Source organism: Kitasatospora sp. NBC_01246, assembly GCF_036226505.1.
In the GTDB taxonomy this organism is placed as follows: Bacteria; Actinomycetota; Actinomycetes; order Streptomycetales; family Streptomycetaceae; genus Kitasatospora.
Genome location: NZ_CP108484.1, coordinates 2,799,194 through 2,855,235 on the forward strand (window position 1 = coordinate 2,799,194; position 56,042 = coordinate 2,855,235).

Here is a 56,042-nt window from a genome sequence, read left to right on the forward strand (position 1 = left end):
CCCTCCTCCGGCACCAGCGCGTACGCGCCCTGCTTGTCGAAGCCGAGCGGGTTGACGCAGTCCACCACGATCTTCCCGGCCAGCTCCTCGCGGAGGGCGGTGAGGGTGGCGGCGTGCCCGTCCCAGGGCACCGCGACGATCACGATGTCGCTCTCGCGCGCGGTGGTCGCGTTGTCGGCGCCGCGCACGCCGAGGCCGAGTTCGGCCGCCGAGGCCTCGGCGCGGGCCGCGTCACGGGAGCCGATGATCACCTGCTGGCCGGCCTTGGCGAGCCGGTGGGCGAGCCCCCGCCCCTGGTCGCCGGTGCCACCGAGGACACCGACCACCAGCTGCGAGACGTCCGGCAGCTCGTGGGCCGGGTTTGTCGCTGAATCGAGGGAAGTCATGGGCCGATCCTGCCAAACGCCCGGCCCGCCGCGACATTCTGTGGCCCATGGACGAGGTGAGAGTTTCGGCACTCCGCGAGCGGCTGACCGGCACGGGCTGGCTGGAGGCGGTCGGCGGCTTCGCCGGCTCGCTGCGCCACGCCGTCTCCCGGCGCGGGGCGGGCGCGCTGCTGCTGGTCGGCACCGAGGAGTACGAGCCCTGGCACCTGGCCGCCCATCTGGACGACGAGGCGGCCTGGTCCGACGTCCCCCGGCTGGCGCCGACCCTGCTGCGGCACCGGGTGCCCGCTCGGGCGCCGGCCCATCTGGCGCACGGCCTGCGGCGGCTGACCGAGGCCGGGCGCGGGGCGACGGTGCTGGTGGTGGCGCCCACGGCGGCCGGGGCGCCACTGCTCGAACGGGTCCACGACGCGCGACGGGGCGGGGCGACCGTGCTCGCCCTGGACGGCCCCGCCGAGCGGGGCGAGCTGGCGGGGCTGGCGCACGAGCGGCTGGCGGTCGGCACCGGCGAGGAGGAGCCGTTCGACCTCGCGCAGCACCTGGTCAGCGCCGCCGCAGGGCAGGCGCCGGCCCGGCGCGGCGCGCTCGGCCGGCTGGCGGCGCTGGCCGGGCGGCTCGGCTCGGGGCCGGGGCTCAGCCGCTGGTAGCGGCGGGCGGGGAAGACGGCACCCGAGGCGGTGGGACGGGCGAAAATCCGTTGCGGCCCCGAGGGGGCGGCGCCGAGGATGGTCGTTCGTGAACGACGCCGAACCACCTCCGTCCGGGCGAGTCCGGACACTGCTGACCTCCCTGCGCCCCGACCTGGCACCCTGGCACTCCTCCCGGGACTTCCGGCTGCTCTGGCTCTCGGGCTGCATCACCAGCCTCGGCAGCTTCCTCACCTACGTCGCCGTGCCGATGCAGATCAAGGACCTCACCGGCTCCTCCTTCGCGGTCGGCCTGGTCGGCGCCTTCGAGCTGGTGCCGCTGATCGTCTTCGGCCTCTGGGGCGGCGCCCTGGCCGACGCGCTGGACCGGCGCAAGCTGGTGCTGTTCTCGGAGGCCGGGCTCGGCCTGCTCACCGGTCTGCTGCTGATCAACGCGCTGCTGCCGACACCGGTGCTCTGGCCGGTCTACCTGGTGGCCGCCCTGGTCGCCGCGACCGACGGCCTGCAGCGCCCGGCCCTGGACTCGCTGACCCCGCGGATCGTCCCGCACGACCAGCTGACCGCCGCTTTCGCGCTCAACTCGCTCTACCGCAACGCCGGTTCGGTGGCCGGCCCGGCGCTGGCCGGGATCATCGTGGCCTTCGCCGGGGTCCAGACCGCCTACGCGCTGGACGTGCTCACCTTCGGCGCCTCGCTGCTGCTGCTCGCCCGGATCCGCGCGGTGCCGCCGCCCACCGGCGCCGAGAAGCCGTCCGTGCGGGCCGTCCTGACCGGGGTCCGCTACGCCTGGAGCCGCAAGGACCTGCTGGGCACCTACGCGATCGACGTCTGCGCGATGCTGTTCGCCTTCCCGGTGGCGATCTTCCCCTTCCTGGCCTCGGAGCTGGGCGCCGACTGGGCGCTCGGCCCGATGTACGCGGCCTCGGCGGTGGGCGCGCTGGCGGTCTCGGCGACCAGCGGCTGGACGTCCCGGGTCCACCGGCACGGCCGGCTGCTGGTGGTGGCCGCGCTCGGCTGGGGCGCGGCGATGGCCCTGGCCGGTCTCTGCGGCGCCGTCTGGCCGGTGCTGCTCTGCCTCGCCCTGGCCGGCGGGGCCGACCAGATCAGCGGGATCGCCCGCTCGACCATGTGGAACCAGTCCATCCCCGACGAGGTGCGCGGCCGGATGGCCGGTGTCGAGCTGCTCAGCTACTCGGTCGGCCCGCAGCTCGGCCAGGTCCGGGCGGGCGGGATGGCCGGTCTGGTCGGCGTCCGGGCCTCGGTCTGGGCCGGCGGTGTGGCCTGCGTGGTCGGCGTGCTGGCGCTCGCCGCCGCGCTGCCCCGGCTGCTCTCGTACGACGACCGCACCGACCCGCACGCGGCGGCGGTGCGCGCCGAGCACGCGAAGGCCGAGGAGGCACGGGCCCGGGCGGCGGTCTGACCGGCCCGGTCCGGTGCCACGCCCCGAGAAAGTAAGTGACATAGATGGCTTGAGACTATTACCCTGGACTCCGTTGACGTCCGGCGAGCGGAGGGTGGCCATGCTGGAGATCACGGCGGAGAACGTCGTACGGAGCTGGGTGGACGGCTGGGTCGTGTCGCGGTCGGCCGCGCCGCCGATCGTGGAGCCCTGGGGCTACACCGTCGACGTCGGCCTCACCGACCACGTGACCCGGCACGTCCTGGACGCCACCGGGGACGCCGTACGGGAGGCCGACGTCCGCAAGGTCGCCGGCGCGGTGCGCGCCCGGGGGACGTGGCTCAAGGTCTTCGCGGATCCCGCCGTCATCGCCCCCTGGCTCGGACCCGACTGGTGGGTCGACGACGAGCCGGCCTTCCTGATGACCGTCCGGCTGACCCCCGCCCCCGGGCTCACCGCCCCCGCGGGCTACCGCCTGCGCACCTGGGCCCGCGGCGAGGTCGTCCGCGCCCTGGTCACCGCCGAGGACGGCGCACTGGCGGCCCGCGGCCAGATCGGCGTCTGCGGCGCGACCGCCGTCGCGGACCAGATCGAGACCTCCGCCGAGCACCGCCGCAAGGGCCTCGGCTCACTGGTCATGCGGGCGCTGGCGGGCGCGGCGCACGACCGGGGCGCCCAGACCGGGGTGCTGGCCGGGACGCCGGACGGGCGCGCGCTGTACAGCACGCTGGGCTGGCGGGTGCTCGCCCCGCTGACCAGCGCCAAGTACGTCGGCCCGCAGGGCGCCTGACACGGCGCCGCCCCTGCCCCGCCGCGGTGGCGGGCCAGGGGCGGGGCAGCGCCGGTCGCGGGGTCAGCCCTCGGTCGGCCGTCCGTCGAAGCGCTCGTCGTCGTTCTTCCACTCCCGGTTGCGCTCCTCGGCGGTCTCCAGCGCGTGGGCCGCCTCCTCACGGCTGGCGTACGGGCCGAGACGGTCCTTGGCGGGGCACTCCGGCCCCTCCTCCACCTTGGCGTGCTTGATGCAGTAGAACCACTCGCCCGGCAGTCCGGTCGGCTTGCGGTGGAATCCCAGGGGCATGGCGGTCACTCCCGTTCGATGGGCCTGTCGTCACTGATCATCGCGCGCGGCCGCCCGTCCCGCACACCCCCGGAGGGCCGGGGACCGGCGGATAGACTCGCGACCATGGCTCTCGTACCCGGCATCCAGTCCCCCACCCGCAAGGTCCCGGCGCACATCGCTCGCCCCGAGTACGTCGGACGGCCCGCGCCGGCGCCGTACACCGGGCCCGAGGTGCAGACCGCCGAGACCATCGAGAAGATGCGGATCGCGAGCCGGATCGCCGCCCGGGCGATGGCGGAGGCCGCCAAGCTGATCGCGCCGGGCGTCACCACCGACGCGCTGGACGCCGTCGCCCACACCTACATGTGCGACCACGGGGCCTACCCGTCCGACCTCGGCTACCGGGGCTTCCCCAAGTCGATCTGCACCTCGATCAACGAGGTGATCTGCCACGGCATCCCCGACTCGACCGTGCTGCAGGACGGGGACATCGTCAACATCGACGCCACCGCGTACATCCACGGGGTGCACGGCGACCTCAACGCCACCTACCTCTGCGGCGACGTGGACGAGGAGTCCCGGCTGCTGGTGGAGCGCACCCGGGAGTCGCTCGCCCGGGCGATCAAGGCGGTCAAGCCCGGCCGGCAGATCAACGTGATCGGCCGGGTCATCGAGTCCTACGCGAAGCGCTTCGACTACGGCGTGGTGCGGGACTTCACCGGGCACGGCATCAACACGTCGTTCCACTCCGGCCTGATCGTCCCGCACTACGACAGCGAGCGGGCCACCGAGGTGATCAAGCCGGGGATGACCTTCACCATCGAGCCGATGCTGACCCTGGGCACCTACGACTACGAGATCTGGGCCGACGGCTGGACGGTCGTCACCAAGGACCGCAAGCGGACCGCCCAGTTCGAGCACACGCTGGTCGTCACCGCCGACGGCGCCGAGGTCCTCACCCTGCCGTAGCCCGCTCCCCCGGGTGGGCGCGCTAGCCGATCAGCCACTGCTCCTCGGCGACCGCGCCCACCTCGGTGCAGGCGTCGGTGAGCACGTCCAGGACGCGCAGCGGATCCGGCAGCGGCTGCTCGGGCCCGCGGAGCCAGCGCACCTGCGAGCCGTCCGGCAGCGCGGCCGGCGGCAGCAGGGTGTACGAGCCGCGGCAGTGCCAGCGCAGACCGGGGTGCTCGGACATGGTGTCCGGCGTGGAGTCCAGCGCGCTCGGCCACCACTCGTCCTCGTCCACCGGGGTGCCCCTGGTGGACGTGAAGAAGAGGTAGCGGTCCTCGCCGACGGCGGCCACCGGACCCTCGACGCCCAGCGCCGCGAGCCGCTCCAGCGCCAGCCGGCCGGCCTCGGCCGGGACGTCCAGGACGTCGTGGGCACGGCCGGTGGCGGTGATGAAGTTGGCCAGTGGGTCCCGCGAGAGCCAGCGGGCGACCTGCTCCGGCTCGGTGGTCGCCTGGCTCTGCCAGGCGAAGGAGACCGGGTGCTGCGCGGGGGCCGGACAGGCCACCCGGTCGCAGGAACAGCGGTAGCCGGCCGGATGGGCGGCGGGTGCGAGCGGGAAGCCGGCGCGCACGGCGCCCAGCAGCTGATCCAGTCTGGCGGCGGGGCTGTCCGCGTCGGCCGACCGGGCCCGCTGACGTTCACGCTTCTGCCACCAGGTCGTCCACCTGCTGCCGGCTTCCATCGGGCCCCTTCCGCGCATTGCCGTGCCTGGTGTGACACAGCATTCGACGTACCACTCCGACGCAACGCACAGCGCCCCCCGCTGCTTCCCGGGACGGTGCTCGGCCCTGCTGTCCGCGCCCCGTCGGCCGGAGCCGGGGTTGCCGGACGGCCGACGCCCGGGTCACGGCACGGAGTCGCGGCAGTACAGAGACTGCGGCTCGGCGGCCCGGCGGGCACACCGCTGTGCGCCTCACCCGGCCCGTACGGGGCCCGCTGACCCGGGTGAACCCCGAGGGCGTAACAGGAAGGATAAGGGTGCGCGGGCCCTTCGGATGACCGGGGGCGGTGCCTCTCCGGTCACACTCCCGGCACCCGGCCCTCACAGTGCCTCCCCGCGCCGCCGTACCGCCCCGCCCGCGGTCGGCCACCGGTCGCCCGCCGGTCCGCCGCGGCGGGGTGAGACCCTGGTGGGGTGAAGAGCGCGGACACCGAATTCGTCGGCGGCCCCCTGGACGGCCGGATCCTCCCGATCCCGTTGGGGCCGATGTACGGCGTGCCCAAGACCTACAAGGTGCCGGTCCCCGCGCACGGGGAGACTCCCGCGCGCACACTGGTGTACGTCCGGGTCAAGGAGCAGCGGGGCCTCCGCTGGTTCTGGCGCTACGAGTACGACGAGACGGCCACCGCCCGCACCTCCGGGTGACGGCCGCTCCCCCCGGGAGGACGGCGATGGCGAAGACCGTACGGACCCGCACCCGGCGCCGGCCGCAGGCCGTGACGCAGCACAACCGGCAGGTCGCGGTGGTCACCGCCGCCCTGCTGGTGGTGGTCAGCCTCTACAGCGCGGCGCTCGGGCCGAACGCCTGGCTCTGGTTCGGCTGGACGGTGCTGCTGCTCGCCTGCGTGGCACTGTTCGCCGTCCGCGGCTGAGCGGCGGCACCGTCCGCCGTTCCCGCCCCCCTCGGGCCGTCAGGCATCCTCGGCGAGGATCAGGTAGAGCTTCTTGCGGGCCTCGTTGAGCACCGCGAGGCCCTTGGCGCGCTGCGCCTCCGTCCCCGTCGCCACCACCTGCCGGATCGCCTGGTCGACCGCACCGAGCGCCTGGCCCACCTCGTGGACGGCCTCCCAGTCGACCTCCCGGCCGGCCTCCGCCCACGGCTCGGCGGGCCCGGCCTCGGCCTCGGCCCGGCCGGACTCGGTCAGCGAGACCAGTCGCTTGCCGCCCACCTCCTCGGCGGTGATCAGGCCCTCCTCCTCCAGCAGTTGGAGGTTGGGGTAGATCGAGCCCGGGCTCGGCCGCCAGGCCCCGCCCGTCCGCTCGGCGATCTCCGCGATCATCTCGTAGCCGTGCATCGGCCGTTCCTTGAGCAGCGCGAGCAGCGAGGCCCGCACGTCCCCGCGCCGGGCCCGCCCGCCGCGCCGGCCGCGCGGACCGTGCCCGCGCCCGCCGTGCCCGCCGAAGCCGTGGCCGAACGGCCCGCCCGGCGGCCGCCCGGGACCGCCGCCGAACGGCGGCCCGAACGCGCCGAACGCCCCACGGCCCTCTCCGCCCTCACCGGGGAACTCCCCGAACTCCGGGCCCCGCCCGCGGCGCCGACCGCCGCGCGGACCCTCTTTCCCGAATCGCGTTCCAGAGCGCATCGCGCTCACCTCCTGTGGATCGGACAGCATTCACGTCACTGTCTCAATAGCTCGACGATATATCGCTGACTATCGCTCGTCAATCGTTGCCGAGTGGGTCGCGCGTGTTTGCGGCCGGCCGGGACGGGCCACCGCCGCCGGGACGTCTCCCGGCGCGCTGCCGACCGGTCGCCGTGGGGCCGGGCCGGACCGGGCCGGTGAACGGACGGCACTGTCACGGGAGTCGGGGCGGCCGGTACCGGTCGCGGGCGGCCCGCCGGTGGTGAACCCGGGCCGGTGCGGGGGCCGTCAACCGTGGTGTCGGCCCTCCGGGCCGGCCGGTTCGGCCCCGCTCGCCGTGGGCGCGCGGGGCCGAACGACGGCTCACCCCGGTCAGACGGCTGACCGATGCCCAGGAGGTCCGCGCATGGCACCGAAGAAACCCGTGAAGGTCCTGCTCGGAAGCACGACGCTGGCCTGTCTCAGCGCCGGCGTGATCGCGGTCGCCGGCGTGGCGTCCGGGACGGAGGGGACGGGGGCGACCGCCTCCGTCGCGGCGGTCGGCAAGGCCCGCCCGGCCCTGACGTTCAGCAGCCTGGACGGCCCCGTCACCCCGGAGGAGATCAAGTCCTTCACCGCGTACATCAAGACGCTCACGCCGGCCGCCGACAACATCGGCAACCAGTGGGCCCAGGGCCACAGCGGCGAGGACACCAAGGCGATGGGCCTGGTGTACGAGGTCTCCGCCGACCGCGCGATCCTCGACCGGATGATCGTCTTCTGCGACGCCGTCCTCTCCGAGCGCAACGACCTGGCCAAGCGCCCGGTCGGGCAGCACGTGCTCTGGACCGGCAAGGTCGACCCCGCCTGGCCCAACGACGTCACCACCAAGCCCGTCGGCACCGGCGGCGAGCAGGGCGACCCGGTGGGCCACCTCGCCAACTGCGCCCGGCTGATCCTGCGGACGCCGGCGCTCTGGCAGACGCCGGTGACCACCGGCGACCCGCACGGGTACGGCGCCACCTACCTCGACCGGGCCAAGCGGTTCGTCGCCGAGGCGGACACCGCCGTCGACCGGCACATCCTCGCCCGGCTGCTGGACGTCTCCAAGGGCAACCGCCAGTACTTCGCCGCGGACTCGCCCTACAAGGGCGGCCAGCCGGTGCCGTGGAACCAGCAGATGATGTTCGACTACGCCTTCCAGAACCTGGCGATCGCCCACCAGCTCCTCGGCGACGACCCGAAGCGGGTCAAGCGGTACGACGCCCTGGTGCAGAGCAGCGTCGACTGGTTCTTCTCCTCGGTGCGCACCTACACCGACCACGCCGGCAGGCCCGCCTACGACTGGGGGTACGCCCCGGCGACCAACGGCAAGGAGGACAACAACCACGGCAGCCTGGACTGCGCGGGCCTGTACCGGGCCTACCTGTCCGGCCGCTACAAGATCACCCCGGCCATGCTGGCCCCGCTCGCGAACACCTTCGTGGACGTGATGAGCAAGCCGCCGCACCACTACGCGGGCAAGATCGACGGCACCGACGGCGCCGGGAACAGCGCGCCCACCGACTACGTCCGCAGCGGCTGGCTGCTGATGGCCGAGTTCCGGCCCGACGCCTACCAGAAGCTGATGAACGCCAACTTCCCCAAGCGGACCACCACGGCGGACGACCAGTTCTCGCGCGCCCTGATGCTCAAGAGCCGGCGCCACAAGACGCAGGGCTGACCGGGGGCCGGGCCCGGGCACCGACACGCCGCGACGGCGGGCCGGTGCCCGCCCCCCAGCCGTTACGGTGGCGGGCATGGCCGGAGAACGAGATCTTGCGACCCTGCTGCGCGGCATGCGCCCGCGGCTCAACCCGGGGCGCTACGTGTACTGCACGCTGCCCGCGAAGGTGCCCGCCGGGATGCGGCCGGTGGTGACGGTCGCCGAACCCGAGGGGGTGACGGTGGTGGTCGCGCAGGAGGAGGCCGACGCGCTCGGCCTGCGTTACGAGTACGTGGCGGCCTGGATCACCCTGCACATCCACTCGGCGCTGGAGGCCGTCGGCCTGACCGCCGCCGTGGCGGTGCGGCTCGCCGAGGAGGGGATCAGCTGCAACGTGGTGGCCGGCTTCCACCACGACCACCTGTTCGTCGGCGCCGACGACGCCGACCGCGCGGTGCGCGCCCTGGAGGAGCTGTCCGCCCGGTCCGCCTGACCGGGTGCGCCGAGTGGCCGCTCCCCCCGGGGGCTCCGAGACTGGGAGGGCTGAGCGCCCGCCAGGTCGGTCAGCCCCCCGACAGGAAGGGAGACGGCCCCATGGCGGTCTGCGACGTCTGCTCCAACGACTACTGGCTGTCCTTCGAGATAAAGACGATCACCGGCGACGTGTACACCTTCGACAGCTTCGAGTGCGCGATGGAGAAGCTCGCCCCGCGCTGTGAGCACTGCCAGGTCCGGATCGTCGGCCACGGCGTCGAGGTCGCCGGCCGGTTCTTCTGCTGCGCGCACTGCGCCCGGGTCAACGGCGGCCTGGGCGAACAGATCCGCGACGCGGTCGGGGCCCACCCGGCCTGAGCGGCGCACGGACCGGTCGCTCCCGGCACGGGCGGGCGCTGCCCGCGCCCGTGCCGGGGCGGGCGGGAGCGGAGAGGGGCGGAAGAGTCGGCCTGTACGCCGGGTTCTGTCTCCTGGGCTGCTCGCGCGGCCCGGGGAGGCGGTCATCCATCTAGGACTGCCGTTGCCGACAGCCTCGTGCGGTCTACCCGCGGACTCGGGCGAGCAGCCCTCGAACATCCGCGCACGGTGCCCGGGGGCACCGATCTTGACCTTGCTCCAGGTGGGGTTTACCGAGCCGGCCGAGTCACCCCGGTCGCTGGTGGTCTCTTACACCACCGTTTCACCCTTACCCGCCGCCGAAGCGGTGGGCGGTCTGTTTTCTGTGGCACTGTCCCGCGGGTCACCCCGGGTGGGCGTTACCCACCACCCTGCTCTGTGGAGCCCGGACGTTCCTCGGCGGGCCCTGAGGACCCGTCGCGACCGCCCGGCCGGCTCTTCCGCCGTAGTGGTCATCGTAACCGCTCGGGCGGGGCGTCCCGTACCCCGGCCCGGACGAGGGGCGGGTCGCCGCCGAGGCGGGCGGCCACCCGGGTGGCGGTGCCGGTGGCCCAGGCCGTGGTGGTGACCAGCCCGAGGAGGAGGATCGCGAGGCCCAGCCCGGTCACGATCCACCAGCCGGCGTGGCTGGCCGGGGCGAAGCCGGTGGCGACCGGGCCCACGACGGCCGAGGTGACCACCGTGCCGATCACCGCGACGCCGAGCGACTGGCCGACCTGGCGGCTGGTCGAGGCGACCGCCGCCGCCACCCCCGCCTGGGCGCGCGGCATCCCGGAGACGGCGGCATTGGTGATCGGCGCGTTGACCATGCCGAAGCCGAAGCCGAACAGCGCGTAGGCGGCCAGCAGCAGGCCCGGCGGGGAGTCGGCGGTGAGCCGGGTGAGCAGCAGCCCGCTGGCGGCGAGGCCGAGACCCGCCGCGACCAGCGGGCCGCGCGGCCCCCGGCCGCCGACGATCCGGCCCGAGAGCGGCGCGCAGACCAGCATCATCCCGGCCATCGGCAGCGTCCACAGGCCCGCCTCGACCGGGCTGTAGTGCCGGACGTTCTGCAGGTACAGGGTATTGAGGAAGAGGAAGCCGCCGAGCGCGGCGAAGGCGCAGACGGCGGTGACGGTGGCTCCGGTGAACGGCGCGCTGCGGAAGAACCGCGGGTCGACCAGCGGCTCGGTCACCCGCAGCTCCCAGAACGGGAAGGCCACCAGCGCGGCCAGCGCGGCCGCGCCGAGCCCGAGGATCAGCGGGGACGTCCAGCCGTGCTCGGGGCCCTCGATGATCGCGGCGGTGCCGCAGCCGAGCAGCACCACCATCAGCACCTGGCCGACCGGGTCCAGCCGGCGGGGCCGGGGCGAGCGCGACTCGGGGACGTAACGGGCGGTCAGCAGGCAGGCGACCAGCCCGACCGGGACGTTGATCAGGAAGATCGCCGGCCAGCCGGCGATGTCCACCAGGAACCCGCCGAGCAGCGGGCCGAGCGCCATCGAGATGCCGACCACCCCGCCCCAGACGCCGATCGCCCGGGCCCGCTCGCGCGGTTCGGTGAAGGTGTTGGTGATGATCGACATCGCCACCGGGTTCAGCATCGAACCGCCGACGGCCTGCACCGCCCGGAACACCACCAGCCACTCCAGGCTGGGGGCCAGGCTGCAGAGCAGCGAGCCGAGCACGAAGAGCAGCAGACCGGTCTGGAACACCCGGCGGCGGCCGAAGCGGTCGGCCACCGAGCCGAACAGCATCAGCAGCGAGGCCAGCACCAGGGTGTAGGCATCGATGATCCACTGCAGGCCGGAGGCCGGGGCGTCGAAGTCCTGCTGGATCGCCGGGAGGGCGATGTTCACCACGGTGTTGTCGAGCCCGACGATGAACAGGCTCAGGCAGCAGATCCCGAGGATCAGCAGCCTGCGGCGCCGGCCCGGGTCGGCGGACGGCGCGGGGAGGGAGGTCGGTTCGGCCACGGGTCGATCCTCCCACCCGGGCGCCCCGGAGCGGCGGTGGATCGGCCCGTCCGGGTGGCGCGGCCCCGGACGGTCCGGACGGGTCCGGGCGGTCCGGGCGGAGGCCCGGGCGCGGGGGTCCGGCGCGGGGGGCCGGCGCGGGGGGCGTCGGAACGCGCGTCAGAACGCCTCAGAGCGCGGCGAAGCGGACGGTGCGGGTGGCCGGGTCGGCCTGCGTCAGGCGGGCGACGATCCGGCCGCCGAGCGGGAGCACCGCCCCGCCCGCCGCCTCGCAGCGCGCCCGGACGGCGGGTTCGCGCAGCTGTACGGTGCCGCGCGCGGGCCGCTGCTCGTCCACGTCGATGACCACCGCGGGGAAGTCCTCGCCCTCCCGGCCGGACAGCAGCTCCGCCTCGACCAGGTCCACGCAGGCCCGTTCGACCTCGGCCGAGCGGCGGTCCCCGGCCGCCATCAGGGCGGGGACGCCGGGCAGTGCCTCCCGGACCCAGTCCGGCACCTCCTCGCCGGCGGCCACGGCCGCGCAGACCTCCTGGGCGAAGCGGTCGCCGAGCCGGCGCAGCGGCGCGGTGCAGTGCGCGTACGGGGCGGCCAGCGCGGCGTGCACCGGGTCGGCCGGGGCGGGCAGGCCCCGGGCTTCGTCGAAGGCCCGGTAGCCGGCCCCTCGCAGCAGTCCGGTGCACTCGTTGAGGAAGGCCGCGTGCAGCGGGGCCCCGGGGTCGAGCGAGCGGACGAGGTCCGGGTAGGAAAGGTCGTCCGGCCAGGTGATGTCGAGCGCGCGGGCGGTGCGGCGCAGCCGCTCGTACGCGGCGGCGGGCGCGGCGGGCAGGGTGCGCAGCAGGCCGACGCCGGCGTCCAGCATCAGGTCCGCCGCAGCGGTCCCGGTGAGCAGGGAGATCTGGGCGTTCCAGCCGTCGGCGGGACCGAGCGCGCGGTAGCCGAGGACGTACCCGTGCAGGGTGTCCTCGATCTCCTGCTCGGGGACGGGCAGGCTGATCCCGCCGCGGGCCCGCTCCTGCTCCTCCCGGAGCCGGCCGACGGCGGCGAGCAGGGCGAGCTGCTCGTCGGCGCCGCCGGCGTCCACAGCCCGCTGGACGTCGTCGTAGTCGAGCCGGCGGTGCGAGCGGACCAGCGCGCGGCGCAGGTCGGCGAGGACGACGGCGCCGTCGGTGTCCAGGTCGAGCTGCCAGAGCAGGGCCGGGCGGGTCTCGCCGGGCAGCAGGCTGGCGGCGTCCTCGCTGAGCCGGGCCGGGTGCAGCGGGACGCGGTGGTCGGGGAAGTAGAGGGTCTGGACGCGGCGGCGGGCCTCGGCGTCGATCGCGCCGCCGGGGCGGACGAAGGCGGCGACGTCGGCGATCGCGTAGTGCACCCGGTAGCCGCCGCCGGGCCGGCGGGCCAGGTGCATGGCCTGGTCGAGGTCGCGGGAGCCGGGCGGGTCGACGGTGAAGAGCGGGAGGTCGGTCGCGTCGTACTCCGGCAGCCGCGGCGACTCGGCGGCCCGCTCGGCCTCCGCGAGCACGGCCTCCGGCCACTCGGTACGGATCTCCAGGCGGGCGCGCAGCTCGGCCAGTTCGGCGTTGATCCGGGCCGAGTCGGCGGCTTTGACGCGCAGTTTTCGGCGTGGCATGCAGGCAGCGTAGGGCGAATCGGGTGATTCCGGGCGGACGTCGGCGGCAGGGCGCGCCGACGTCCGCCCGGGCCGCCGCGCCGGCCGGGCCCGCCCCCGCTCAGCGGCCGAGCAGGGCCCTGAGGTCCATGGCGGCGAGGGCCACCGCGTCGTCGTCGCCGGGCACCAGGTCCAGGGGGCGCATGGTCATCTCGTCACTCTCCTTCGGTGCCACCGTATGCCGCGGCCGGGCGGCGGCCCAACGGGTTCTCCGTAAGCGCTCGTAGGGTGGCCTCATCGATCGGACGCGGGAGGGGGCTCGGCGGATGGACGCGGTACGGGTGACGGGGGCGGCGGTGGCCGGGGGGCTGGCGGTGACGGGGGCGCTGCACGCGCTCTGGACGGTGACGCCGTGGCCGGCGCGGTCGCCGCAGGAGTTCGCGGACACCGTGATCGGCACCGGCGGGGGCGTGCCGCCGGCGGCGGCCTGCCTGGCGGTGGCGGGGCTGCTGGGCACGGCGGCCTACCTGGTCGGCGCGGAGGCCGGGGCGCTGCCGGCGGTCGGGCCGCGCGGGGTGCGCCGGGCCGGCGTCCGGACGGTCGCGGGGGTCCTGCTGGCGCGCGGGGCGGCCGGGCCGCTGGTCTTCGGCGTGCTGAACGAACGGACGGAGCGCTTCAGGCGGCTGAACACGCGCTACTACTCACCGCTCTGCCTGGCGCTCGGCGCCGGGGCGGCGCTGGTCGCGGCGGCGGCCCCGCGGCCCGGGCGGTAGCGGGGTTACCCGCGGCCGGGCCGGCTTGCGTAGGGTGGCGGGGTTCGCCCGCCACAAAATGTTGAGGAGTCCGCTGTGCTGGTGCTGTTGCCGCCCTCGGAGGGCAAGGCCGCGTCCGGGGACGGCGTTCCGGTGGCGCTCGACGCGCTGTCGCTGCCCGGGCTGACGGCGGCGCGGGCGCGGGTGCTGGAGGCCCTGGTCGGCCTCTGCCGGGGGGACGAGGAGGCCGCCGCCGGGGTGCTCGGCCTGAGCCCCGGGCTGCGCGGCGAGGTGGCCCGGAACGCGGGGCTGCCGACGGCCGGTGCGCGGCCCGCCGGCGAGGTGTACACCGGCGTGCTCTTCGACAACCTCGGTCTGGCCACCCTGGACGAGGCCGCGTACGACCGGGCCGCGCGCTCGCTGCTGGTCTTCTCCGGCCTCTGGGGCGCCGTCCGGATCGGGGACCGGATCCCGCCCTACCGCTGCTCGATGGGTGTGAAGCTGCCCGGCCCGGGTGCCCTCGGCCCGTACTGGCGCGCCGCGACGGCGTCCGTGCTGCCGGAGGTGGCCGACGGCCTGGTGCTGGACCTGCGCAGTTCCGCGTACGCGGCGGCGTGGAAGCCGGCCGGTGAGCTGGTGACCCGGACGGCCACCGTGCGGGTGCTCCAGGAGCGCGCCGGCAAGCGCTCGGTGGTGAGCCACTTCAACAAGGCCACCAAGGGCCGGCTGGTCCGTGACCTGCTGGTGGCGGGGGCCGAGCCGAAGACGCCCGGCGAACTGGTGGACGCGCTGCTCGGGCTGGGGCACCGGGTGGAGGTCGCGGCCGAGGGCACCGCCCGCAAGCCCTGGCAGCTGGACGTGGTGGTCACCGAGGTGCACTGAGCCGCGCCGAACGGCGCCGGCGGCGGGCCCCGGTGGGCCCGCCGCCGGGGCGTCAGCGCAGGTGCCCGGTGTCGTTGAGCAGCCGCACCGAGGCGTTGCCGTCCGCGTAGTACTGGACGGCGCAGAGCGAGGCGGCGGACAGCTCCATCCGGTAGAGCGAGTCCGGCGGGGCGCCGAGCGCCAGCCGCACCAGGGTCTTGATCGGGCTGACGTGCGACACCACCAGGACGGTCCGGCCGTGGTGGCGGGCCAGGATCTTGTCCCGGGCGACGCCGATCCGGTGGGTGAGCGCGGTGAAGCTCTCGCCGCCGCCGGTCGGCTTGGCCTTCGCCGAGCCGAGCCAGGCGTTGAGGTCCTCCGGGTGGCGCTCCTGCACCTCGGCGAAGGTCAGCCCCTCCCAGGCGCCGAAGTCCACCTCGCGCAGGCCGTCCTCGTAGCGGACCTCCAGGCCGAGGCGGGCGGCGACGGTCTCGGCGGTCTGCCGGGTACGGAGCATCGGCGAGCTGACCACGGCCTGGACCGAACCGCGGGAGGCCAGCGCCTCGGCCGCCCGCTCGGCCTGCCAGCGGCCCTTCTCGGAGAGCTCCGGATCGCTGCCGCCGCTGCCGGAGAAGCGCTTCTCCGGGGTGAGGTGGGTCTCGCCGTGGCGGAGCAGGACGAAGGTGGTCGGCGTGCCGAGGTCGGCGGCGGCCGCCCAGCCGGCCTTGGGCGCGGCGGTCTCCAGCGGGGGCTCGTCGGCGACGGCGGGCCGCTCGGCCCCGGCCGCCCTGGGCTCCCACTGCCGGCCGGCCTTGCCCGCGTCCATCGCCTCGTTGGCCAGCCGGTCGGCGTCCTTGTTCCGCTCGCGCGGGATCCAGGTGTACTTGACCTGGCCGCGCGGCAGCACCGCCCGGGCCTCGGCGGCGAGCGGCTGCATGTCGGGGTGCTTGATCTTCCAGCGCCCGGACATCTGCTCGACCACCAGCTTGGAGTCCATCCGGACGTCCACCGAGGCGTCCGGGTCCAGCTCCCGGGCCGCCTTCAGACCGGCGATCAGGCCCTTGTACTCGGCCACGTTGTTGGTCGCGTGGCCGATGAACTCGGCAGCCTCGGCGATGATCAGGCCGGTGTCGCCGTCCCGGACCACCGCGCCGTAGCCGGCCGGCCCCGGGTTGCCCCGGGAGCCTCCGTCGGCCTCGACGACGAACCTGCGCCCCGCCATCGGCTCAGATACCCGAATCGGCGGTGCGCACCAGGATGCGGCCGCAGTTGTCGCAGCGGACGACCGCGTCCTTGGGCTCGGCCTTGATGGCGTTCAGGTCGGAGACGGCGAACTCGACCCGGCAGCCCTCGCAGCGGCGCTGGTAGAGACGGGCCGCGCCGACGCCGCCCTGCTGCTCGCGCAGCCGGGTGTAGAGCTTCAGCAGGTCGGCCGGGACGACGGCGACGACGGCCTCGCGGTCGCGCTTGACCTTGTCGGCCTCGGCGTCGATCTCGGCGAAGGCGGCGTCCCGGCGGGCCTCGGCCTCGGTCAGCACGACGGTGGAGTGCTCCAGGCGCGCGGTCAGCTCGGTGACCCGGGTCTGGGCGGACTCCAGGCGCTCCATGATCTCCAGGACGACGTCCTCCAGGTCCCCCTGGCGCTTGGCGAGCGAGCCGATCTCGTGCTGGAGGTTCTCCAGGTCCTTCGGCGAGGTGATCGCGCCGGAGTCCAGGCGCTGCTGGTTGCGGGCGGAGCGGCTGCGGACCTGCTCGACGTCCTGCTCGGCCTTGGTCAGCTCGCGGGTGGTGTCGCCCTGCTGGGCCTGGGCGGCCACCACGAGGTCCTTGAGCGCGGTGTGGTCGGCGGTGGCCTTGTCGATCTCGGCGTGCTCGGGCAGGCTGCGACGCCGGTGGGCCAGCTGGTCGAGCTTCGAGTCGATGGCCTGGAGGTCGAGCAGGCGGATCTGGTCGGCGGGCGCGGCGTTCAAGCGGAGAGCTCCTGTGAATCGGGTCAGGCGGTGAAGGACATGGGGGCGTGCGCGGTCCACGGGTCGGTGACCCGGTGGGAGACCTTCGTCTCCACGGCCCAGCCCCGCTGCTCGGCGGCGCCGTGCAGCGCCCGCTCGGCCAGGGTGAGCCAGGGCCACTCGGTGGCCCAGTGCGCGGCGTCGACCAGTGCGACCGGCGCCGCCTCGGCGGCCTCGGACGCCGGGTGGTGGCGCAGGTCGGCGGTGACGTACGCGTCGACACCGGCCTCGCGCGCCTGCGCGAGGAAGCTGTCGCCGGCGCCGCCGCACACCGCGACCCGGCCGATCAGGCGGTCCGGGTCGCCGCAGACGCGGACGCCGGCGGCGGTGGCCGGCAGGCCCCCGGCGACCTTGGCGGCGAACGCGGCGAGGGTCAGCGGCGGCTCCAGCAGGCCGATCCGCCCGCTGCCGCGCCGGCCCAGCGGGTCCGTCGGGTCCGGCACCAGCGGGCCGGTGACGCGCAGGCCGACGGCCTCGGCCAGCGCGTCCGAGACGCCCGGGTCGGCGTGGTCGGCGTTGGTGTGCGCCACGTGCAGGGCGATGCCGGCGCGGATCAGCGTGTGCACCACCCGGCCCTTGGGCGTGGTGGCCGCGACGCCGGTGGTGCCGCGCAGGTAGAGGGGATGGTGCGTGACCACGAGGTCGGCGCCCCACTCGACGGCCTCGTCGACCACCGTCTGCACGGGGTCGACGGCGAAGAGCACGCGGCGGACCTCGGCCCGAGGGTCTCCGCAGACCAGGCCGACGGCGTCCCAGGACTCCGCCCACTGCGGCGGATAGATCTCTTCGAGCGCGGTGATGACGTCGGACAGTTTCGGCACCTGTCGAGACTACCGTGCGCGCGGGGGCGCCCGGGCCGCCCGGGGCCCGGCCCGGGGGTCCGCGGCCCGGCGTCAACCTGCGGTTCCGGGCGTTCGAGCGGCCGCCGGGGCGCCGTCGGGGGGCTCGTTCGGAGCGCTCGGGGCGCCCGCGGGCGCGGTCGCGGGCCGGGACACGGGCCGTGCGGGCGCCGTGGCCGCCCGGCCACGCGGGGGCACCGCACACATCGGCCGGCTCGCACATATTCGAAACCACGCCCAGATCACCCTTACGAGTGAAGTGACCCGCTACGCGTTGAGCCCGTCCGGAAACCGAAAGTAACTTCACTTCTGCGAACGGGAGTTGCCTCGGCCAGGGAGCCGGAAGGGCACCCGGCCGGGATGCGGGCCAGGTCGGACCGGCCCGCGCCGGACGCGGCAGGGCCGCGCTCCCGTACTTCCGAGAAACCGATCAGGCCGCCGGCGTGCGTCGAGCGGTGCCGGAGCAGTGGGCACCGGCGGGCGCCGGCCGAGACGAAGGGATGTGAATGCGGATGGGGGCGGGCACATCGCTGCGTACGGCCGGGGGGAACGGATCGGCGGGCCACCGGCCGGATGCGGCCGGCGGGTGGCCGGAGGTGGCGCGGGCGGCACTGGCCGGCGCCGGGGGCCGGGGAGGCGACGGGGACTGGGAGGTCACCGTCGAGGGCTTCTGGTGCACGGCCGGGCCGGCCGCGGCGGAACTGGCCGACGAGGGCTGGAAGATCCATGTCAGCGCGGCGTCGGCGGTCGGCCGCGCCGTCCTGACCGCCGTCACCGGGGTACTGGCCGGTGACCCGTGCACCTTCAAGTTCGCCGCCGGACCGGAGCAGTTGCACGAGATCAACTCGCGCAACAGCGACCGGGGTTCGGCGGGCAAGTTCATCACCGTCTATCCGGCGGACGCGGAGCAGTTCCGGCGGCTGGCCGCCGCGCTGCACCGGGCCACCGACGGCCTGCCCGGGCCGGTGGTGCTCTCCGACCGCCCCTACCGGCCGGGCAGCCGGGTGCACTACCGCTACGGCGCCTTCGCGGCCCGCGCCGAGCTGGGGAACGACGGCGGCTACCGGTCGATGCTGCGCGGGCCGGGCGGCGAGCGGGTCGAGGACGTGCGCGGAGCCTCGTACCGCTGCCCGCCGTGGGCGCGCGACCCGCTGGCCGAGGGGCCGGCGGCTCCCCCGCGGGACGGCACGGCGCCGGGGCGCGGACCCGGGGCGACCCGGCCGGCGGCACCCCGGCGCGGCACCGGCGGGGTGCTGCTGGCCGGGCGGTACGCCGTCACCGGGGCGATCCGGCACAGCGCCAAGGGCGGCGTCTTCCTGGGCCGGGACACCGACGGCGGCGCCGAGGTGGTGGTCAAGCAGGCCCGCGCGCACATCGAGGTGGACCGGGCCGGCACCGACGCCCGGGCGGCGCTGCGGCACGAGGCCGCGCTGCTGACGCGGCTGGAGGGGCAGGGCCTGGCGCCGCGACCGGTCGAGCTGATCGAGCAGGACGACTCGCTGTTCCTGGTGCAGGAACGCATCACCGGGCAGCCGCTCGGCAGCTGGGTGGCGGCCCGGCTGCGCCGGGACGGCAGCCCCGACGTGGACTGGGCCGAGGCCGGACCGCTGGCGCACGCCCTGCTCGACCTGGTCGAGCGGGTGCACGGGCTGGGGCTGGTCCTGCGCGACCTCTCCCCCGGCAACGTGCTGGTACGGCCGGACGGGTCGCTGCGGCTGGTCGACCTGGAGCTCGCCGCCGAGGCGGGCCGGGCGGCGGGCTCGGCCGGCACCCCCGGCTACCGGGCCCCCGAACAGGGGCCGGGGCGCCTCGCCCTGGTCCCGGGCTCCTTCGACCCGGCGGGCGCGGGCCGGTCGCGGCGGGACTCGCTCGGCGGGGACCCGCTCGGCAGGGACGCCCCGGGCGCCGGCCGCACCGTCCGGGAGGGCACCTGCGTGGCCGAGCCGGCGGTCGACCTGTACGCGCTCGGCGGGCTGTTCTTCCTGCTCGCCACCGGTCACGACCCGCTGCTGCCCGAGGACCTGCCGCGGGCCCGGCCGGTCGCCGACCGTCTCGGCCGCTGGCTGGCCCTCGCCGCCCGCTCGGGCGCCACCGCGCGGCGGCTCGCGCCGGTGGTGTTCGGGCTGCGGGCGCAGGAGCCGGAGCGGCGCTGGAGCCTCTCCCGGGTGCGGTACGCCCTGACGGGCGCCCCGGACGACCCGGGCGCGGGGAGCACGGCCGCTGCGGGACCGGCGGGCGCGGGCGACGTGACGGGCGAGGCCGACGCGCCGGCGGACCGGGGCGCCGCAGCCTCTGCGGACGACGCGGTGGACGGCCCGGCGGACGGCCCGGCGGACGGCCGCACCGGCCCCACCGCCCTGGTCGACCGGGTGCTGCACGACGGGCTGCGCCACCTCGCCCTCACCGCCACCCCGCTGCGGCGGGACCGGCTCTGGCCCGCCGTACCCGCCGGGCAGTGGTCCGACCCGTGCAACGTGCAGCACGGCGCCGCCGGCGTCCTCGCCCTGCTCGCCCGGGCCGCCGTGGCGGACGGCCTGCCCGCGCAGGTCCGCGAGGAGTCCCGCCGGACGGCGCGGACGGCCGTCGAGTGGATCGAGCGCCGGTGCGCCGCCGAGCCGGTCGTGCTGCCGGGTCTGCACTTCGGGCGCTCGGGCGCCGCCTGGGCCCTGCTGGACGCCGCCGAGGCACTGGCCGACGACGCCCTCGCCGGACGCGCCGCCGGGCTCGCCCGCCGGATAGCCGTCGAGTGGCCGAACCCGGACGTGTGCCACGGCGCGGCCGGCGCGGGCTTCCTCCAGCTGCGCTTCGCCGCCGACCCCCGGACGGCCGCACCCGAGGCGGCCGGGGAGTTCCTCGCCCGGGCCGCCCGCTGCGGGCACGGCCTGCTGGCCGCCGCCCGGCCCACGCCGGAGGGGGTGGTCTGGCCGGTGCCGAAGGAGTTCGACTCGGCGCTCGCCGGGATCACCCACCTCGGGTTCGCCCACGGGGTCGCGGGCGTCGGCGCCTTCCTGCTGGCCGCCGCCGGGGCCACCGGCGACCGGGCTCTGCTCGACGGCGCGGCCGAGGCCGGGCGCACGCTCGCCGCCACCGTCCGCGGGGAGCACGGCGGACGGTACGGCGGACAGCACCGCGGGCCGTTCGACGGACCGAACGACGGGTGGTACGGCGAGGCGGCGGCGGCCGGGAACGGTGACCGGGCCGACATCCGCCCGACGGCCTGGTGGCCACAGGGCGCGGGCGACCCGGAGCACGTCCGGCTGGCGCACTGGTGCAGCGGATCCTCCGGCGCGGGGACGTTCCTGCTCCGGCTCTGGCAGGCCACCGGTGACGAGACCGCGCACGAACTCGCGCTCGCCGCCGGCCGGGCCGTGCTGGCCGGGCGCTGGCACTGCGGCGTCAGCGCCTGCCACGGCCTGGCCGGCAACGGCGAGTACCTGCTGGACCTGGCCGCGGCCACCGGCGAGCCGGAATTCCGCTCAGGGGCCGAGGAGTTGGCCCAGCTGATCGCCGCCAGATCGGCGCTCCGCGACGGGCTGCTGGTGCTGCCCGACGAGACCGGCACCGGCTGCGCGGCCGCGTACGGCACCGGGACGGCGGGCGCGCTGGCCTTCCTGCTGCGCCTGCGGCACGGCGGCCCCCGGCTCTGGGTGGACCCGGTGCCGCCCACCCGGGCCGGCGGACCGCCCCCCGGATCCGACGGGGTGAGCACCTCGTGAACGTGGCCGTCCGCTCCGCGACGCAGGCCCTGCGCCGCCTCAGCTTCACCTTCGCCACCGATGGCAGCCACGCCGCCTGCCTGGCCTCCGCGGCCGACGGCGGCTGGTACGCCGAGAGCTGGTCCCTGCCGGCCTCCGGTCCGGCCGCACCGACCGCCCTGACCCTGCCCGGCAACCGCGCCGAGAGCCTGCGCTGCCAGCTGGTCGCCCTGCCGGACGGTTCGGTGCTGGTCTGCCGGCACGACGGCGAGCGGCACGACCTGGTGACGCTCTCCGCCGCCGCGCCGGGCAGCGAACCGGTCACCGTGGAACGGCCGTTGGCCACCCTCAGGCGGCCCGGGATGCGGCTGCTGCCGCTCCCCGCGGCGACACCGCCCGACGGCACCCGCACCCCGGTCGCGCTGGCGCTCGGCACCGACACCCGGCCCGGCACCACCGTCTGGCTGGTGTACGCCGACGGCGGCGAGCCCCGGCAGGTCGCCGAGATCCCCGGCCTGCACGGCGGCGGCGTCTGGCTGGACCGCACCGGAGCCCTGCTGGCGCTCGACCGGGTCGACGCGGGCGTCGTGCGCACCGTCGTCCTGGACCTGCGCACCGGCACGGTCACCCCGCTGCTGGAGATCGGCGAGCGCAGCAACGACCGGCTGGTCCTGTACGACCCGGAGACCCGCTTCGCGATGGTGCGCAGCGACGCCCCCGGCACCGACCGGCTGGGCTGGGGCCTGCTCGGCGGCGGCGAGCCGCTGCGGTTCCCCGAATGCCTGTACGTGGCGGGCATGTTCCTGCGGCCGGTGGCACTGCGCACCACCCCCGAAGGGGCCCGGGTGGTCGTCCAGATCGACCACGGCGCCGGCTCCGCGCTGGCCGTGTGGCGGCCCGCCGCCGGGCGGCTGGACCCGCTGCCGGTGCCGCCCGGGCGGCTCGGCGCGGTCGGGCACTGGTCGGACGCGGGGCTGCGCATGCCGTACTCCTCGCCCGAACACCCGGCCGCCCTGGCCACCCTGGACGTGGACACGCTGCTGGCGCACGGTCCGATCGCGGCGGCGCCCGGACCGGTGCCGCTGCCCCTGCAGTTGGCGCCACTCGGTTCCGGTCTGCCCGGCCCCTGGCGGGACGCCGCCCTGCCGTGGCAGCCCGGCGGATCGCGGGCCTCCCGCGGCTCACCCGCCGGCTGGCAGCTGGACGGCAGCACCCCGCCGGGCGACGGCGGGCGCTGGCACTCCGCGCAGAGCATCGAACTGGCCGGACCGGCCGGTCCGCTGGAGGCCGTGGTCTACGGCGGGGACGCCTGGCTGAGCAGCCCGCACCTGGTCCTCGCCCTGCACGGCGGCCCGGCCGACGCCTGGCGGCTGGAGTTCGACCCCGCCCTGCAGCGGATGGCGGCCGGCGGCCTGGCCGTGATCGCGCCGAACCAGCGCGGCTCCACCGGCTACGGGGTGGCGCACGCGCTGGCCATCCGCGGCGCCTGGGGCGGGCCGGACCTCGACGACGTCCTGTACCTGCTGGACGGCATCGCGGGCCAGCGCGCCGCCCTCGGCCTGGAGCCACCGGCCCTGTTCGGCGTCAGCTACGGCGCGTTCCTCGCCCTGCTGGCGGCCGCGCACGCGCCCGCCGAGCAGGTCGCGCGCTGCGCGGTGGTCGCACCGTTCCTGTCCGGCGCCCGACTGCTGGCCGAAGCGGCCACCCCGGTCAGGGCGTTGACCACCCGGCTGGGCGGCGGCGAGTCGATCGCCGACGCCCGCGGCCCGCGCGACGTCCTCCAGCTCGCGCACCGGCTCCGCGCACCCCTGCTGATGGTGCACGGCGACCGGGACGAGGTCGTCCCGGTGAGCCAGTCCCGCGCGCTGCGCCACGAGTTGCTGCGGATCGGACGTACCGAGGGCGCCGACTTCCGGTACGTCGAGGCGGCCGGGGCCGGACACGAGGTGCTGGCCGAGGAGGGCGCGGCCGTGCTGCACGAGCTGCTGGCCGGCTTCCTGCGCACCGGTCGGCCGGGCTAGCCGCCGGATCTCACAGACTCCCGGGCCGATGGCCCGGGGCGGTACCCGGGACGGCGGATGGAGGCCGTTCCGGGAACACACCGAGCGCCCGCGCCGCTCCCCGGGTGCCCCTCGTGATCTCGATAGGATCCCGCCCGTTCCGGCCGTTAGGGTGGCCGGGGCGCGGGCCGTGATCACCGGCCCTGGCGCGGTCCAGGCGCCCGGTCACGCGCCCGACCGCGTCCGCGGTGCCAGCCGGCGCCGAACCACCCGCCCCTCGCACGGAAGACGATTTTGATGTCCGACACCCTCACCGACACCACCGGACCCGCGATCACCGGGACCGACGCCGACGGGACCACGGCCGAGGACAGCGCGTCGCACGGTCGCCACCGGGGCCCCTCCGCCCCCGACGACAGGCCCGAGGCCGATCCGCACGGCCGGCACCGCCTCGGCCTGGGCGCCGCGCGGGGCTGACGCAGCCCCGCCGTCCTTCGTGACAGGGCCCGCCGCGTGCGCCGGCGGGCCCTGTCGCGTCACGGCGGCCTCCCGGGCGGCCCCGGCTCCACCGCCGACGCCCGCGCCGCTCAGTCCAGCGTGACGACCGTGCGCAGCGCCTCGCCGCCCCGCATCTGCGCGACGGCCTCGTTGACGTCCGCCAGCGGGACCCGGTGCGTGACCATGCCCGCGAGGTCGATCCGCCCGGCCCGCCACAGCTCCACCACCAGCGCCATGGTGCGCGGCACGGAGGCACCGCCGTACAGCGAGGGCAGCAGCCGCTTCTCGTTGAAGAAGAGCTCGCCCATGGTGAACTGCGCGCGGTCGTCCTGCGCGCCGGCGCCGATCACCACGACCGCGCCCCCGCGCCGCGCCGCGTCGTAACCGGCCCGGACGGTGGCCGAGCGGCCGACCGCCTCGAAGACGTAGTCGAACCCGCCGCCCGGCAGGGCCTTCGCGGCGGCCTTCAGCTCGTCGGGTGCCAGCGCCTCCGTGGCGCCGAAGGCCAGTGCCCGCTCCCGGCGCGAGGCGACCGGGTCCACCACGGCGATCCGGCCGGCGCCGCAGACCCGGGCGCCCTGCACGGTGGCGATCCCGACGCCGCCCGCGCCGATCACCGCGACGGAGGCCCCGGGCTCGACCCGGGCGGTGTGCACGGCGGCGCCGATGCCGGTGGTCACCCCGCAGCCGATCAGCGCGGCCAGCTCGTAGGGCAGGTCGGCGGGGACGGTGATGACGGCGTCGCGGTCGACCACCACCTCCTCGGCGAACGCGCCGGTGCCGTAGAAGCCGGAGGCCTCCACCGGCGCCCCCGAGACGCCGTCGCCGCCGAACCGGAAGCCCGGCGCGCCGAGCCGGCGCAGGCTCGCGACGCAGAGGTGGCCCCGCCCGCGCTCGCAGTGGGCGCAGCGGCCGCAGGGCGCCATCCAGCAGAGCACCACGCGGTCGCCGACCCGGACGTCGGCCACGCCCTCGCCGACCTCCACCACGTCGCCGGCGCCCTCGTGGCCGGGAACGAACGGCGCGGGCTGCGGCAGGACGCCGCTCATCGCCGACAGGTCCGAGTGGCAGAGGCTGGCGGCCCGCAGGCGGACCCTCACCTTGCCGGGGCCGAAGCCGGTCGCGACCACGTCGTCGCGGACGTCGAGCGTGTCCTGGCCGGTCTTGTGCAGGATGGCTGCGCGCATGGAGCTTGCTCCCGGTTCGCCTCGGTCGGTGGTCGGGGCCGATTCTGGCACGACGCGCCCGGGCGGAGTAGAACACGTTCCATTCGCCCCTGGACGACCGGCCCGTGACACGGTTGGCCTCCGGCGCCGCGCCCCTGGCATGATCACCCGCCGTGTCCACACCCGTCAGACCCACGCCCACCGGGGCCGCGCCCACCGCCACCGCCCCGGACGCGCCCGCCGCCACCGGCGCCGCACCGCAGGACTGCCCGCGCTGCGCCGCCCCCGTCGACGCCGACCCCCGGTTCGCCGTCTGGTGCCCGCAGTGCGAATGGAACCTGTCCCCCGAGCCGGCGGACGCGCCCGCCGCCACCCGCCGGGCCGTCGCGGCCGCCCGGCACGCGGCGGCCGCGACGGCCCGGACCGACCGGCTCTACGAGGACATCGCGGCCGGTCGGCCGGCCGCCGTCGGGCAGCGGGCCTGGCTGGCCGCCTCGGTCATCGCCGGCGTGGTCCACCTGACCACCGCGGCCCTGTGCGGCTGGGGCCTGTGGCTGCTCGTCACCGGCAACACCCCGCTCCGCTGTCTGGGCGCGGCAGTCCTCGCCGTGGCGGTCCTGCTCCGGCCCCGGCTCGGCCGGACCCCGCGCGGCGAAGGCGTGCTGGACCGTGCCGAGGCGCCCGCCCTCTACGGCCTGGCGGACCGCGTCGCCGCCGAGGTGGGCGCCGGGCCGGTCGGCGTGATCCGGGTCGACTGCGCGTTCAACGCGAGCATGGGGGCGGTCGGGCTGCGCCGACGGTCGGTGCTCACCCTGGGTCTGCCGCTCTGGGAGGTACTCGGCGAGCAGGAGCGGATCGCCCTGCTGGGGCACGAATTCGGCCACCGGGTCAACGGCGACCACCGGCAGGGCCTCTGGCTCGGTTCGGCGATCCACGCGCTCGCCCACTGGTACGACCTCACCCGTCCGCGCGGCCACTACCGGGACGCGGTGGGGCTGCAGTTGCTGTTCCAGCTCACCGACCTGCTCCTCGTCGTCCTGCTCGGCGGCGTCGCCCGGCTGCTGCTGGCGCTGCTCCGGCTGCTCGACCGGCTGACCTCGCGCGCCGGGCAGCAGGCCGAGTACCACGCGGACACGCTGGCCGCCCGCACCGCGTCCACCGGGGCGGCCCGGCGCCTGCTGCGGACCCTGCTGCTCGGCCAGGCGGTGGAGACGGCGGCGGCCCGGGCACGCGCGGAGCTGCAGAGCCGGCCCCGCGCGTCGCGCCGCGGTCCGCAGCACGCCCCGGCGGCGCCGTCCACGCGGACGGCGGCCACCCCCGAGGCGTTCTGGGAGCGGCTGCGCGACCAGGCCGCCGACGTCCCTGCGCTGGAGCACGAGCGCCTGCTGCGCCGCTCCGCCCTGGAGCGGGGCGCGGTGGACCCCACCCACCCGCCGACCCACCTGCGGCTCGCCCTCCTCGACCGGGGCCCCGAGCTGCCGGCCGCCGTCACGACGACGCCCGCCGAGACCGCCGCCATCGCCGCCGAACTGGCGCCGCACCGCGTCCGCATCGCGCGCACCCTGCTGGCCGGCTGAGGATCCGCCCGGGACGGGCGCCGCGGCCTACCGTCCAGTAGGGTCCGACGGCGAGCACGAGCACCGAATCACCCGGCAAGGGAGCTGCACCATGTCCGACCTCCTGGAGAACCCGCGCCCCGCACCCGAGGTGCTGGCGGCCTTCGAGGGCGCGACCGGGTTCATGCCGGTGGACGAGGGCCTCGCCCTGTACGCGGCGGCGCTGACGGCGGCCCGGCGGACCGGGCTGCCGGTGCTGGAGATCGGCACCTACTGCGGGCGGTCGGCGATCCTGCTGGCCGCCGCCGCCCGGGAGGCGGGCACGGTGGCGCTGACCGTCGACCACCACCGGGGCTCCGAGGAGCAGCAGCCGGGCTGGGAGTACCACGACCCGACGCTGGTGGACCAGGAGGTGGGCCGGATGGACACGCTCCCCCGGTTCCGCCGCACCCTGCACGCGGCCGGGCTGGAGGACCACGTGGTCGCCCTGGTCGGCCGGTCGCCGCAGATCGCGGCGCTCTGGGGCGGTCGGCTCGGCCTGGTCTTCATCGACGGCGGCCACACCGACGAGCACGCCACCGGCGACTACGAGGGCTGGGCCCGCCACCTGGCCCCCGAGGGCCTGCTGGTGGTGCACGACGTCTTCCCCGACCCGGCGGACGGCGGCCAGGCGCCGTACCGGGTCTACCTGCGGGCGCTCGCCGAGGGCTTCGAGGAGGTCTCGGTGACCGGCTCGCTGCGGGTCCTGCGCCGCTCCCGCGGCTGAGCGAGCGGGCCGCGGAGCCCCGCCCGGCCCGGCCCTTCGAGCGCCGCCGTCGAACGCCGCGCTCGAACACCGGGCCGGCCCGACGAGATCGCCGGACCGGCCCCCAGCCGATCACGGATGCTCTAACGTCGTGCCGGGGCTGTCGGGCGGGGGTTCGAACGGTACGGTGTCCGCGCGGCGCACGCGCGCCGACGACAGCGGCACAGCACCAGGCAGAGCGACCGGGCGGACGGTGGGGGCCAGCAATGACGGACCAGCAGAACACCGCTCCGGCGGTCTGGGATCCGACCGCGCGCGGCGGCGCCGGCGGCTGGGTGCGCGGACCGCAGCAGCCCGCCCCCGGCGCGGCCCAGCCCCCGGCCGCTCCGCCCGCCGCCGCCCGGCCGGTTCCTCCCGCGCCCGGCCGCCCCGGCGAGGCGCCGCAGCCGCCCGGCCCGTCGCCCTTCCCGCCGCAGCCGCCCACGGCGGGCGGCGTCGGCGACCAGGGCCCGCCGCTGGCCGCCCGCCCGTACCTGGCCGGTGGCCAGAGCCACCCCGCCCCGCCCACCGGACCGCAGCCGCCCGCGTCCGGCTTCCCGGGCCACGCGGCCCCCCAGGGCCCCGCCGGCGGCGGCTACGGCTACCCGCCGCCGCCCCCGGCCCAGCCGCAGGCCCAGCCCCCGTACGACGCCGGCCCGTACCCCCAGCAGTACCCCGGGTACCCGGCCCAGCAGTACCCGCCGTACCAGCAGCCGGACTACGCCACGGACTACGAGGACCTCGACGCCGAGGACCGCCCGGCCAACCGGCGCGCCCCGCTGCTGATCGCCTTCGCGCTGCTGTTCGTCCTGGCCCTCGGCGGCGGCATCCTGTGGGCCGCGAAGGGCAAGGACGACCCGGCCGACCGGAGCGCCGCCCCGGCTCCCTCCGCGAGCGCCGGCCAGAGCACGGCCGGGAACCCGCCGCCCGCGCCGGGCCCCGACGGATCGTCCGGCGCGCCGAGCCCCGCCGCCAGCGACACCGCGTCCGCCTCCGCGAGCCCGACCGCCGGCGCGGCCGGGCCGGGCGCGCCGGAGCAGGCCAAGGCCCTGGACGAGCTGCTGACCCAGGGCGAGAGCGCGAAGGCGCCGATCGGCAGCGCGGTCGCCAAGGTGAGCAGCTGCCCCGCCAAGGCCGACATCGACAGCGCCGCACAGGTCTTCGACAGCGGCGCCAAGCAGCGCGACCAGCTGCTCGCCAAGCTCGCCACGCTGACCGTCACCGACCTGCCCGGCGGCGCGGACGCGGTGCAGTCGCTGAAGTCCGCCTGGCAGCTGTCCGCCGACATCGACCGGGCGTACGCCAGCTGGGCCCGTGCCGTCTCCGCCCAGGGCTGCTCGGGCTCGGCCCCGAACACCGCCGACAAGAAGCACGCGGACGAGCTCAACCCGCAGGCCACCCAGGCGAAGCGGGACTTCGTGACGAAGTGGAAGGCGATCGCCGACCCGTACGGCCTGACCGCGCGCACCCAGGACAGGATCTGAACCACCCGTGACCCGCACCACCGCCGCTCCGCACGACGAACCGCCACGCCGCTCCCGGCTGCTGCGCACCACGACCGTGGCCGCCGTCCTGGTGCCGCTCTGCCTGGCCGGCTGGCTGGGCTGGCAGGCCGTCGCCGACCGCGGCCGGGACGACACCGGGGCCGCCCACGCCGCCGGGGCCGCCGCCCCGCCGTCGGGGCCGTTCTCCGCGGCGCCGTTCTCCGCACCGGCGGACACCGCCCCGCCGGGGGCCCCCACCGCGTCGGCCGACCCGCCGACGGTCGCCCAGGCCGCTCCGACAGCCGACCCGACGACCGCCCCGACGACCGCTCCGACGGCCTCGGAGAGCGCCGGGTCCGCCACCGCGCTGGCCGGGCGGACCGTCCTGCTCGATCCCGGTCACAACCCCGGCAACGCCGCGCACACCACCGAGATCAACCGTCAGGTCGACATCGGCAACGCCCGCAAGGAGTGCGACACCACAGGCACCTCCACCAACGCCGGGTACAGCGAGGCCGAGTACACCCTGGACGTCTCCCGCCGGGCCCGCGCGATCCTCACCGCCCGGGGCGCGACGGTCGTCCTGGTGCAGGACGGCGACCAGCCCTGGGGCCCGTGCATCGACGCGCGCGCGAAGGCGGGCGCCACCGCGCACGCCGACGCGGCGGTCTCGGTGCACGGGGACGGCGGCCCGCCCGGCGGCAGCGGGTTCCACGTGATCATGCCCGCCAAGGTGGTCGCGGGCACGGCGGACAACTCCGCGATCGTCGCGCCCTCGCACCGGCTCGGCCTGCTGCTGCGCGACAGCTTCCACGCGGCGACGGGCGAGCCGTACGCCGACTACATCGCGAGCCAGGGTCTGGACACCCGCTCCGACCTCGGCGGGCTGAACCTCTCGACCGTGCCCAAGGTGTTCATCGAGTGCGGTAACATGCGCAATTCGACCGACGCCAAAAGGATGACGGACCCTCAGTGGCGCCAGCAGGCCGCCCAGGGGATCGCCGACGCACTGACGGCCTTTCTGACCACGCGGTAGCCGACCCGGGCGGCCCGGCCCGCGCCGCCGGAAGGTGGACAGCAAGGGACCGGGCGCGCGCAGTTTGCAACGACTTCGCCCCATTCCCGAGCCCGCTGTGCACCCGCGAGGCGGTTGGCCCTAGGCTTCTGGTCCGTTCAGACTTTTCCGGACCGGTCAGCCGACCGCGAGATAACCGCCGTCCACGACACACCAACGAGGGGAACGTTAGTGAATCTGCGCGCTCTCACCAGGGGAGACGCCGCCGTCGCAGGTGCGGCCGTCCTGCTCTTCATCGCCTCCTTCCTGCCGTACTGGACCGTGGACTGCAGTGGCAGGTACTGCGGCGACACGTCGCAGAACGCCTGGGACAGCGTCCTGTTCCCCGTACTGCCCTCGGTCTTCCTGCTCGGCATCCTCTCCGCCGTGCTGATCCTGGTGCAGCGCTTCCAGGGCGCCGCCGCCGCCACCCGCCAGGTGCTCGGCCTGCGGCTGGACCAGTGGGGCATCGCGTTCGCCGTCGCCGCGCTCTGGACCTCGATCTGGGCCCTGGGCGGTGGCCCGAAGGGTCTGGACCACGGTTTCGGCGCCTGGCTGGCCGTCATCTCGCTCCTGGTCCTCGCCGGTGCCGCCGCGGCCGGTCCGCTGGTGCCCGCGCTGAAGGCCCCGCTGGTCACCGACAAGCCGGCTGTCCCGCAGGGCTACCCCGGCGGCTACCCGGCCCCGCAGCCGGGCCAGCCCGGCCAGTACGGCTACCCGGCCCCGGGCCAGGACCCGCAGCAGGTGCAGTCGCCCGCGTTCGGCGGCCAGCCCGGCGGCTACGGCTACCCGGCCCCGCAGGCCGGCCAGCCGCAGGACGCCGCCCAGCAGCAGGCCGCGCAGCACGCCGCCGCCCAGCAGGCCGCGCACCAGGCCCCGGCGCCCACCCAGGCGCAGCCGGCCCAGGCCCAGCAGGCTCCGGCGCCCGACTTCGCGCCGTTCTGGTTCGCCGTCCCGGCGCCGCGCCAGCTGTCCCCGAAGGACAACCCGGCCGGCGCCCCGGTCGGTGAACTCGTCCCGGGCACCTGGTACCTGGCGGTCGAGCAGCGCGGTGCCGCGCTGGTCGCCCAGCTCCAGGACGGCTCCCAGGGCTTGCTGGCCGACACCACCGGCATCCAGCGCGGCTGACGCACCGCCACGCACGACGAAGGGGCGGGACCGGATCAACTCCGGTCCCGCCCCTTCGTCGTGCGTGTTCGTCGTGCGTGCGCCGCGGCGTGCGGGCGGGTCAGCGGCGGTCGTTCAGCAGCAGTCCTGGACCACCAGCCCGGTGGGCAGCTGGTCACCGCCGAAGACCGTCACCGTGGCCGGGTCGCCGCCGAGCGCCGCGACGGCCAGCAGCAGCGCCCCCGCCGTCCAGGTGGTGCGCTCCTCGGGCCAGATGGCGTCGTCCTCGAAGACGTAGCCGGTCCAGTACGAGCCGTCGCTGTGCCGCAGGTGCTTCTGGATCCAGCGCAGGATCTCGACCGCGCGGTCGGACTCGCCGACCGCCCAGAGCGCCATGGCCAGTTCCGCGCTCTCCCCGCCGGTCACCCAGGGGCGGTCGCTGACGCAGCGCACCCCGAGGCCGGGGACGACGAAGCGGTCCCAGTCCCGTTCGATCCGCTCCAGCGCGGCCCGGCCGCGCAGCGCGGTGCCGAGCACGGGGTAGTACCAGTCCATCGAGAAGCGGTCCTTGTCCAGGAACCGCTCGGGGTGGTGCGCGATGGCGTGCCGCAGCCGGCCGGCCGCCAGCTCCCAGTCGGGCTGCGGCTCCTCCAGGTAGTCGGCGACGGCCAGACCGCAGCGCAGGGCGTGCAGGATACTGGAGGAGCCGGTCAGCAGCGCCTCGTCGGGCGCCTCGCCGTGCTCGTCCACCCGCCAGGAGATCGGACCGCCCGGCAGCCGAAGGCCGACGATGAAGTCGAGCGCGCGACGCACGACCGGCCAGATCCAGTCCAGGAACGCGTCGTCCCCGGTGCTCAGGTGGTGGTGCCAGACGCCGACCGCCACGTAGGCGCAGAAGTTGGTCTCCTTGGCCGCGTCCGAGACCGTGCCGTCCGGGACGTCCTGCCCGTACGCGTAGGCGGCGTACCAGGAGCCGTCGGGGTTCTGGTGGGCCGCCAGCCAGCGGTAGGCGGCCTCGGCGGCGGCGTGCTCGCCGGCGGTGTCCAGGGCCATCGCTGCCTCGGTGTGGTCCCACGGGTCCAGGTGGTGGCCGGTGAACCACGGTATCGCGCCGTCGTCCTGCTGCTCGGCGAGGATGCTGCGGACGGTCCGGGCGGCCTGCTCGGCATCGAGCACCCCGTCCAGCAGCAGCGCCTCGGGGACGGCGGCGGTCACTCGCCCGCCCGCCCGGCGTCGGCGCGGTCCGCCGCCTCGTCGGCGCGGCCGGTGGCGGGCTCGACGAGGTCCGCCACGGGCTCGGCGCGGTTCGGCTTGGAGGCGTAGGCGACGAAGCTCTTGCCGATCACCGGGTTGAGGGCCTTCTCGGCGGCCTTGGTGAGCTTGCTGATCACCGGGGTGCCGACGATGTCCCAGACCAGCAGCTGGTGGTAGGCCTTGACGGGCAGCGCCTTGTCGTTGTCCACCCCCACCGCGCACTTGATCCACCAGTAGGGCGAGTGCAGCGCGTGCGCGTGGTGGGTGCCGTACGGCTCCAGACCGGCGTCCTTGAGCTTGTCGAGCAGCTCGTCGCCCCGGTAGATCCGGATGTGGCCCCCCTCCACCTCGTGGTACTCGTCGGAGAGCGCCCAGCAGATCTTCTCGGGCAGCCAGCGCGGCACGGTGACGGCCAGCAGCCCACCGGGCTTGAGCACCCGGAACATCTCGTTGAGCACGCCCTTGTCGTCGGGGATGTGCTCCATCACCTCAGAGATGATGATCTTGTCGAAGTACTCGTCCTCGAACGGCAGGGCCAGCGCGTTGCCCTCCATCGCGACCGCCGACGCGCCCTCCGGAGCCTCGCCGGCCTCCGCCATGGCGGCGAACCACTTCTTGACCTCGGCGATCTCCTCGGCGCTCTGGTCGAGGGCGGTCACCCGGGCCCCGCGCCGGTAGCACTCGAACGCGTGCCGCCCCCCGCCGCAGCCCAGGTCGAGCACCCGGTCGCCGGGGGCGAGCGGGAAGCGCGAGAAATCAACGGTCAGCACTGCGGGCTCCCATTCCTCTGGTACCAAACGTTTGTGACGCCCGGCCGGTCCCGGCCGGGCCGGCCGAGTCCGGCGGAGCGCCGGATCCGCCCGGGGCAAGTCCGACGCGGACGGGTCCGGCGACCCGTCAGGCCACGTACCGCCAGCCCGGACCGGACCGGGCCCGCCGCCCGGCACCGGTGGCGATCGCCGCCCGGTAGCTGTCGGCGGTCAGCGTGGCGGCCCGCTCCCAGGTGAACCGGGCGAGCACCCGCTCGCGCCCGGCCTCACCGAGAGTGCGACGCAGCGCCGGATCGTCCAGCAGCCGGCCGAGCGCCGTCGCCAGCGCGCCCGCGTCGCCCGGCGGCACCGCGAGACAGGTCTCGCCGTCCGGCCCGGCCACCTCGGGGATCGCCCCGCCGGTGGTGGCGACCAGCGGCGTACCGGTGGCCATCGCCTCGGCGGCGGGCAGCGAGAAACCCTCGTACAGCGACGGCACGCAGGCCACCTCGGCCGAGCGGTACAGGTCGACCAGCTCCCCGTCGGTCAGGCCGTGCCGGAACTCGATGAACCGCTCCAGCCCGAAGCGGCGCACCGCCTCGGCGACCGGCCCGCGCTCCTTCTGCGGCTTGCCGACCACGACCAGGTGCGCGTCCCGCTCGGTGCGGACCTTGGCCAGCGCCTCGACCAGGTGGACCAGGCCCTTGAGCGGGACGTCGGCGCTGGAGGTGGTGACGATCCGGCCGGGCACCCGGGCGACCCGCTCGGACGGCGACCAGAGCCGGGTGTCGGCGCCGATCGGCACCACCGAGACGGCGCCCGGCGAGGCGCCCAGGTGCTCGGCGATCTCGCGCTTCGAGGTGCCGGAGACGGTGATGATGCTGTCCAGCCGGGCGGCCACCCGGCGCTGCATCCGGGTGAACGCGTACCAGCGGCGCAGCGACAGCCGGCGGGCCAGGCTCGGCGCCGCGTCCAGCTCCAGCTGCCGGTCCACGGTGATCGGGTGATGGATCGTGGTGACCAGTGGGAAGCCGTGCCGCGCGAGGCCGAGCAGCCCGTACCCGAGGGTCTGGTTGTCGTGCACCACGTCGTAGCGGCCCTTGTGCAGCGCGAGGTACTGACGGGCGCGCAGCGAGAAGGTCAGCGGCTCGGGGAAGCCGCCGGTGCGCATGGTGGCGAACTCCAGCAGGTCCACCGGGCCCCGGTACTCGGCGAGCCCCGGGGTGCGGAACGGGTCGTCGGCGCGGTAGAGGTCCAGGCTGGGCAGCTCTACCAGGCGGACCGAGCCGGGGCCCTCGACCTCGTCCAGGACGGGGTAGGGCTGGGAGCCGATCACGTCCACGTGGTGGCCGAGGCGCGCCAGCTCGCGGGAGAGGTGCCGTACGTAGACGCCCTGGCCGCCGCAGAACGGGTCGCCGCGGTACGACAGCAGGGCAATCCGCAGCGGCTGCGCGGTCATCGTCGGCTCCCGTCCTTGCTGAAGTCTGTGCTGCCGGTCGCTAAAGTAGATCAGGTTTCAGTGCGGTGTGGAGTTCGCCCGTGACCATGTGAACAATGAGAGACCTCGAAGATACCGGCCCGTAGCTTCTCCTCAGATGCCAGGGCTGGTGATTCACGCCACGCCGGAGCACTGCCGGAGCGTCCGCCGGACCGGCCGGAGCACCCCCCGTCACTCTCGCGCCCCGGGAGCACCCTTGCCACCGCCCGTCACCTCCGTGCCCGCCGCCGCCCCCGGCCCCGCCGGCCCCGCCGGGCCCGCCGGGCAGTCCGCCGACCCGCCGCTGACCGCCCGCCAGGCCGAACGGCGGCGGCGGATCCTGCGGGCCGCGACCGGGCTGGCCGCCCGCGGCGGGTACGAGGCGGTGCAGATGCGGGAGGTCGCGGAGGGCGCGCAGGTGGCGCTCGGCACCCTGTACCGGTACTTCCCGTCCAAGGTCCATCTGCTGGTCGCGGTCATGCTGGAGCAGTTGCAGGGCCTCCAGGAGCAGGTCCGACGGCACCCGCCGGCCGAGCAGGACGCGGCCTCGCGGGTCGCCGAGACGCTCACCCGGGCGTTCCACGCCCTCCAGCGCGAACCCCTGCTGGCCGAGGCGATGGTGCGGGCGCTGTCGTTCGCCGACCGCTCGGTGAGCGCCGAGGTGGACCAGGTGAGCTCGGCCACCGGGCAGCTGATCCTGGACGCGATCGGCCAGTCCGGGCCGCCGACCGAGAGCCAGCGTGCGGCCGTCCGGGTGATCGAGCACACCTGGCACTCGGCCCTGGTCTCCTGGCTCTCCGGGCGGGCCTCGATCGCCGAGGTCCGCGCCGATCTGCACACCGCCGCGCGGCTGCTCACGCTGCCCTGAGCGCGCGCCCGCGGGCGGGGCAGCGAAGGGGCGGGGAAGTGGAACCTGTTCTCGGGGCGCGGGCGGGATCGGTCGGGGTGGTTCCGGGGCTCGGGTGGGTTCGGGGCTGGGGTGGCTCCGGGATCCGGGCGCGGTCGGCGCCCCGACTCCTCCGCGCGGCGACCGGAGGCACGGCAGTCACGGTCGCGGCGGCTAAAGTCGACGGGCACGACAACTCCATCCCGCTTCTCCTCCGGGGAAAGCCGGTGCGAATCCGGCACTGACCCGCAACCGTGAGCCCGGCGCTGGACGGCCGGGGCAGTCGGAGTGCCCGGAGAGAGGCGAGCGGCCATGCCGGGCACCCCCGTGCCCGGCACCGTCGAGGTCTACGGAACGGCCCACCCGGGCCACCCCACCGCTCATCGAAAGGCTCAACCCCACCATGCTCACCGCCGCCCGCCTGGGCGCCGCCGCCCTGTCCGCCGCCCTGCTGGCCGGCGCCGCCGCCGCACCGGCCCTCGCCGACAGCCCCTCGGCCGGCGCCACCGCGCCCGTCCCCGAGGGCCTCTACGGCAAGGGCGACCCGACGTACGACGGCGTGTGGCGCCAGTCCCTCGCCCTCACCGCGCTGGCGGGCGCCAAGGTGACCCCGGCCGACTCCACCGTCTCCTGGCTCACCGGCCAGCAGTGCGCGGACGGCGGCTGGCCGTCCTACCGCGCGGACACCTCCGCCGCGTGCGACCCCAAGACCGAGGACAGCAACGCCACCGCCGTCGCCGTCCAGGCCCTGGTCGCGCTCGGCGGCTACCAGGACTCCGTCGACAAGGGCGTCCAGTGGTTCAAGGCCAACCAGAACGCGGACGGCAGCTGGCCCTACAACCCCGGCAGCCCCGGTGACGCCAACTCCACCGGCCTGGCCGTGAACGCCCTGCTCGCCGCCAAGCTGGACCCGGCGGCCGTCGCCAAGGCGGGCCGGAGCGCCTACGACGGGCTGGCGCTCTTCCAGCTCGGCTGCGCCGCCCCCGCCGACCAGCGCGGGGCCTTCGCCTACCAGCCCGACCCGGCCGGCGCGCTCGCCCCGAACGCCCTGGCCAGTGCCCAGGCCACGCTCGCCGCGGCGGGCGGGAAGCTGCCGGTCACCAACACCAACCGGACGGACGCCGCGCCCAAGGCCCTGTCCTGCGCGAACGGCTCCACGGAACCGCTCGTGGCGCGCGCGGACTCCGCCGAGGCGGCCGGGGCCTACCTCACCGCCCAGCTCGCGGCCGGTGACCAGCACCTGACGCTGACCCTTCCCGGGGCCGCCCCGACCCCCGACTACACTGCCACCGCCTGGGCCGCGCTCGGCCTGATCCAGAGCGGGCACCCGCAGCAGGCGACCGGCGCGGTGGGCTGGCTGGCCAAGGAGGGCGGCACCTGGACCAAGGGCGGCAGCGACGCCTCGGCCACCGCCACCCTGCTGCTGGTCGCCCAGGCCGCCCAGCGGGACCCCGCCGCGTTCGGCGGCGACCTGGTCGCGCAGCTGACGGCGCTGGGCCCGGCGCCCAAGGCGACCGGCGCGGCCTCCGCCCCCGCCTCCTCGGCGCCGGCCGAGAAGAAGAAGGACGGCGGCTTCGGCCAGTGGTGGGTGATCGGCGTCGGCCTGCTGATCGGCATCGGCGGCGGGCTGCTGCTGAGCCTGCAGCGCAAGCGGGGCCAGAAGCTGTGACCACCCCCGGCACCCCCCGAGCCACCGCCCACGCCGCCGATGCCGACGATGCCGGTGTCGGTCGTGCCGGTGCGGGTCGCATTGGTGCGGGTCGCATTGGTGCGGGTCGCATTGGTGCTGGTCGCGCCGGTGCTGTTCGTGCCGGGCGGGCCTGTGCCGACCCCCAGCGGCGTCGGCGGGTGGTGGCCGCGGTCGTCCGGTTCCTCGCCGGACTGATCGCCGGGGTGCTGATCCTGCTGGTCATCGGCGCGGCGCCCGCGCAGGCCGCCGGGTACCGGTACTGGTCGTTCTGGAAGTGGTCCGACGGCGCCTGGGGCTACCAGCAGCAGGGCCCGGCCGTGTACGTGCCGCAGGACGGGGGCGTGGACGGGTGGCGCTTCGCCGTCAGCCCCGACGGCGGCCGGGAGGCCGCCCGGCCCGGTGCCGCCGGGGACTTCGCCACCACCTGCGGCGGTACCGCCGAACAGCCGGGGCGCAAACGCGTCGCCGTGGTCCTGGACTTCGGCACCGCCGCCGACTCCCCCGGCGAGACCCCGCCCGGACTCCGCACGGCCTGTGCGGTCGTGCCCACCGGTGCCAACTCGGCCGAGGTCCTGGCGGCCGTCGCCCCACCACTGCGGTACGACACCAACGGCCTACTCTGTGCCATCGCCGGCTATCCGAAGGCCGGCTGCGGCGACCAGCTCGGCGCGGCGAACAAACCGGCCGCGAACGGTGCGGGGGGCGGTTCCGGGGGCGGCTCGGCCGACGGTGACCACGGCAGCGGCCCCGACATCGGCCTGATCGCGGGGGCTGTCCTGGTCGCCGCCCTGGCCGCCGGTGCGGTCTGGCAGGCCCGCCGTCGCCGCTGAGTCGAGTCGAATATGTAGACCGGTCCACCTATGTAGACCGGTCTGCATAGAAGGGGTACCGGGCCGGGCGCGCACCACGCGCCCGGCCCGTCAGCCCAACCCGGCCCCCGGGTTGGGTCCGGGCCTAGCGGGCCCCCAGCCCCACCCCGAGCCGGACCGGGACCTTTATACCGACCGGTCTACATAGAGAGCAGCCCATCTCTGTAGACCGGTCTACATATACCGACCGGTCTACAGAAACCCCGGGCCCTAAGCGAAAGCAGGACCCCGCCCGCAGAAACGTGGACAAGGCCGCAGGAAGCCCGCGGAGTAGGAAGTCGGCCCAGCCGACTTCCTACTCCGCCCCCACACCTGCACCCACCCCCACACCTGCACCCGCCCTCCACCCTCTCCCCCAACCGCCCCGACCTGGACCCCACCCCGTGACCACACCCCGCGCCCCCGGCCAGCCCCGCCCCCCGCGCCGCGCCCGCCTCCCCCGGCCTCCCCGCCGCACCCCGCGCGCCGCCCGCACCCCGCTCGGCCCCCGCCAACTGCACCCCGGCGCCTGGTGGCTGTGGGCACTCGGCCTCGGCGCGGCCGCCACCCGCACCACCAACCCGCTGCTGCTCCTCCTGCTCGCCGCCGTCGCCGGCTACGTCGTGGCCGCCCGCCGCGGGGACGCGCCGTGGTCCCGTTCCTACGGCGCGTTCCTCCGCCTCGGCCTGGTGGTCCTCGGCATCCGCCTGGTCTTCGCGGTCCTGCTCGGCTCCCCGATCCCCGGCACCCACGTCCTCCTCACCCTCCCCGAAGTACCGCTGCCCGCCTGGGCGCAGGGCGTCCGGATCGGCGGCCGGGTCACCGTCGAGGGCCTGCTCGCCGCGCTCTACGACGGGCTGCGGCTGGCCACCCTGCTGGTCTGCGTCGGCGCCGCGAACGCCCTCGCCAGTCCGACCCGCCTGCTGCGCACGCTGCCCGGCGCGCTCTACGAGGCGGGCGTGGCCGTCGTGGTCGCGATGACCTTCGCGCCCAACCTGGTCGCCGACGTGCAGCGGCTGCGCGCCGCCCGCCGTCTGCGCGGGCGCACCGACCGGGGCGTGGCCGCCGTGCTGAGCGTCGGACTGCCCGTCCTGGAGGGCGCGTTGGAGCGTTCGGTCGCACTGGCCGCCGCGATGGACACCCGCGGCTTCGGCCGCACCACCGACGTCCCGCCCCGCCTCGCCCGCACCACCGCCGCGCTCACCCTGTCCGGCCTGCTCGGGATCTGCCTCGCCGCCTACGGACTGCTCACCGCCGGCGGCGCCGGCTGGGCGGCGCCCGTCCTGCTGCTCGGCCTGGCCGCGGCCTTCGCCGGTCTGCTGCTCGGCGGCCGCCGCTCCCCCCGGACGCGCTACCGCCCCGACCCGTGGTCCCTCCCCGAGTGGCTGACCGCCGGATCGGGCGCCGCCGTGGCCGCGTTGACGATCTGGCTCTCCGCCCTCGACCCCGCCGCCTTCGCCCCGACCGTCGTCCCGCCGACCGCTCCCGCCCTGCCCCTGACCGCCGTGCTCGCCGTGCTGATCGGCCTGGTACCGGCGTTCGTCACCCCGCACCCGCCCCGGAGGGCCTCGTGATCACCTTCGAGCAGGTCTCCGTCCAGTACGCCGATGCCGAGGCTCCGGCGCTCAGCGGCGTCGACCTGACCGTCCCCGAAGGGGAGCTCTGCCTGCTGGTGGGCCCCTCCGGCTCCGGCAAGTCCACCCTGCTGGGCACCGTCAGCGGCCTCGTCCCGCACTTCACCGGCGGCGTGCTGCACGGCCGGGTGACCGTCGCCGGGCGCGACACCCGGGAGCACCGGCCGCGCGAACTCGCCGACCTGGTCGGCACGGTGGGCCAGGACCCGCTCGCCCACTTCGTCACCGACACGGTCGAGGACGAACTCGCCTACGGCATGGAGTCGCTGGGCCTGGCGCCGGACGTGATGCGGCGCCGGGTCGAGGAGACGCTCGACATGCTCGGCCTCGCCGATCTGCGCGACCGCGCACTCGGCTCGCTCTCCGGCGGCCAGCAACAACGCGTCGCCATCGGCTCGGTGCTCACCGTCCACCCGCGCGTTCTGGTCCTGGACGAGCCCACCTCGGCCCTCGACCCGGGCGCCGCCGAGGAGGTGCTGGCGGTCCTGCAACGCCTGGTCCACGACCTGGGCACCACCGTCCTGATGGCGGAGCACCGGCTGGAGCGGGTCGTCCAGTACGCCGACCAGGTCCTGCTGCTGACCCCCGGCGCCCCGCCCGTCCTCGGCGAACCGGCCGAGGTGATGGCGCACTCCCCCGTCCACCCGCCCGTGGTCGGCCTCGGCCGGCTCGCCGGATGGACCCCGCTGCCGCTCACGGTCCGCGACGCCCGCCGCAAGGCCGCCACCCTCCGTACCCGACTGGACGGCCTGCTCCCCGCCGCCGCACCCACCGACCCGGCCACCGCCCCGCTCGCCACCGCCGACCGCCTCGCCGTCAAGCGCGGCCCCGTCCCGGCTCTGCGCGGAGTGGACCTCGCCCTCCACCCCGGGGAGATCACGGCACTCATGGGCCGCAACGGCGCCGGCAAGTCCACCCTGCTCGGCGCCCTGGTCGGCCTGCACGCCCCCGCCGCCGGCAGCGTCCGGGTCGGCGGCCGGACCCCGCACCGCACCCGGCCCGCCGAGCTGATCCGCCAGGTCGGCCTCGTCCCGCAGGACCCGCGCGACCTGCTGTACGGGGAGAGCGTCGCCGCTGAGTGCGCCGCGGCGGACGGCGACGCGGGCGCCGACCCGGGCACCTGCCGCGCCCTGGTGGAGCGGCTACTGCCCGGCATCGCCGACGCCACCCACCCGCGCGACCTCTCCGAGGGCCAACGGCTCACTCTGGCACTGGCCGTGGTGCTCACCGCCCGGCCGCCGCTGATCCTGCTCGACGAGCCCACCCGGGGTCTCGACTACGCCGCCAAGGCCCGCCTGGTGGAGATCCTGCGGACGCTCGCCGCCGAGGGCCACGCCGTCCTGCTCGCTACCCACGACGTCGAACTCGCCGCCGAACTCGCCCACCGCACGGTGATCCTGGCCGACGGAGAGATCGTCGCGGACGGCCCGACCCCGGAGGTGGTGGTCTCCTCCCCCACCTTCGCCCCGCAGGTCTCCAAGATCCTCGCGCCCGGGCCCTGGCTCACCGTCCACCAGGTCGAACGGGCCCTCGCCGGGAGCGCCGAATGAACCGAAGCCGAATGCCCCGAAGCCGAACGAACCCAAGCCGGACGAACCGCACCCCGCGCGCGGGTAACCGCCCCGTCCCCCTCGGCCAGCGCTCGATCGCCACCCTGCTGCTCACCTCCTCGGTCGGCGTGGCCGCCTTCGGCTGGCCGCTGCTCGCCGCCACCGACTCCGCCCTGGTCGGCCACTCCACCGACGCCCCCTGGCTGTTCGCCCTCCTCCTGCCGCTCCTCCTCGCGGTGGTGATCGCCCAGATCTCCGAGGGCCGCGCGGCCGGCGGCGGCGCGCCGGGCCTGGACGCCAAGTCGGTCGCCCTGCTCGGTGTCCTGGCCGCGGCGGGCGCCGCGCTGCGCCCGCTCGGCGCGGGCACCGCCGGCCTGGAGCCGATGTTCTTCCTGATGGTGCTCGCCGGGCGGGTCCTCGGCCCCGGCTTCGGCTTCGTCCTCGGCTCGCTCTCGATGTTCGCCTCCGCGCTGCTGACCGGCGGCGTCGGCCCCTGGCTGCCGTTCCAGATGCTCGCCATGGGCTGGGTCTGTCTGGGCGCCGGCCTGCTCCCGGGCGCCGCCACCCTGCGCGGCCGCCGCGAACTCGCCCTGCTCGCCGGCTACGGCGCCGTCGCCTCACTGCTCTACGGCACGGTGATGAACCTCCAGGGCTGGCCTTATATCGCCGGCCTGTCCGGCTCGATCTCCTTCGTCCCGGGGGACGACGTGAGCGCCAACCTGGTCCGCTTCGCCGCCTACTGCCTCACCACCTCCCTCGGCTGGGACCTCCCCCGCGCCGTCCTCACCGTCGTCCTCTGCCTCACCCTCGGCACCACCGTCCTCCGCGCCCTCCGCCGAGCCACCCGCCGCGCCGCCTTCGCCGCCCCGGTCGAGTTCCGCCCACCGCCCACCCCCTGAACGGTGGTGCGCCCGGGCCGAATCCGGGGCGCACCACCTCGATGGGCAGGACGGCCGAGACCCGCGAGAAGGTCCGGGGGCAACTCGGCCGAACTGTGGCCAGGCGCTTGGCGGCCTGGAACGTCTCCCCCACCGCCCCGACGGCGGCCGGCTGTTGACCCGCTGTGGCCCACGGCCACCGGCTGATCATCGTTGTCGACGACAACTCATGACGCTCACCGGTGGCCGCCCTCGGAGGAGACTCGGCACAGTCGAGGCCGGCGCCGGGCCGGCCGGCCGCTGTCAGAGGGTGGCGGCGCGCAGCACGACCAGGGCGACGGAGACGATGGTGAGGACCGCCGCCGGAGACGCGCCCCTGCGGTCGCCGACGCGCAGGTGGAAGGCGACCGCCCCGGCGAAGTAGAGCGAAAGGCCTATCGCGGCGGCGATCCCGACGGGTCCCCACCGGAGTCCGGCGATCGCACCGGCCGCGCCAGCGATCTGAGCGCCGATCAGGAAGGCCATCATGCTCTGCGACAGTCCGAGTGTGGACATCTGCTCGGTGATGTGCCGCGTCCGCAGAGCCTTGGCCCCGGCCGATGCCAGGAGAAGCGCCGACATGACCACGGTGACGACGGCGAGTGAGACGAACATGGCTGAACCTCAATCATGCGATGCGAGTGAGAGGCGTGCGCACCTCCACGACGATAGGCGGCCATCAGGTACCTCCAGGTAACCTTCGGGTCATGAGCCTGCGACCGGGAATCGCCTTCCTCGCCGACTGTCCCGCTCTCCTGGCCATGGAGATCATCGCCAGCAAGTGGTCCATGGTCACGCTCTTCGCGCTGACCGACGGCCCGTTGCGTCACGGCGAGTTGGTCGAGCTGAGCGGTGGCGTCTCGCGCAAGGTGCTGACCCAGACGTTGCGCCGGCTCCAGGCCAACGGGCTGGTCGAGCGGCACGCGTACGCCGAGGCGCCGCCGCGCGTGGAGTACTGCCTGACCGATCTCGGGCGAACCCTGGAGGAGCCCATCAGGATGCTCACCGCATGGGCGCGGGAGAACGGCGAGGCGGTCGTCACCTTCCGGGAAGCAGCCGAGGCGGCCGGGGCCATCCAGGCGGATCGGGCAACCCCGACGCAGACTCCTCCCGTTGATGAGGAGCCGAACCGCTTCTGATCAAGAGAAGAGGCCGGACCTGGAGACCCTGGCGTCGCCTCGGGCAGCCTTCTCTCGGAACGGCGGCGAAGGGCAAGGCGCTCCTCGACAGCCCGTCCCGGTCGGCCGCCGCCCACCTCGCCGTCATCGCGGGCGGCTGAGAACGTGGTTCGGGCCCTCCCCCGCGAAACCCGTGCGAGGAGAGGGCCCGAGGGAAGCGATCAGCCCTTCGGGCCGGCCGACTGGACGACCTCGAAGGACCAGAGGGTCGAGCCGGAGGCCGCCGGGCGCTGCGGCGCCTCGCCCTCGGCGGGCGGCGGGCCCTGGCGGTGGGCAGCCTGCATGGGGCCCTCCATCCAGGCCTTGAAGGACTCCTCGTCGGCCCACCGGGTGTAGACGAGGTAGTTGTCGGTGCCCTCGACCGGGCGGAGCAGTTCGAACCACTCGAAGCCGTCGGAGTTCTCCACGGAGCCCGCGCGGGAGGCGAAGCGCTTCTCCAGCACCTCGCGCTGCTCGGTGGGGACGGTCAGTACGTTGATCTTGACTACGCTCATGGCTCCATCCTGCCCCACAAGCGGGTGGCGGCAGGCGCGGAACGTCTCCCCGACCGAGCGGTGGCGCGTCCCGAAGTCGCGGCAGCCTGACCCGGACCCGCGCAACGACGAGGCCTCCTGGGCATGGTCGACCAGCTGAACCGCGGCGGCCACCTCCGCCTGGCCCGGCCCCCGGCGGCCGCCGAACCTCCACCGGCCCCCGCACCGCTCCGGAAGGGGCGGTGCGGGGCCGATGCCCGTGGATCAGGCGATCCAGCCGGGGACGAAGGGCTCCTCCTCGGACCGACCGGCGACGGACACCCGGGCCCCGCCCGGCGCGGCGACCAGCGCGGTGACGGCTTCCCCGGCGGAGATCCGGCGCGCCACACCGGCGGGCAGCACGGCCGTGTCGCCGACCGCCAGCGCGAAGGCGTCCTCGCCCAGTTCGACGGACAGGGCGCCGGTCAGGACGGTCCAGACCTGCTCGACGTCGAAGACGTGCAGCGGGCCCTGGCCGCCGGCGGCCATCTCCACGCGCCACATCGCGAGCGCGCTGCCGCCCTGGGTGGGCGAGGCGAGGGTGGTCATGGCGGCGTTGGGCGTCTCGGTACGACGGGCTTCGGTACGGCGGATGACGGACATGGGTGCGGCCCCCTAGAATGGTCAATGACGTTGTCTATATGGTCAATGAGGTTGTCTATCGTGTCAAGCGACTCCGCTCCCCCCGGCTTCGAGCTGCCACTGCGGCTGCTGCTCGCCTTCCGCTTGATCATCGACGAGCTGCACGAGCGGATCGCCCGCGAGGGCCACCCCGACCTGCGGCCGATGCACGGCTTCGTGTTCCAGGCGATCGGGCCGGACGGCACCACCGCCGTCGAACTCGGCCGCCGCCTCGGCGTCTCCAAGCAGGCCGCCGGCAAGACCGTCGAACAGCTCGAACAGCTCGGCTACGTCGAGCGCGGCAGCGACCCCGCCGACGCCCGCCGCAAGGTGGTCCGGCTCACCGCCCGGGGCGTGGACTGCCTGGTCCGGTCCGCCCGGATCTTCGACGAACTGCGCGCCCAGTGGTCCGACACCCTCGGTGAGGAGCGACTGCGCGCCCTGGAGACGGACCTGCGCACCCTCGCCCCCGGCGACCCGTTCCGGCTCGACACGCCCCGGTGGTTCGGGACCCCCTGACGCACCACCCGGCACCGACGCCCCCGGCACGCCCGACGCACCACCAAGGCACCCACCCCCTACCCCGACCGCCGCTCCGCGGGCTCCGCCCCGGCCCGGTCCGGCCGGTCACGCTCGTCCGCGCAGAGCGCGGCGGAGAGCTTGGTCAGCAGCGCCGCCAGGTCCGCGTACTGCTTCTCGTCCCAGTCCCCGAGCAGTTCGGAGAGCTGCTCACGGCGGGCCGCCACCAGCCGGACCGCCGCCGCCTCCCCCGGCTCGGTGAGCCGCAGCGGCAGGCCGCCGGTGCGCGCGGCCAGCCCCCTGTCCTCGACCTCCCGGGCGGCCTCCTCGACGACCGCGAGCGGCACGATCCGGCGCTCCGCCAGTTCGGCGGGCTCGGCCGACCCGTGGTGGTGCATCTGCAGCAGCAGCCAGCTGGAGGCCGGCTTGAGGTCGAGCCCGGCGCCCTCCGTGATCCGCCGGAACAGGTCGCGCCGGGCCTCCCGGGTGCTCAGCACCGACAGGGAGCGGGCGATCTCGTCCAGCGAGGAGCGCTCCACCGGATTGAGGCCGATCGACTCGCTCAGGTCGGGCGCGGTCACCGTCGAGCGCAGCTTCTGCTCGCGCAGGAAGAGCGACAGCACGAAGGCGACCAGCGCCACCGGTACCGCGTACAGGAAGACCCGGGTGATCGACTCGGAGTACGCGTGGTAGATCGCGTCCTGCGTGGCGGCCGGCAGGGCCGCGATCACCCGGGGGTCGGAGGTGATCGCGCCGGGGTCGAAGCCGGCCGGCACCGGGACCCCGGAGGCGAGCGCGTCGGAGAGCCGGCTGTTGAGCCCGGAGGCGAACACGGTGCCGAAGATGGAGACGCCGAACGACGCCCCGATGGACCGGAAGAAGGTGGCGCCGGCGGTGGCCACGCCCAGGTCCTGGTAGCCGACGGAGTTCTGCACGATCAGCACCAGCACCTGCATCACCAGGCCCAGGCCCAGGCCGAAGACCAGGAAGTAGCAGCTCATCTCGAAGGTGCTGCTGTGCTCGTCCAGGCCGGAGAGCAGTAACAGGCCCACCGTGGTGACGGCCGTTCCGGCGATCGGGAAGGCCCGGTAGTGGCCGGTCCGGGCGACGATCTGGCCGGAGCCGATCGAGGTGAACAGCATCCCCAGCACCATCGGCAGCATGTGGATGCCGGACATGGTCGGCGAGACCTGCATGACCACCTGGAGGAACGTCGGCAGGTAGGTGAGCGCGCCGAACATCGCGAAACCGACCACGAAGGAGATCACCGCGACCAGGCTGAACGTCCGGGAGCGGAACAGCCGCAGCGGCAGCACCGGCTCGGCCGCGGTCCGCTCGACCAGGACGAAGGCGACCAGCAGGACGACGCCCAGCACGCCGAGCCCGACGATCTGCCAGGAGCTCCAGGCCCAGGTCGTCCCGCCGAGCGAGGTCATCAGCACCAGGCAGGTGGCCACCGAGGCGATCAGGACCGTGCCCAGGTAGTCGATCCGGTGCCGGCGCTTCACCTCCGTCCCGTGCAGGACGGCGGCGATCACCACCAGGGCGACCACCCCGACCGGCAGGTTGATGTAGAAGACCCAGCGCCAGCTGAGGTTGTCCACGAAGAGTCCGCCGAGCAGCGGTCCGAGCACGCTGGTGACGCCGAAGACCGCGCCGAACAGGCCCTGGTACTTGCCGCGGTCCCGGGGTGAGACCAGGTCACCGACGATCGCCTGGGAGAGCACCATCAACCCGCCCCCGCCGAGGCCCTGGAGGGCCCGGAAGGCGATCAGCTCGCCCATGTTCTGGGCGATGCCGCAGAGCACCGAGCCCACCAGGAAGATCACGATCGAGGCCTGGAAGAAGCGCTTCCGGCCGTACATGTCGCCGAGCTTGCCCCAGAGCGGGGTGGCCGCCGTGGAGGCCAGCATGTAGGCGGTGACCACCCAGGAGAGGTGTTCCAGGCCGCCGAGGTCGCTGACGATGGTCGGCAGTGCGGTGGAGACGATGGTCTGGTCGAGCGCGGCCAGCAGCATCGCCAGCAGCAGCGCGCCGATCGGCACCCAGAGGTTGGGGGCGGTGACCTCCGGCGGCCCGGGCTCGCCGGCCGGGCTGCGGTCGGACGCGGCGATCGGATCCGTCATGGAGACTCCAGGGGTCGCGGATCCCGGTCGGCGGGGTCCGTGCGGATGATCACTCCCAGCCACCATGCTGTCAGAAATGCCCCGGTCTGCGCCGTTCAGTTGAGCCGAACGTAAGAACGGCGGCCATTCGGGGGACGTCGCCGACCGGCCGGCCGTTCATCGGGTCACAACCACCACCAACCGTCACAACACCCCCGTGGTGGCCCGGACGCCCCTGTCCACCCCTGGGACCGTCCTGCATAATCAGGCGCGTTCGCCCCCGGGGACACCCCTCCCGGGGCGGGCGGAAGACGATTCGAGACCGAGGAGGACCGGCGATGCCGGACCAGCACTGCCCGACGTGCGGCACCGCACGCTCCGCCGGGTGCCGGTGCCTCCCGGATCCGGGCCTGACCGAGACCGCCGTCCTCCCGCACCTCGAAGGCCCGCCGCTGGTCCGCCCGTACGTGCCGCAGGCCCTCGGCCCGATCGTGGACGCCCCGCCGGCCGGCGCCCCAGCGGACCCGTTCGCCACCACCGTGCTGCCGCCCGCCCAGGCCGCTGACGGCCCGCCGGCGCGACCGGCCGGACCGGACGCGGACGCCTACGCGACGACCGTGCTCCCGCCGGTGATATCGGTGCCGCCTCCGGGCCCCGGGCCGACGGTGGGACAGCCCCCGGCCGACGGCGCCGAGATCGGCTACTTCCCGTTCCACCCGGCGGCGCCCGACGCCCCGGGGCCGACCGGCGGCCGGGCCGCCCGGCGCACGGCGGAGCAGGCCGAGGAGGGCATGCCCGCCCGGCGCAAGGGCCTGCTGGCCGCGGCCGGCGCCGGGCTGCTGGTGCTCACCGTCGGCCTGGCGTACGCGGTGACGCCCTCCGCCGAGCCGGGCGACCGGGCGCAGCCCGCCCCCTCCACGACGCTGGCGCCCGTCCCGGTCGACCCGACCACCCCGGCGCCGAGCCCGAGCGCGCCGCCGTCCACCAGCGAGGCCCCGAGCCCGTCCCCGAGCAGGACGGCCAGACCGACCACGAGCCGACCGGCGGCGCCGAGCGCCACGGCCGTGACGAGCGCTCCGGTCCCGGCGGCTCCCCCGGCGCCGGCCCCCGCCTCCACCGCGCCGACCCCGACGGCCACCGCCACGCCGACTCCGACGGCGACCACCCCGGCCCCCACGCCGACGGTGCGGGTGCTGGAGCGCGGGATGACCGGGGCGGACGTCAAGGACATGCAGCTGCGGCTCGCGGCCACCTCGTGCGGATTCGTCGACAAGTCGATCGCCACCAGCACCTTCGACTGGTGGACGGCGACGGTGCTCGGCGACTACCAGCGCAGCTTCAAGATCAAGGGCGAGACGGGGCCGAACGGCGCCTTCTACGGGCCGAAGACCCGGGCCGCCCTGGAGAGCGACCCGGGTACCTGCTGACCCCCGGTCAGCCGGTGATCGCCTGGAAGATGCTGAACCCGGCCATCAGCACCATGATCCCGGCCGCCACCCGGATGATCATCTTCATCGGGACGTGCTTCAGCAGCTTCTGGCCGCCGAGGATGGCGATGCCGGCGACGGCGCAGAGCGCCAGCCAGGCGCCGAGGCCGACGGCGAGCGGGTCGGCGTACTTGGCCGCGAGGTTGGCGGTCATGATCTGGGTGAGGTCGCCGAACTCGGCGATCGCCACGACCACGAAGCTGGCCCCGGCGACCTTCCAGAAGCTGTTGGCGGACGGCTCCTTGGCGGCGTGGCCGTCCTCGTCGTCACCGCCGCCGTGGAAGAGCAGCATCGCGGCCCCGGCCAGGAACAGCAGGCCGGTGACGCCCTCCACCCAGCGGTGCGGGAGCAGCGCGAGCAGGTGCCCGGCGACCAGGGCGATGCCGACCTGGAGGGCGAAGGCGGCGGCGATGCCCGCGAAGACATAGCTCGCCCGGTACTTGGCGCCGAGCATCAGGCTGGCCAGGGCGGTCTTGTCCGGCAGTTCGGACAGGAAGACGATGCCGAAGGTGATCGCGGCTACGGTCAGGCTCATCGGGGGTTCGGTATCCCTCAGGGGTCGGGCTGCCCGGCCTCGGCAGCTCCGTGAGGGGTCGCTCCGGCCCGACAGCGCTGGTCAGAACATCACAGCACTGCGGCCGAAGGTCTCGCCGGCATCCAGCTGACAGATGCCCCGGGCGCCGGGCCCCGAGGGGCCAGTATGTCGACGGTCCGGTGGAGGGCTACTCCCCTTCAACGCGCCAAGCCTACCCGACGGCGCCGGGCGGCGAGGCGCCCAGCAGCCCGCGGGCGACCAGCTCCAGCACCACGACGACCGCCACCGACTCCACCGCCAGCAGAGCGACCAGCACGAACAGCTGCACCGCGCCGGCCTGTACCGGGGAGGCGCCGCCGAGCAGCATGCCGACGAACGCCCCGGGCAGCGTGACCAGGCCCACCGTCCTGGTCTGGTCGAGGGCCGGGACGAGCGAGGTCGCGGCGGCCGTCCGGCAGATCTCCAGCCGGGCGTCGCGCTCCTCGAAGCCCAGCGCGAACGCCGCCTCCACCTCGCCGTGCCGCTGGCGCAGCTCGTCCAGGGCGCGCCGGCCGGCCAGCGAGGTCGCGGTGAGCGCTCCGCCGATCAGGATGCCCGCCACCGGGATGACCGAGAGGCCCTTCGGCGGCAGCAACCCGACCCCCAGCAGCAGCCCGAGCACCGGCAGCACCCCGGCGCCGATCGGCACGGCCGCCCGGACCCACTGCGGGCCGGCGGTCAGCCGCCGCCCGGCGGTGCGCACCGCGACCGCGAACATCAGCAGAACGAACAGCGCCGACCACCAGAGCGAGCCGACCACCCAGGTGATCACCAGCGCGACGGCGGCCAGCTGCGCCGCCGCGCGCAGCCCGGCCCGCAGCACCGCGTGGCCGTGCCCGAGCAGGCCCCACCCGGCCACCGCCACGGCGGCGGCCAGCAGCACGGCGACGACCACCCCCAGCAGGGGGGTGACCGGCAGCAGCTGGTTCCCCGCGGCCGCCGCGAGCGCCATGCCTCAGATCCAGCTGGTGAACCACATCCGGTCCTGCCAGGACGTCATGGGGATCACCTCCGCCGTGTAGAGCGGATAGAAGAAGGCGAAGCAGGCCACGATCGCCAGCACGATCAGCCCGGCCCCGGCCGCACCCACCCGGCGCCGCTCGGGCGAGCACCCGGCCGGGCCGAGCATCGCCCCGAGCATCTGCGCCACGGCCAGGCAGAGGAAGGGCACCAGCACCACCATGTAGAACGAGAAGACCGTCCGCTCCTGGTACTGGAACCACGGCAGGTAGACGCCGGCGACGCCGCAGAGCACCGCGCCCGAGCGCCAGTCCCGGCGGAAGAACCAGCGCCAGAGCAGGTAGGCCAGGGCGAAGCAGGCCGTCCACCAGAGCAGCGGGGTGCCGAGGCCGAGGATCTGCGCGGCGCAGCCGCCGGAGGCCGTGCAGCCCTGCTGCCCGTTCGGCACCTGCTCCCAGTACATGGAGACCGGGCGGCCCTGGACCAGCCAGCTGAACGGGTTCGACTGGTAGGTGTGCGGGGTGCTCAGGCCGGTGTTGAAGTCGTACATCTGGGCGTGGTAGTGCCAGAGGCTGCGCAGCGGCGCCGGCACCCAGCTCAGCGGGACCTGCGGCAGCGGGACGCCGAGGAAGCTGTCGGCGGAGAGGCCGGCCCGGTCGTCGGCCCAGTGCCGGTCGTACCCGCCGCCGGTGCGGCCGCCGGCGGCGAGCCAGCCGGCCCAGGAGCCGACGTACACCACGAGGGCCGAGCCGACCATGGCGAGCAGGGCGGGCAGCGCGTCCCGGCGCAGCATCGAGCGCCAGGGGCGGCGGGCGCCGGCCCAGCGGCGGCCGGACTGGTCCCAGAGCACGGTGAGCAGGCCGAACGCGGCGAGCACCATGACGCCGTTCCACTTGACCGCGCAGGCGGCGCCGAGCGCGACCCCGGCGGCGATCCGCCAGGGGCGCGGGCCGAGGCGGATCCGGTCGCCGTCCGGCTGCGCGCCGTCGCGGGCGGACGCCAGCCGGGCCCGGGTACGGTCGCGGTCGACCAGCAGGGAGCCGAAGGCGGCGAGCACGAAGAACATCTGGACGCCGTCCAGCAGGCCGACCCGGCTCATCACCAGTTGGAGCCCATCGACGGCCATCAGCAGGGCGGCGGTGCAGCCGATCAGGGTGGAGCCGAACAGCCGGCGGCCGATCCGGGCCAGCATCAGCACGGTCACGGTGCCGAGCAGCGCGGTCATGAAACGCCAGCCGAAGGGGTGCAGGCCGAAGCCCCATTCGCCGAGCGAGATGACCCATTTGCCGAGCGGCGGGTGGGCGATGAACTCCGGCGCGGAGGTGAGCGGGATGCGCTGCGGCACCCCCAGGATGTCGGCGTTGGCGCTGTCCGGCCAGGTGCCCTCGTAGCCCTGTCGCAGCAGCGACCAGGCGTCCTTGGGGTAGTACGTCTCGTCGAAGACGAAGGCGTTGGGGTAGCCGAGGTTCCAGAACCGCAGCAGTCCGGCGAAGAGCGCCACGCCGATCGGCCCGAGCCAGCCGGCCCGTTCGGCCGCCCAGCGCGGCAGCCCCCGACGGGCCGGTACGGGGGCTGCGGGGGCCGCTGGTGCGGGTGGGTGCGTGAGCGCCGCTTGCGTCATAGCCTCGCCGATTTCGCCTGTCTCGCCTGTGCCGGTCGGAGCCGGACGGTCAACAGCCACTGACACTATGTGCCGGTGGTCACGAATCCAAGCGCGACGAGCGCCGTCCAGGTGACCCGGACGGCGCAGTCGTGGCATGTCAGGCCGGGCGTCACGCCGCGGTCTGGAGCTCCCGGACCGGGAGGGTCGTCCGGACGACGGCCGGGGCCGCGTTGTCCTGGACGGCGGTGAGGTACGGGCGCAGCCGCAGCGCCAGGACCACGATGAGCACGGTGGAGCCGGCCATCGCCGCCAGGTAGAGCGGCCAGGTGCCGGAGCCGACCAGCAGCACGCCGACGGCCGGGCCGACCGCGATCGCGACCTGCTTCACCAGGGCGTATCCGGAGTTGTAGGTGCCGAGCAGCCGGGCCGGGGCGAGATCGGCGACGATCGGGCCCAGGGTGGGGGCGAGCAGCGACTCGCCCACCCCGAACAGGGCGTAGATCGAGACGATCGCGACCGTGGCGGCCATGGTCTCGGTCCGGATCAGGCCGGCCACCAGGGCCATCGCCCAGGCACCCAGCCAGACCACGCCGGCCGCGGCCATCGCGGTGGTGCGCCGGCGGCGGGCGGTGATCCGCACCACGAACATCTGCAGCACGACGATGGTCAGCGCGTTGGCGCCGATGGCGATGCCCAGGGTGGAGGGCGCGGTGCCGACGGTGTCGGTGGCGAACGCCGCGACACCGGACTCGAACTGGCCGTAGCAGGTGAAGAAGATCAGCCCGGCGAGCACGCAGAGCCGCAGCATCGCCTTGTCGGCGACCAGCGCGCGCAGGCCCTGGGGGCCCTTGGCCGCGCCCGGGACCAGGACCGGGGCCGCGTTCGGGATCCGGGCGCCGCCGGTGACCAGGGCCAGGCCCAGGAAGGTGACGGCCTCGATGGTGAACAGCCGGGTCAGGCTGGCCGGGTCGGCGACGTCCACGATCTGGCCGCCGACCAGCGCGCCGATGCCCATGCCCAGGTTGATCAGGGTGAACTGCAGCGCGAAGGCGTGCGACCTGGTCGCGGCGGTCGAGCAGCGGACGATCATGGTGGCGAGCGCCGGCTGGCAGGTGGTGACACCCGCGCCGAACAGGAAGGACGAGACCAGCAGGGCCGGGGTGCCGGTGGCGTGGCCGAAGGCGAACGCGCCGGTGGCGGCGAGCGCGGCACCGGCGAGCAGCACCGGGCGCGGGCCGTACCGGTCGATGCCGCGGCCGGTGAACGGGAGCACCGCGAGCGCGGCCAGCGCGAAGACGGTGAACACCATCCCGGCGGCCAGCGAGCCCAGCCCCCGCACCTGGTCCACGTACACGAACATGTACGGCATCGTGAATCCGCTGCCGAACGCACTGAGCGCGTTGCCGATCTGGACGCGGCGCAGCGGGCCGCCCGCCCCATGACGCCGCTGCCTCTGCTGCTTCACCGTGCCGGTCACCGTGCACACCCCTTCGCTGGTTTCAATGAATACTCTTAAGGGCAGAAGATTTAAGAGCTAAAGTCTGCCGAGATAAAGTCTTAGCACCGGAAGACTGCGGAGTCAAAGGCTTAAGGGCTGCACCCCCGCGTGCGACACTGGTCCGCATGACAGCAGACAAGCCCGCGCCGGCCGCCCCCGACGAGCTGGGCATCGCCGAGCAGGTGGCCGTCTACCAGCGGGAATTCCCCACCGTGGACCCGCAGGTGGAGACCATCGTGCAGACCCTCTCCCGGGTCGCCCGGCGGATGGGCGTCTCCTACAGCCGGCAGCTGACTGTGCTGGGAATCACCTCCGCCGAGTGGGAGGTGCTCAAGGCCCTGGTGGTCGCCGGGAACCCGTACCGGCTGGGGCCGGGCGAGCTGGCCAAGCGGCTCGGGCTCACCCCGGCCGCGATGACCCACCGGATCGACCGGATGGTCGCCGAGGACCTCGTCACCCGGGAGCGGGACGAGACCAACCGGGTCCGGGTGATCATCGAGCTGACCGAGAACGGCCGCGACAAGTGGCTGGAGTCGATGCGGATGGCGGCCGTCTTCGAGGAGGAGCTGCTCCAGGACGTCGTCGGCGAGGACCGCACCGTGCTGTCCGCGATGCTGGCCCGGATGCTGCGCCGGATCGAGGAGAGCCAGCCCGACGCCCTCGGGCGCACCGACGACCTGGCCTGAGCCCGACGGGCCGGTGGGCCGGGTGGCCGGGCGGCCCGCCACGGGCCCGGGAACGTGGAAAGTCCGGCCCGCCGGGGTGTCGTCCCCCGGCGGGCCGGACTCGTGGTGCGAGGGTCCGTCAGGGCCCTCAGATCTTCAGGTACTGCTCAGGTGCGCGGGCCCGCGGACGGCCGGGCACCTGAACGGTGGAGCGGTACGGCCTCAGCAGGGGCCGTTGTCGGTCCAGACGCCCCACTGACCGGTGGTGGCGGGGTCCTCGCCCTTGGTCCACCACTTGTTGGTGTAGTAGTGGCCCTTCCAGGAGACCTTGGTCGAGGTGGCGTAGGTGGCCGCCGCGTCCCAGCTCGGGGCGGCGGAGCAGCCGGCCGGAGAGGTCGGGGTGGCGGTCGGGGTCGCGGTGGGGGTGGCCGTCGCGGTCGGGGTGGCCGTCGGGGTCGGCGTGGGGGTCACCGTCTTGGTCGGGGTCGGGGTGGGGCTCGGCGCGGCCGGGCAGGCGGCGGCGGACCCGTTGGTGGCCTCGACCATCTTGTCGAACAGCGCGGTCTTGGTCCCCAGGTCGTACAGCGAGAAGGCGAAGGAGCCGCCGAGGCCGTTGCAGTGGGCGTAGTCGACCTTGGCCTGGATCGACCGGGTGTCCTCACCGCTCCAGAACGTGGAGCCGTCGTAGAAGTACGTGGTCTTCGCCGTGTCGTCCCAGAAGGTCCGGGCCGGGTTGTCGACGAAGCCCGCGAGCTCCTTGTACATCTGGATGCCGGGGACGTTTCCGGACATCGCCGCGCCGGCGGCCGGGCCGGTGGCGGGCTGGAAGAGACCGTTCTTGCCGTTGTTCTGGACGCCGGTCCAGCCGCGGTAGTAGAACGGCACACCCACGTTGATCTTCTTGGCGGGGAAGCCGCCCGGGATGCCGTAGTCGGTGTCACCGGCGGTGTACGCCTTGATCGCGGCATCGACCGAGTACTTGCCGTTGCCCGGCGCGGCCGGGGTCATCGGGTCGTCCGGGCCGGAGTAGATCGGGGCCTGGTGGTTGGTCGGGCCCTTGGCGTCCCAGGCACCGTGCATGTCGTAGGTCATGATGTCCAGGAACGTGAGGTACTGACCGATCTTGTCGGTCTCCACGTTCCGGATCTTGTCCTGGCCGGCGCCGACCGCCGCCGCCGTGGCGTAGGTCTTGCCGTCGGTCTTGCCCTGGGCGTCCAGCTGCTCGCGCAGCTCCTTCAGCAGCAGGGTGAAGTTCTGCTTGTCGCTCGGGCTGGAGATGTTGCCGGTGTGGCCGCCGCCGCCGGGGTACTCCCAGTCGATGTCGATGCCGTCGAAGATGCCGGCCGCCGAGCCCGGGCCGCCGTAGCCGGCGTCCGTCGGCAGGTTGCCCTTGATGAACATGTCGATGCAGGACGAGACCAGCTTCTTGCGGGAGGCGTCCGTGGCGGCCGCCGCCGAGAAGTACTTGGAGTACGTCCAACCGCCCAGCGAGATCAGGACCTTGAGGTTGGGGTTCTTCGCCTTCAGCTTCTTCAGCTGGTTGAAGTTGCCCGCGATCGGCTGGCCCCAGGCGTCGCCGACGCCGTCGACCGAGATGTCCGGGCCGAAGCTCTTCTGGTAGTCGGCGAACGCGTCGCCCGCACCGTCACCCGCGTTGGGGTTGTTGTCGTCCTGGCTCGCGGCCTTGGTGGCCTCGAAACAGTTCAGGTTGGTGGGGTGGATGTTCGCGAACGAGTAGATCAGGTAGTCCAGCTTCCCGGCGACACCGGTGTCCTGGATCGTCTTCGGGTAGTACGCGTTCGCGTAGATCGACCACTGGTCGAAGTAGGCGACCTTGATGCCACCGCTGGTGGCGGGCGCGCCGGTGGAGTTGGTGACGGCCGCGCTGGCCGAGGCACCACCGGTGAGGGCGAGGCCCGCGCCGAGCAGCAGGGAGGCGGTCGTGCCGACCGCGAGGGCGGCCAGGCTCTTCGGGCGCCGCCGGCGGCCGCCCTCCTGAGCCGGGGTCCCGGCCCTTTCGATACGTGAACGGAGCATGGGTGCGTGACTCCTGGTTGTGGGGGATCCGCCGCGCCTGGCGGGCTCGTACGGGGTGGGGCCGTACGACCAGGGCATGACAGAACGGGGGAAAGGGAATCGAGCGGGTACATGCCTGACGGACACCGGGATATGCCGAACCGGCGCCCGCGGCCACAGACCGCTGACGCCGGTTCAGGGGCTCCCTGCACCTGTGGATTAAAATGGACTAGACCAACTCGCCCGTCAAGGGGTGATGTTGAGGCTTGAGTCGCGCTTAAGGTTGGCCCCCGCCGGGCCGGCCCCGCTGACCTGCGGATCAGTACCGGACGGCGTTGGCCACCACGACCTTCACCGAGCCGGAGAGGTCGCGGTTGCTCCGGGCGGTGGCCTGGGCGGTCTGCCCGGCGGCCACGTCCGGAACGGTCACCGCCGTCGCGTCCAGGACATTGCCGGAGTCGTCGGTGAAGTTGACCTGAATCACGTACCGGTTGGACTGCTGCTCGTGGTTGGCGACGGAGAGCGTCGCCTCGGCCTTGCCGTCCGAGCCGATCGTC

Annotated in this window: 52 protein-coding genes and 1 other RNA gene (2 of these 53 running past the window's edge); 29 read left to right on the forward strand and 24 right to left on the reverse strand. The window is 74.9% G+C overall.

Going from position 1 to position 56,042, the window contains the following annotated elements; translation table 11 throughout:
- A protein-coding gene (gene npdG / locus OG618_RS12205; RefSeq protein ID WP_329487384.1) for an NADPH-dependent F420 reductase crosses the window boundary here: on the reverse strand, positions 1-386 show its 5' portion. It extends 307 nt beyond the left edge of the window; the window shows 386 of its 693 coding nt (coding positions 1-386); it begins with the start codon at positions 384-386; its stop codon lies off the left edge, out of view.
- 47 nt (positions 387-433) lie between these two features.
- Between npdG and OG618_RS12210 the strand changes: the two genes are divergently transcribed.
- The 3 genes from OG618_RS12210 to OG618_RS12220 all read left to right on the forward strand — a co-directional run bounded on the left by OG618_RS12210 (position 434) and on the right by OG618_RS12220 (position 3,222).
- A complete protein-coding gene (locus OG618_RS12210) occupies positions 434-1,033 on the forward strand; it encodes a hypothetical protein (RefSeq protein ID WP_329487386.1) in 600 nt (199 codons plus the stop codon).
- An 88-nt stretch (positions 1,034-1,121) separates the two neighbouring features.
- Positions 1,122-2,453 (forward strand): MFS transporter, encoded by a 1,332-nt coding sequence (locus tag OG618_RS12215; RefSeq protein ID WP_329487387.1) that lies wholly within the window; start codon positions 1,122-1,124, stop codon positions 2,451-2,453.
- 100 nt (positions 2,454-2,553) lie between these two features.
- Positions 2,554-3,222: a GNAT family N-acetyltransferase gene (locus OG618_RS12220; RefSeq protein ID WP_329487388.1), complete on the forward strand. Its 669-nt coding sequence runs from the start codon at positions 2,554-2,556 to the stop codon at positions 3,220-3,222.
- 63 nt (positions 3,223-3,285) lie between these two features.
- Here OG618_RS12220 and OG618_RS12225 read toward each other — a convergent pair whose 3' ends face one another.
- Positions 3,286-3,510 carry a hypothetical protein gene (locus OG618_RS12225; protein WP_329487389.1) on the reverse strand — a complete coding sequence of 75 codons (225 nt, stop codon included), beginning with the start codon at positions 3,508-3,510 and terminating at the stop codon, positions 3,286-3,288.
- A gap of 105 nt (positions 3,511-3,615) precedes the next feature.
- On the opposite strand from OG618_RS12225, the gene map reads away from it, so the two are divergent.
- The gene (gene map / locus OG618_RS12230) at positions 3,616-4,461 is read left to right on the forward strand and encodes a type I methionyl aminopeptidase (RefSeq protein WP_329487390.1); all 846 of its coding nucleotides are present in this window, start codon (positions 3,616-3,618) and stop codon (positions 4,459-4,461) included.
- Between the two features lie 22 nt (positions 4,462-4,483).
- Here the strand turns inward: map and OG618_RS12235 are convergent, their stop codons facing one another.
- Positions 4,484-5,185 carry a bifunctional DNA primase/polymerase gene (locus OG618_RS12235; RefSeq protein WP_329487391.1) on the reverse strand — a complete coding sequence of 234 codons (702 nt, stop codon included), beginning with the start codon at positions 5,183-5,185 and terminating at the stop codon, positions 4,484-4,486.
- A gap of 453 nt (positions 5,186-5,638) precedes the next feature.
- Between OG618_RS12235 and OG618_RS12240 the strand changes: the two genes are divergently transcribed.
- Together OG618_RS12240 and OG618_RS12245 are read left to right on the forward strand one after the other, a co-directional pair.
- A complete protein-coding gene (locus OG618_RS12240; RefSeq protein ID WP_329487392.1) occupies positions 5,639-5,869 on the forward strand; it encodes a hypothetical protein in 231 nt (76 codons plus the stop codon).
- A gap of 26 nt (positions 5,870-5,895) precedes the next feature.
- Positions 5,896-6,096, forward strand: coding sequence for a hypothetical protein (locus OG618_RS12245; protein WP_329487393.1), 201 nt, complete (start codon positions 5,896-5,898; stop codon positions 6,094-6,096).
- A 39-nt stretch (positions 6,097-6,135) separates the two neighbouring features.
- Here OG618_RS12245 and OG618_RS12250 read toward each other — a convergent pair whose 3' ends face one another.
- Positions 6,136-6,807, reverse strand: coding sequence for a PadR family transcriptional regulator (locus OG618_RS12250; protein WP_329487394.1), 672 nt, complete (start codon positions 6,805-6,807; stop codon positions 6,136-6,138).
- A 406-nt stretch (positions 6,808-7,213) separates the two neighbouring features.
- Here OG618_RS12250 and OG618_RS12255 point away from each other — a divergent pair, with 406 nt between their 5' ends.
- From OG618_RS12255 to OG618_RS12265, 3 genes are all read left to right on the forward strand, one after another.
- Entirely contained in the window at positions 7,214-8,509 is a 1,296-nt protein-coding gene (locus OG618_RS12255; protein ID WP_329487395.1) for a hypothetical protein, read from the forward strand.
- 76 nt (positions 8,510-8,585) lie between these two features.
- Positions 8,586-8,984 (forward strand): ACT domain-containing protein, encoded by a 399-nt coding sequence (locus tag OG618_RS12260; RefSeq protein ID WP_329487396.1) that lies wholly within the window; start codon positions 8,586-8,588, stop codon positions 8,982-8,984.
- 101 nt (positions 8,985-9,085) lie between these two features.
- Positions 9,086-9,343 carry a Prokaryotic metallothionein gene (locus tag OG618_RS12265; protein WP_329487397.1) on the forward strand — a complete coding sequence of 86 codons (258 nt, stop codon included), beginning with the start codon at positions 9,086-9,088 and terminating at the stop codon, positions 9,341-9,343.
- A gap of 79 nt (positions 9,344-9,422) precedes the next feature.
- On the opposite strand, the gene rnpB is transcribed toward OG618_RS12265, so the two are convergent.
- The 3 genes from rnpB to OG618_RS12280 all read right to left on the reverse strand — a co-directional run bounded on the left by rnpB (position 9,423) and on the right by OG618_RS12280 (position 12,958).
- Positions 9,423-9,821, reverse strand: an RNA gene (gene rnpB / locus OG618_RS12270) — RNase P RNA component class A.
- A gap of 13 nt (positions 9,822-9,834) precedes the next feature.
- Positions 9,835-11,334, reverse strand: a complete 1,500-nt coding sequence (locus OG618_RS12275) for a DHA2 family efflux MFS transporter permease subunit (protein WP_329487398.1) — start codon at positions 11,332-11,334, stop codon at positions 9,835-9,837.
- Between the two features lie 169 nt (positions 11,335-11,503).
- On the reverse strand, positions 11,504-12,958 hold the full coding sequence (locus tag OG618_RS12280) for an RNB domain-containing ribonuclease (protein WP_329487399.1): 1,455 nt from the start codon (positions 12,956-12,958) through the stop codon (positions 11,504-11,506).
- Positions 12,959-13,263: 305 nt separating this feature from the next.
- Here OG618_RS12280 and OG618_RS12285 point away from each other — a divergent pair, with 305 nt between their 5' ends.
- Positions 13,264-13,710 carry a DUF3995 domain-containing protein gene (locus OG618_RS12285; RefSeq protein WP_329487400.1) on the forward strand — a complete coding sequence of 149 codons (447 nt, stop codon included), beginning with the start codon at positions 13,264-13,266 and terminating at the stop codon, positions 13,708-13,710.
- A gap of 75 nt (positions 13,711-13,785) precedes the next feature.
- A complete protein-coding gene (yaaA, locus tag OG618_RS12290) occupies positions 13,786-14,571 on the forward strand; it encodes a peroxide stress protein YaaA (RefSeq protein ID WP_329487401.1) in 786 nt (261 codons plus the stop codon).
- A gap of 52 nt (positions 14,572-14,623) precedes the next feature.
- On the opposite strand, the gene OG618_RS12295 is transcribed toward yaaA, so the two are convergent.
- Genes OG618_RS12295 through OG618_RS12305 form a run of 3 tightly spaced genes read right to left on the reverse strand, consistent with a single transcriptional unit; the run spans position 14,624 to position 17,380 of the window.
- Entirely contained in the window at positions 14,624-15,772 is a 1,149-nt protein-coding gene (locus OG618_RS12295; RefSeq protein WP_329487402.1) for a bifunctional RNase H/acid phosphatase, read from the reverse strand.
- 4 nt (positions 15,773-15,776) lie between these two features.
- The gene (locus tag OG618_RS12300) at positions 15,777-16,520 is read right to left on the reverse strand and encodes a zinc ribbon domain-containing protein (protein WP_329487403.1); all 744 of its coding nucleotides are present in this window, start codon (positions 16,518-16,520) and stop codon (positions 15,777-15,779) included.
- Between the two features lie 23 nt (positions 16,521-16,543).
- On the reverse strand, positions 16,544-17,380 hold the full coding sequence (locus OG618_RS12305) for a Nif3-like dinuclear metal center hexameric protein (protein WP_329487404.1): 837 nt from the start codon (positions 17,378-17,380) through the stop codon (positions 16,544-16,546).
- A gap of 614 nt (positions 17,381-17,994) precedes the next feature.
- Here OG618_RS12305 and OG618_RS12310 point away from each other — a divergent pair.
- The 3 genes from OG618_RS12310 (at position 17,995) to OG618_RS12320 (ending at position 23,570) form a co-directional block, all read left to right on the forward strand.
- Positions 17,995-21,114, forward strand: coding sequence for a class III lanthionine synthetase LanKC N-terminal domain-containing protein (locus tag OG618_RS12310; protein WP_329487405.1), 3,120 nt, complete (start codon positions 17,995-17,997; stop codon positions 21,112-21,114).
- Positions 21,111-23,114 (forward strand): S9 family peptidase, encoded by a 2,004-nt coding sequence (locus OG618_RS12315; protein ID WP_329487406.1) that lies wholly within the window; start codon positions 21,111-21,113, stop codon positions 23,112-23,114. Before OG618_RS12310 ends, OG618_RS12315 begins: the two co-directional genes overlap by 4 nt.
- A gap of 276 nt (positions 23,115-23,390) precedes the next feature.
- On the forward strand, positions 23,391-23,570 hold the full coding sequence (locus OG618_RS12320; protein ID WP_329487407.1) for a hypothetical protein: 180 nt from the start codon (positions 23,391-23,393) through the stop codon (positions 23,568-23,570).
- 110 nt (positions 23,571-23,680) lie between these two features.
- On the opposite strand, the gene OG618_RS12325 is transcribed toward OG618_RS12320, so the two are convergent.
- Entirely contained in the window at positions 23,681-24,778 is a 1,098-nt protein-coding gene (locus OG618_RS12325) for an alcohol dehydrogenase catalytic domain-containing protein (protein ID WP_329487408.1), read from the reverse strand.
- Positions 24,779-24,930: 152 nt separating this feature from the next.
- Between OG618_RS12325 and OG618_RS12330 the strand changes: the two genes are divergently transcribed.
- The 5 genes from OG618_RS12330 to OG618_RS12350 all read left to right on the forward strand — a co-directional run bounded on the left by OG618_RS12330 (position 24,931) and on the right by OG618_RS12350 (position 30,763).
- Positions 24,931-26,334 (forward strand): M48 family metallopeptidase, encoded by a 1,404-nt coding sequence (locus OG618_RS12330; protein WP_329487409.1) that lies wholly within the window; start codon positions 24,931-24,933, stop codon positions 26,332-26,334.
- Between the two features lie 91 nt (positions 26,335-26,425).
- On the forward strand, positions 26,426-27,079 hold the full coding sequence (locus OG618_RS12335; protein WP_329487410.1) for a class I SAM-dependent methyltransferase: 654 nt from the start codon (positions 26,426-26,428) through the stop codon (positions 27,077-27,079).
- 245 nt (positions 27,080-27,324) lie between these two features.
- Positions 27,325-28,581 carry a hypothetical protein gene (locus OG618_RS12340; protein ID WP_329487411.1) on the forward strand — a complete coding sequence of 419 codons (1,257 nt, stop codon included), beginning with the start codon at positions 27,325-27,327 and terminating at the stop codon, positions 28,579-28,581.
- Between the two features lie 7 nt (positions 28,582-28,588).
- The gene (locus tag OG618_RS12345; protein WP_329487412.1) at positions 28,589-29,617 is read left to right on the forward strand and encodes an N-acetylmuramoyl-L-alanine amidase; all 1,029 of its coding nucleotides are present in this window, start codon (positions 28,589-28,591) and stop codon (positions 29,615-29,617) included.
- 210 nt (positions 29,618-29,827) lie between these two features.
- Complete coding sequence (locus tag OG618_RS12350; protein WP_329487413.1) at positions 29,828-30,763, forward strand: hypothetical protein; 936 nt, start codon at positions 29,828-29,830, stop codon at positions 30,761-30,763.
- A gap of 114 nt (positions 30,764-30,877) precedes the next feature.
- Here the strand turns inward: OG618_RS12350 and OG618_RS12355 are convergent, their stop codons facing one another.
- The 3 genes from OG618_RS12355 to OG618_RS12365 form a co-directional block, all read right to left on the reverse strand.
- On the reverse strand, positions 30,878-31,957 hold the full coding sequence (locus tag OG618_RS12355) for a prenyltransferase (protein WP_329487414.1): 1,080 nt from the start codon (positions 31,955-31,957) through the stop codon (positions 30,878-30,880).
- On the reverse strand, positions 31,954-32,766 hold the full coding sequence (locus OG618_RS12360) for a class I SAM-dependent methyltransferase (protein WP_329487415.1): 813 nt from the start codon (positions 32,764-32,766) through the stop codon (positions 31,954-31,956). The genes OG618_RS12355 and OG618_RS12360 overlap by 4 nt, the downstream gene beginning before the upstream one ends.
- A gap of 127 nt (positions 32,767-32,893) precedes the next feature.
- Positions 32,894-34,204, reverse strand: a complete 1,311-nt coding sequence (locus OG618_RS12365; RefSeq protein WP_329487416.1) for a glycosyltransferase family 4 protein — start codon at positions 34,202-34,204, stop codon at positions 32,894-32,896.
- A gap of 256 nt (positions 34,205-34,460) precedes the next feature.
- Between OG618_RS12365 and OG618_RS12370 the strand changes: the two genes are divergently transcribed.
- From OG618_RS12370 to OG618_RS12395, 6 genes are all read left to right on the forward strand, one after another.
- A complete protein-coding gene (locus tag OG618_RS12370) occupies positions 34,461-35,090 on the forward strand; it encodes a TetR family transcriptional regulator (protein WP_442906938.1) in 630 nt (209 codons plus the stop codon).
- A 421-nt stretch (positions 35,091-35,511) separates the two neighbouring features.
- Entirely contained in the window at positions 35,512-36,777 is a 1,266-nt protein-coding gene (locus OG618_RS12375) for a hypothetical protein (protein ID WP_329487417.1), read from the forward strand.
- 179 nt (positions 36,778-36,956) lie between these two features.
- On the forward strand, positions 36,957-37,628 hold the full coding sequence (locus OG618_RS12380) for an SCO2322 family protein (protein ID WP_329487418.1): 672 nt from the start codon (positions 36,957-36,959) through the stop codon (positions 37,626-37,628).
- A 422-nt stretch (positions 37,629-38,050) separates the two neighbouring features.
- The gene (locus tag OG618_RS12385) at positions 38,051-39,220 is read left to right on the forward strand and encodes a CbiQ family ECF transporter T component (protein WP_442906787.1); all 1,170 of its coding nucleotides are present in this window, start codon (positions 38,051-38,053) and stop codon (positions 39,218-39,220) included.
- Positions 39,217-40,830, forward strand: coding sequence for an ABC transporter ATP-binding protein (locus OG618_RS12390; protein WP_329487419.1), 1,614 nt, complete (start codon positions 39,217-39,219; stop codon positions 40,828-40,830). Before OG618_RS12385 ends, OG618_RS12390 begins: the two co-directional genes overlap by 4 nt.
- Before the next feature lie 11 nt (positions 40,831-40,841).
- Complete coding sequence (locus OG618_RS12395; protein ID WP_329487420.1) at positions 40,842-41,729, forward strand: ECF transporter S component; 888 nt, start codon at positions 40,842-40,844, stop codon at positions 41,727-41,729.
- A 282-nt stretch (positions 41,730-42,011) separates the two neighbouring features.
- Here OG618_RS12395 and OG618_RS12400 read toward each other — a convergent pair whose 3' ends face one another.
- Entirely contained in the window at positions 42,012-42,362 is a 351-nt protein-coding gene (locus OG618_RS12400; RefSeq protein WP_329487421.1) for a DoxX family protein, read from the reverse strand.
- A gap of 92 nt (positions 42,363-42,454) precedes the next feature.
- Here OG618_RS12400 and OG618_RS12405 point away from each other — a divergent pair, with 92 nt between their 5' ends.
- On the forward strand, positions 42,455-42,886 hold the full coding sequence (locus tag OG618_RS12405; RefSeq protein WP_329487422.1) for a winged helix-turn-helix transcriptional regulator: 432 nt from the start codon (positions 42,455-42,457) through the stop codon (positions 42,884-42,886).
- 200 nt (positions 42,887-43,086) lie between these two features.
- Here the strand turns inward: OG618_RS12405 and OG618_RS12410 are convergent, their stop codons facing one another.
- Positions 43,087-43,419, reverse strand: coding sequence for an antibiotic biosynthesis monooxygenase family protein (locus OG618_RS12410; RefSeq protein ID WP_329487423.1), 333 nt, complete (start codon positions 43,417-43,419; stop codon positions 43,087-43,089).
- A gap of 243 nt (positions 43,420-43,662) precedes the next feature.
- Positions 43,663-44,040, reverse strand: a complete 378-nt coding sequence (locus OG618_RS12415; protein ID WP_329487424.1) for a cupin domain-containing protein — start codon at positions 44,038-44,040, stop codon at positions 43,663-43,665.
- A 60-nt stretch (positions 44,041-44,100) separates the two neighbouring features.
- Here OG618_RS12415 and OG618_RS12420 point away from each other — a divergent pair, with 60 nt between their 5' ends.
- The gene (locus OG618_RS12420) at positions 44,101-44,577 is read left to right on the forward strand and encodes a MarR family winged helix-turn-helix transcriptional regulator (RefSeq protein WP_396486959.1); all 477 of its coding nucleotides are present in this window, start codon (positions 44,101-44,103) and stop codon (positions 44,575-44,577) included.
- 59 nt (positions 44,578-44,636) lie between these two features.
- Here OG618_RS12420 and OG618_RS12425 read toward each other — a convergent pair whose 3' ends face one another.
- Positions 44,637-46,703: an MDR family MFS transporter gene (locus OG618_RS12425; RefSeq protein WP_329487426.1), complete on the reverse strand. Its 2,067-nt coding sequence runs from the start codon at positions 46,701-46,703 to the stop codon at positions 44,637-44,639.
- A gap of 317 nt (positions 46,704-47,020) precedes the next feature.
- On the opposite strand from OG618_RS12425, the gene OG618_RS12430 reads away from it, so the two are divergent.
- Positions 47,021-48,109 carry a hypothetical protein gene (locus tag OG618_RS12430; protein ID WP_329487427.1) on the forward strand — a complete coding sequence of 363 codons (1,089 nt, stop codon included), beginning with the start codon at positions 47,021-47,023 and terminating at the stop codon, positions 48,107-48,109.
- A 7-nt stretch (positions 48,110-48,116) separates the two neighbouring features.
- Here OG618_RS12430 and OG618_RS12435 read toward each other — a convergent pair whose 3' ends face one another.
- The 4 genes from OG618_RS12435 to OG618_RS12450 all read right to left on the reverse strand — a co-directional run bounded on the left by OG618_RS12435 (position 48,117) and on the right by OG618_RS12450 (position 52,783).
- Positions 48,117-48,704 (reverse strand): TMEM165/GDT1 family protein, encoded by a 588-nt coding sequence (locus tag OG618_RS12435; RefSeq protein ID WP_329487428.1) that lies wholly within the window; start codon positions 48,702-48,704, stop codon positions 48,117-48,119.
- 211 nt (positions 48,705-48,915) lie between these two features.
- A complete protein-coding gene (locus OG618_RS12440; RefSeq protein WP_329487429.1) occupies positions 48,916-49,695 on the reverse strand; it encodes an ABC transporter permease in 780 nt (259 codons plus the stop codon).
- 3 nt (positions 49,696-49,698) lie between these two features.
- Entirely contained in the window at positions 49,699-51,324 is a 1,626-nt protein-coding gene (locus OG618_RS12445) for a dolichyl-phosphate-mannose--protein mannosyltransferase (protein ID WP_329487430.1), read from the reverse strand.
- Between the two features lie 151 nt (positions 51,325-51,475).
- On the reverse strand, positions 51,476-52,783 hold the full coding sequence (locus tag OG618_RS12450) for an MFS transporter (RefSeq protein ID WP_329487431.1): 1,308 nt from the start codon (positions 52,781-52,783) through the stop codon (positions 51,476-51,478).
- Between the two features lie 146 nt (positions 52,784-52,929).
- On the opposite strand from OG618_RS12450, the gene OG618_RS12455 reads away from it, so the two are divergent.
- Complete coding sequence (locus OG618_RS12455; protein WP_329487432.1) at positions 52,930-53,490, forward strand: MarR family winged helix-turn-helix transcriptional regulator; 561 nt, start codon at positions 52,930-52,932, stop codon at positions 53,488-53,490.
- Between the two features lie 201 nt (positions 53,491-53,691).
- Here the strand turns inward: OG618_RS12455 and OG618_RS12460 are convergent, their stop codons facing one another.
- A complete protein-coding gene (locus OG618_RS12460) occupies positions 53,692-55,506 on the reverse strand; it encodes a glycosyl hydrolase family 18 protein (protein ID WP_329487434.1) in 1,815 nt (604 codons plus the stop codon).
- A 298-nt stretch (positions 55,507-55,804) separates the two neighbouring features.
- Positions 55,805-56,042, reverse strand: partial view of a hypothetical protein gene (locus OG618_RS12465; RefSeq protein ID WP_329487435.1) — the end only. The gene runs 404 nt beyond the window's last position; the window shows 238 of its 642 coding nt (coding positions 405-642); its start codon lies off the right edge, out of view — the gene reads right to left on this strand; the stop codon is at positions 55,805-55,807.

Bases quoted from the DNA above. Each gene is read 5' to 3' on its own strand.
- OG618_RS12265 (WP_329487397.1), top strand. From the start codon at position 9,086: ATGGCGGTCTGCGACGTCTGCTCCAACGACTACTGGCTGTCCTTCGAG.
- OG618_RS12460 (WP_329487434.1), bottom strand. From the start codon at position 55,506: ATGCTCCGTTCACGTATCGAAAGGGCCGGGACCCCGGCTCAGGAGGGC.
- OG618_RS12245 (WP_329487393.1), top strand. From the start codon at position 5,896: ATGGCGAAGACCGTACGGACCCGCACCCGGCGCCGGCCGCAGGCCGTG.
- OG618_RS12415 (WP_329487424.1), bottom strand. From the start codon at position 44,040: ATGTCCGTCATCCGCCGTACCGAAGCCCGTCGTACCGAGACGCCCAAC.
- OG618_RS12320 (WP_329487407.1), top strand. From the start codon at position 23,391: ATGTCCGACACCCTCACCGACACCACCGGACCCGCGATCACCGGGACC.
- OG618_RS12440 (WP_329487429.1), bottom strand. From the start codon at position 49,695: ATGGCGCTCGCGGCGGCCGCGGGGAACCAGCTGCTGCCGGTCACCCCC.
- OG618_RS12295 (WP_329487402.1), bottom strand. From the start codon at position 15,772: ATGGCGGGGCGCAGGTTCGTCGTCGAGGCCGACGGAGGCTCCCGGGGC.
- OG618_RS12410 (WP_329487423.1), bottom strand. From the start codon at position 43,419: ATGAGCGTAGTCAAGATCAACGTACTGACCGTCCCCACCGAGCAGCGC.
- OG618_RS12435 (WP_329487428.1), bottom strand. From the start codon at position 48,704: ATGAGCCTGACCGTAGCCGCGATCACCTTCGGCATCGTCTTCCTGTCC.
- OG618_RS12455 (WP_329487432.1), top strand. From the start codon at position 52,930: ATGACAGCAGACAAGCCCGCGCCGGCCGCCCCCGACGAGCTGGGCATC.
- OG618_RS12210 (WP_329487386.1), top strand. From the start codon at position 434: ATGGACGAGGTGAGAGTTTCGGCACTCCGCGAGCGGCTGACCGGCACG.
- OG618_RS12335 (WP_329487410.1), top strand. From the start codon at position 26,426: ATGTCCGACCTCCTGGAGAACCCGCGCCCCGCACCCGAGGTGCTGGCG.
- OG618_RS12395 (WP_329487420.1), top strand. From the start codon at position 40,842: ATGCCCCGAAGCCGAACGAACCCAAGCCGGACGAACCGCACCCCGCGC.
- OG618_RS12285 (WP_329487400.1), top strand. From the start codon at position 13,264: ATGGACGCGGTACGGGTGACGGGGGCGGCGGTGGCCGGGGGGCTGGCG.
- OG618_RS12280 (WP_329487399.1), bottom strand. From the start codon at position 12,958: ATGCCACGCCGAAAACTGCGCGTCAAAGCCGCCGACTCGGCCCGGATC.
- OG618_RS12220 (WP_329487388.1), top strand. From the start codon at position 2,554: ATGCTGGAGATCACGGCGGAGAACGTCGTACGGAGCTGGGTGGACGGC.
- OG618_RS12445 (WP_329487430.1), bottom strand. From the start codon at position 51,324: ATGACGCAAGCGGCGCTCACGCACCCACCCGCACCAGCGGCCCCCGCA.
- OG618_RS12225 (WP_329487389.1), bottom strand. From the start codon at position 3,510: ATGCCCCTGGGATTCCACCGCAAGCCGACCGGACTGCCGGGCGAGTGG.
- OG618_RS12340 (WP_329487411.1), top strand. From the start codon at position 27,325: ATGACGGACCAGCAGAACACCGCTCCGGCGGTCTGGGATCCGACCGCG.
- OG618_RS12325 (WP_329487408.1), bottom strand. From the start codon at position 24,778: ATGCGCGCAGCCATCCTGCACAAGACCGGCCAGGACACGCTCGACGTC.
- OG618_RS12255 (WP_329487395.1), top strand. From the start codon at position 7,214: ATGGCACCGAAGAAACCCGTGAAGGTCCTGCTCGGAAGCACGACGCTG.
- OG618_RS12400 (WP_329487421.1), bottom strand. From the start codon at position 42,362: ATGTTCGTCTCACTCGCCGTCGTCACCGTGGTCATGTCGGCGCTTCTC.
- OG618_RS12425 (WP_329487426.1), bottom strand. From the start codon at position 46,703: ATGACGGATCCGATCGCCGCGTCCGACCGCAGCCCGGCCGGCGAGCCC.
- OG618_RS12430 (WP_329487427.1), top strand. From the start codon at position 47,021: ATGCCGGACCAGCACTGCCCGACGTGCGGCACCGCACGCTCCGCCGGG.
- map (WP_329487390.1), top strand. From the start codon at position 3,616: ATGGCTCTCGTACCCGGCATCCAGTCCCCCACCCGCAAGGTCCCGGCG.
- OG618_RS12375 (WP_329487417.1), top strand. From the start codon at position 35,512: ATGCTCACCGCCGCCCGCCTGGGCGCCGCCGCCCTGTCCGCCGCCCTG.
- OG618_RS12365 (WP_329487416.1), bottom strand. From the start codon at position 34,204: ATGACCGCGCAGCCGCTGCGGATTGCCCTGCTGTCGTACCGCGGCGAC.
- OG618_RS12260 (WP_329487396.1), top strand. From the start codon at position 8,586: ATGGCCGGAGAACGAGATCTTGCGACCCTGCTGCGCGGCATGCGCCCG.
- OG618_RS12235 (WP_329487391.1), bottom strand. From the start codon at position 5,185: ATGGAAGCCGGCAGCAGGTGGACGACCTGGTGGCAGAAGCGTGAACGT.
- OG618_RS12250 (WP_329487394.1), bottom strand. From the start codon at position 6,807: ATGCGCTCTGGAACGCGATTCGGGAAAGAGGGTCCGCGCGGCGGTCGG.
- OG618_RS12405 (WP_329487422.1), top strand. From the start codon at position 42,455: ATGAGCCTGCGACCGGGAATCGCCTTCCTCGCCGACTGTCCCGCTCTC.